At 61.0% G+C, this 50,637-nt stretch carries 55 protein-coding genes, 1 tRNA gene and 1 pseudogene; 45 read left to right on the top strand and 12 right to left on the bottom strand.

What is annotated here, in order from left to right; translation table 11 throughout:
- Positions 1–103, bottom strand: a pseudogene (locus ACFO24_RS07260) (IS5/IS1182 family transposase); the annotation flags it as partial.
- Positions 104–385: 282 nt separating this feature from the next.
- Here ACFO24_RS07260 and hemH point away from each other — a divergent pair.
- Positions 386–1,459, top strand: a complete 1,074-nt coding sequence (gene hemH, locus ACFO24_RS07255; protein WP_207576068.1) for a ferrochelatase — start codon at positions 386–388, stop codon at positions 1,457–1,459.
- Positions 1,460–1,534: 75 nt separating this feature from the next.
- Here the strand turns inward: hemH and ACFO24_RS07250 are convergent, their stop codons facing one another.
- A complete protein-coding gene (locus ACFO24_RS07250; RefSeq protein ID WP_377737732.1) occupies positions 1,535–3,343 on the bottom strand; it encodes an extracellular solute-binding protein in 1,809 nt (602 codons plus the stop codon).
- Between the two features lie 68 nt (positions 3,344–3,411).
- On the opposite strand from ACFO24_RS07250, the gene fabI reads away from it, so the two are divergent.
- The 9 genes from fabI (at position 3,412) to ACFO24_RS07205 (ending at position 15,031) form a co-directional block, all read left to right on the top strand.
- The gene (gene fabI / locus ACFO24_RS07245; protein ID WP_377737731.1) at positions 3,412–4,212 is read left to right on the top strand and encodes an enoyl-ACP reductase FabI; all 801 of its coding nucleotides are present in this window, start codon (positions 3,412–3,414) and stop codon (positions 4,210–4,212) included.
- A gap of 239 nt (positions 4,213–4,451) precedes the next feature.
- Positions 4,452–7,511, top strand: a complete 3,060-nt coding sequence (gene fdnG, locus ACFO24_RS07240; RefSeq protein WP_377737730.1) for a formate dehydrogenase-N subunit alpha — start codon at positions 4,452–4,454, stop codon at positions 7,509–7,511.
- Between the two features lie 14 nt (positions 7,512–7,525).
- On the top strand, positions 7,526–8,455 hold the full coding sequence (gene fdxH, locus ACFO24_RS07235) for a formate dehydrogenase subunit beta (protein ID WP_377737728.1): 930 nt from the start codon (positions 7,526–7,528) through the stop codon (positions 8,453–8,455).
- Entirely contained in the window at positions 8,452–9,078 is a 627-nt protein-coding gene (locus ACFO24_RS07230; protein WP_377737727.1) for a formate dehydrogenase subunit gamma, read from the top strand. The genes fdxH and ACFO24_RS07230 overlap by 4 nt, the downstream gene beginning before the upstream one ends.
- 93 nt (positions 9,079–9,171) lie before the next feature.
- The gene (gene fdhE / locus ACFO24_RS07225) at positions 9,172–10,161 is read left to right on the top strand and encodes a formate dehydrogenase accessory protein FdhE (RefSeq protein WP_377737726.1); all 990 of its coding nucleotides are present in this window, start codon (positions 9,172–9,174) and stop codon (positions 10,159–10,161) included.
- 25 nt (positions 10,162–10,186) lie between these two features.
- Positions 10,187–11,500 (top strand): L-seryl-tRNA(Sec) selenium transferase, encoded by a 1,314-nt coding sequence (selA, locus tag ACFO24_RS07220; protein WP_377737725.1) that lies wholly within the window; start codon positions 10,187–10,189, stop codon positions 11,498–11,500.
- Positions 11,501–11,600: 100 nt separating this feature from the next.
- On the top strand, positions 11,601–13,529 hold the full coding sequence (gene selB, locus ACFO24_RS07215; RefSeq protein ID WP_377737724.1) for a selenocysteine-specific translation elongation factor: 1,929 nt from the start codon (positions 11,601–11,603) through the stop codon (positions 13,527–13,529).
- 66 nt (positions 13,530–13,595) lie between these two features.
- A tRNA-Sec gene (locus tag ACFO24_RS07210) sits at positions 13,596–13,691 on the top strand.
- Between the two features lie 146 nt (positions 13,692–13,837).
- The gene (locus tag ACFO24_RS07205) at positions 13,838–15,031 is read left to right on the top strand and encodes a tyrosine-type recombinase/integrase (RefSeq protein ID WP_377737722.1); all 1,194 of its coding nucleotides are present in this window, start codon (positions 13,838–13,840) and stop codon (positions 15,029–15,031) included.
- 665 nt (positions 15,032–15,696) lie between these two features.
- Here the strand turns inward: ACFO24_RS07205 and ACFO24_RS07200 are convergent.
- The gene (locus tag ACFO24_RS07200; RefSeq protein ID WP_377737721.1) at positions 15,697–16,734 is read right to left on the bottom strand and encodes a phage portal protein; all 1,038 of its coding nucleotides are present in this window, start codon (positions 16,732–16,734) and stop codon (positions 15,697–15,699) included.
- Entirely contained in the window at positions 16,731–18,527 is a 1,797-nt protein-coding gene (locus ACFO24_RS07195) for a terminase large subunit domain-containing protein (protein WP_377737720.1), read from the bottom strand. The genes ACFO24_RS07200 and ACFO24_RS07195 overlap by 4 nt, the downstream gene beginning before the upstream one ends.
- Positions 18,528–18,687: 160 nt before the next feature.
- Between ACFO24_RS07195 and ACFO24_RS07190 the strand changes: the two genes are divergently transcribed.
- The 28 genes from ACFO24_RS07190 to ACFO24_RS07055 all read left to right on the top strand — a co-directional run bounded on the left by ACFO24_RS07190 (position 18,688) and on the right by ACFO24_RS07055 (position 39,690).
- On the top strand, positions 18,688–19,515 hold the full coding sequence (locus ACFO24_RS07190; protein WP_377737719.1) for a GPO family capsid scaffolding protein: 828 nt from the start codon (positions 18,688–18,690) through the stop codon (positions 19,513–19,515).
- A gap of 17 nt (positions 19,516–19,532) precedes the next feature.
- Entirely contained in the window at positions 19,533–20,561 is a 1,029-nt protein-coding gene (locus ACFO24_RS07185) for a phage major capsid protein, P2 family (protein ID WP_377737717.1), read from the top strand.
- A gap of 75 nt (positions 20,562–20,636) precedes the next feature.
- Positions 20,637–21,368 carry a phage terminase small subunit gene (gene gpM / locus ACFO24_RS07180; RefSeq protein ID WP_377737716.1) on the top strand — a complete coding sequence of 244 codons (732 nt, stop codon included), beginning with the start codon at positions 20,637–20,639 and terminating at the stop codon, positions 21,366–21,368.
- Between the two features lie 118 nt (positions 21,369–21,486).
- Entirely contained in the window at positions 21,487–21,966 is a 480-nt protein-coding gene (locus ACFO24_RS07175) for a head completion/stabilization protein (protein WP_377737715.1), read from the top strand.
- A 3-nt stretch (positions 21,967–21,969) separates the two neighbouring features.
- Positions 21,970–22,197 (top strand): tail protein X, encoded by a 228-nt coding sequence (locus ACFO24_RS07170; RefSeq protein WP_377737714.1) that lies wholly within the window; start codon positions 21,970–21,972, stop codon positions 22,195–22,197.
- 4 nt (positions 22,198–22,201) lie between these two features.
- Positions 22,202–22,489: a holin gene (locus ACFO24_RS07165; protein WP_377737713.1), complete on the top strand. Its 288-nt coding sequence runs from the start codon at positions 22,202–22,204 to the stop codon at positions 22,487–22,489.
- Entirely contained in the window at positions 22,482–23,045 is a 564-nt protein-coding gene (locus ACFO24_RS07160) for a lysozyme (RefSeq protein WP_377737712.1), read from the top strand. Before ACFO24_RS07165 ends, ACFO24_RS07160 begins: the two co-directional genes overlap by 8 nt.
- Positions 23,042–23,290 carry a hypothetical protein gene (locus tag ACFO24_RS07155; RefSeq protein WP_377737711.1) on the top strand — a complete coding sequence of 83 codons (249 nt, stop codon included), beginning with the start codon at positions 23,042–23,044 and terminating at the stop codon, positions 23,288–23,290. The genes ACFO24_RS07160 and ACFO24_RS07155 overlap by 4 nt, the downstream gene beginning before the upstream one ends.
- Positions 23,287–23,835, top strand: a complete 549-nt coding sequence (locus tag ACFO24_RS07150) for a hypothetical protein (protein ID WP_377737710.1) — start codon at positions 23,287–23,289, stop codon at positions 23,833–23,835. The genes ACFO24_RS07155 and ACFO24_RS07150 overlap by 4 nt, the downstream gene beginning before the upstream one ends.
- A complete protein-coding gene (locus ACFO24_RS07145; RefSeq protein ID WP_377737709.1) occupies positions 23,819–24,355 on the top strand; it encodes a phage tail protein in 537 nt (178 codons plus the stop codon). Before ACFO24_RS07150 ends, ACFO24_RS07145 begins: the two co-directional genes overlap by 17 nt.
- Positions 24,352–24,822 (top strand): phage virion morphogenesis protein, encoded by a 471-nt coding sequence (locus ACFO24_RS07140; protein ID WP_377737708.1) that lies wholly within the window; start codon positions 24,352–24,354, stop codon positions 24,820–24,822. Before ACFO24_RS07145 ends, ACFO24_RS07140 begins: the two co-directional genes overlap by 4 nt.
- Positions 24,823–24,919: 97 nt before the next feature.
- Entirely contained in the window at positions 24,920–25,516 is a 597-nt protein-coding gene (locus ACFO24_RS07135; protein ID WP_377737707.1) for a phage baseplate assembly protein V, read from the top strand.
- Positions 25,513–25,872, top strand: a complete 360-nt coding sequence (locus tag ACFO24_RS07130; protein WP_377737706.1) for a GPW/gp25 family protein — start codon at positions 25,513–25,515, stop codon at positions 25,870–25,872. Before ACFO24_RS07135 ends, ACFO24_RS07130 begins: the two co-directional genes overlap by 4 nt.
- Positions 25,869–26,702, top strand: coding sequence for a baseplate J/gp47 family protein (locus ACFO24_RS07125; RefSeq protein WP_377737705.1), 834 nt, complete (start codon positions 25,869–25,871; stop codon positions 26,700–26,702). The genes ACFO24_RS07130 and ACFO24_RS07125 overlap by 4 nt, the downstream gene beginning before the upstream one ends.
- Positions 26,699–27,652 (top strand): phage tail protein, encoded by a 954-nt coding sequence (locus ACFO24_RS07120; RefSeq protein ID WP_377737704.1) that lies wholly within the window; start codon positions 26,699–26,701, stop codon positions 27,650–27,652. Before ACFO24_RS07125 ends, ACFO24_RS07120 begins: the two co-directional genes overlap by 4 nt.
- Positions 27,652–28,137 carry a hypothetical protein gene (locus tag ACFO24_RS07115; protein WP_377737703.1) on the top strand — a complete coding sequence of 162 codons (486 nt, stop codon included), beginning with the start codon at positions 27,652–27,654 and terminating at the stop codon, positions 28,135–28,137. Before ACFO24_RS07120 ends, ACFO24_RS07115 begins: the two co-directional genes overlap by 1 nt.
- A gap of 8 nt (positions 28,138–28,145) precedes the next feature.
- Positions 28,146–31,253, top strand: coding sequence for a DUF4815 domain-containing protein (locus ACFO24_RS07110; protein ID WP_377737702.1), 3,108 nt, complete (start codon positions 28,146–28,148; stop codon positions 31,251–31,253).
- A 24-nt stretch (positions 31,254–31,277) separates the two neighbouring features.
- Positions 31,278–32,411 carry a hypothetical protein gene (locus ACFO24_RS07105; protein WP_377737700.1) on the top strand — a complete coding sequence of 378 codons (1,134 nt, stop codon included), beginning with the start codon at positions 31,278–31,280 and terminating at the stop codon, positions 32,409–32,411.
- A 17-nt stretch (positions 32,412–32,428) separates the two neighbouring features.
- Complete coding sequence (locus ACFO24_RS07100; RefSeq protein WP_377737699.1) at positions 32,429–32,836, top strand: hypothetical protein; 408 nt, start codon at positions 32,429–32,431, stop codon at positions 32,834–32,836.
- Positions 32,833–33,087: a hypothetical protein gene (locus ACFO24_RS07095; protein WP_377737698.1), complete on the top strand. Its 255-nt coding sequence runs from the start codon at positions 32,833–32,835 to the stop codon at positions 33,085–33,087. The genes ACFO24_RS07100 and ACFO24_RS07095 overlap by 4 nt, the downstream gene beginning before the upstream one ends.
- A gap of 14 nt (positions 33,088–33,101) precedes the next feature.
- A complete protein-coding gene (locus tag ACFO24_RS07090) occupies positions 33,102–34,298 on the top strand; it encodes a phage tail sheath protein (RefSeq protein WP_377737697.1) in 1,197 nt (398 codons plus the stop codon).
- A 29-nt stretch (positions 34,299–34,327) separates the two neighbouring features.
- The gene (locus ACFO24_RS07085; RefSeq protein ID WP_377737696.1) at positions 34,328–34,837 is read left to right on the top strand and encodes a phage major tail tube protein; all 510 of its coding nucleotides are present in this window, start codon (positions 34,328–34,330) and stop codon (positions 34,835–34,837) included.
- A 36-nt stretch (positions 34,838–34,873) separates the two neighbouring features.
- Complete coding sequence (locus tag ACFO24_RS07080) at positions 34,874–35,218, top strand: phage tail assembly protein (protein WP_377737695.1); 345 nt, start codon at positions 34,874–34,876, stop codon at positions 35,216–35,218.
- 8 nt (positions 35,219–35,226) lie between these two features.
- Positions 35,227–35,361, top strand: coding sequence for a GpE family phage tail protein (locus ACFO24_RS07075; RefSeq protein WP_377737693.1), 135 nt, complete (start codon positions 35,227–35,229; stop codon positions 35,359–35,361).
- A gap of 27 nt (positions 35,362–35,388) precedes the next feature.
- Entirely contained in the window at positions 35,389–35,628 is a 240-nt protein-coding gene (locus ACFO24_RS07070) for a hypothetical protein (protein ID WP_377737692.1), read from the top strand.
- 36 nt (positions 35,629–35,664) lie between these two features.
- Positions 35,665–38,226: a phage tail tape measure protein gene (locus tag ACFO24_RS07065; protein WP_377737691.1), complete on the top strand. Its 2,562-nt coding sequence runs from the start codon at positions 35,665–35,667 to the stop codon at positions 38,224–38,226.
- Positions 38,227–38,233: 7 nt separating this feature from the next.
- Positions 38,234–38,710, top strand: coding sequence for a phage tail protein (locus tag ACFO24_RS07060; protein WP_377737690.1), 477 nt, complete (start codon positions 38,234–38,236; stop codon positions 38,708–38,710).
- Positions 38,707–39,690 (top strand): phage late control D family protein, encoded by a 984-nt coding sequence (locus ACFO24_RS07055; protein WP_377737689.1) that lies wholly within the window; start codon positions 38,707–38,709, stop codon positions 39,688–39,690. The genes ACFO24_RS07060 and ACFO24_RS07055 overlap by 4 nt, the downstream gene beginning before the upstream one ends.
- Before the next feature lie 131 nt (positions 39,691–39,821).
- Here the strand turns inward: ACFO24_RS07055 and ACFO24_RS07050 are convergent, their stop codons facing one another.
- From ACFO24_RS07050 to ACFO24_RS07020, 7 genes are all read right to left on the bottom strand, one after another.
- On the bottom strand, positions 39,822–40,307 hold the full coding sequence (locus ACFO24_RS07050) for a hypothetical protein (protein ID WP_377737687.1): 486 nt from the start codon (positions 40,305–40,307) through the stop codon (positions 39,822–39,824).
- A gap of 2 nt (positions 40,308–40,309) precedes the next feature.
- A complete protein-coding gene (locus ACFO24_RS07045; RefSeq protein WP_377737686.1) occupies positions 40,310–40,642 on the bottom strand; it encodes an STAS-like domain-containing protein in 333 nt (110 codons plus the stop codon).
- The gene (locus ACFO24_RS07040) at positions 40,635–41,756 is read right to left on the bottom strand and encodes a hypothetical protein (RefSeq protein ID WP_377737685.1); all 1,122 of its coding nucleotides are present in this window, start codon (positions 41,754–41,756) and stop codon (positions 40,635–40,637) included. The genes ACFO24_RS07045 and ACFO24_RS07040 overlap by 8 nt, the downstream gene beginning before the upstream one ends.
- Positions 41,757–42,006: 250 nt before the next feature.
- A complete protein-coding gene (locus tag ACFO24_RS07035; protein ID WP_377737684.1) occupies positions 42,007–42,396 on the bottom strand; it encodes an Ltp family lipoprotein in 390 nt (129 codons plus the stop codon).
- 42 nt (positions 42,397–42,438) lie between these two features.
- A complete protein-coding gene (locus ACFO24_RS07030; RefSeq protein ID WP_377737683.1) occupies positions 42,439–42,672 on the bottom strand; it encodes a hypothetical protein in 234 nt (77 codons plus the stop codon).
- Between the two features lie 333 nt (positions 42,673–43,005).
- Entirely contained in the window at positions 43,006–43,968 is a 963-nt protein-coding gene (locus ACFO24_RS07025; protein WP_377737682.1) for a WYL domain-containing protein, read from the bottom strand.
- 36 nt (positions 43,969–44,004) lie between these two features.
- A complete protein-coding gene (locus tag ACFO24_RS07020) occupies positions 44,005–44,358 on the bottom strand; it encodes a helix-turn-helix transcriptional regulator (protein WP_377737681.1) in 354 nt (117 codons plus the stop codon).
- A gap of 80 nt (positions 44,359–44,438) precedes the next feature.
- Here ACFO24_RS07020 and ACFO24_RS07015 point away from each other — a divergent pair, with 80 nt between their 5' ends.
- The 7 genes from ACFO24_RS07015 to ACFO24_RS06985 all read left to right on the top strand — a co-directional run bounded on the left by ACFO24_RS07015 (position 44,439) and on the right by ACFO24_RS06985 (position 49,035).
- Positions 44,439–44,657, top strand: coding sequence for a hypothetical protein (locus tag ACFO24_RS07015; protein WP_377737680.1), 219 nt, complete (start codon positions 44,439–44,441; stop codon positions 44,655–44,657).
- Positions 44,658–44,680: 23 nt separating this feature from the next.
- On the top strand, positions 44,681–45,070 hold the full coding sequence (locus ACFO24_RS07010) for an Ogr/Delta-like zinc finger protein (RefSeq protein ID WP_377737679.1): 390 nt from the start codon (positions 44,681–44,683) through the stop codon (positions 45,068–45,070).
- Positions 45,071–45,166: 96 nt separating this feature from the next.
- Positions 45,167–45,454, top strand: coding sequence for a hypothetical protein (locus ACFO24_RS07005; RefSeq protein ID WP_377737678.1), 288 nt, complete (start codon positions 45,167–45,169; stop codon positions 45,452–45,454).
- Entirely contained in the window at positions 45,451–45,636 is a 186-nt protein-coding gene (locus ACFO24_RS07000; protein ID WP_377737677.1) for a hypothetical protein, read from the top strand. The genes ACFO24_RS07005 and ACFO24_RS07000 overlap by 4 nt, the downstream gene beginning before the upstream one ends.
- Positions 45,633–46,040: an ASCH domain-containing protein gene (locus ACFO24_RS06995; RefSeq protein ID WP_377737676.1), complete on the top strand. Its 408-nt coding sequence runs from the start codon at positions 45,633–45,635 to the stop codon at positions 46,038–46,040. Before ACFO24_RS07000 ends, ACFO24_RS06995 begins: the two co-directional genes overlap by 4 nt.
- The gene (locus ACFO24_RS06990) at positions 46,037–48,832 is read left to right on the top strand and encodes a toprim domain-containing protein (protein ID WP_377737674.1); all 2,796 of its coding nucleotides are present in this window, start codon (positions 46,037–46,039) and stop codon (positions 48,830–48,832) included. Before ACFO24_RS06995 ends, ACFO24_RS06990 begins: the two co-directional genes overlap by 4 nt.
- A complete protein-coding gene (locus tag ACFO24_RS06985) occupies positions 48,829–49,035 on the top strand; it encodes a helix-turn-helix transcriptional regulator (protein WP_377737673.1) in 207 nt (68 codons plus the stop codon). Before ACFO24_RS06990 ends, ACFO24_RS06985 begins: the two co-directional genes overlap by 4 nt.
- 237 nt (positions 49,036–49,272) lie before the next feature.
- Here the strand turns inward: ACFO24_RS06985 and ACFO24_RS06980 are convergent, their stop codons facing one another.
- Positions 49,273–50,163, bottom strand: coding sequence for a hypothetical protein (locus ACFO24_RS06980; RefSeq protein WP_377737672.1), 891 nt, complete (start codon positions 50,161–50,163; stop codon positions 49,273–49,275).
- Between the last annotated feature and the right edge of the window lie 474 nt (positions 50,164–50,637).

Raw genomic sequence — 50,637 nt, 5'->3', positions numbered from 1 at the left:
CGACCAACGCAGCCCAGGGAACCACCAGATCCATCTGGGCAAGCAGTTCCTGCTTGCGGGTCTTCTTGGTACTCAGGTTCAGATCAAGGCTGCTTTGCTTCATGGCCGGTGAGGATGCCATTGCATGCTGACATGTACCAAACATTGCGGAGGGTTTTGCAGGATTTCCCTAACTGCGCAGTCAAGCTTTTCAAAAGCATTGCGCTGCCATAGTGGCCTGAGCTGGCCAAGCGAGTGCCCCACAGCAGACCCCAGGGTTATCACCGACAATCACCGGCCTGGATTCTGGATATCTCCTCTTGAATGATTTGATCGGCTTGTTCAACCCCCTGGCTGCGCCAGCGTGGCATCTGTGCTGCGGCATTTATGGAAATTTCCCTCCCCGATGAACGCTTCCCCCCTCCCCCATCAGGCCCTTGCTCCCCTCCATCCGGCGGCCCAGCCCGCGCCGCGTTCGGTGGCCATCGTGCTGTGCAATTTAGGCACGCCCGATGCGCCCACGCCCAAGGCGCTGCGGCGTTATTTGGCGCAGTTTTTGTCAGACCGGCGCGTGGTGGAGATTCCGCCGCTGTTTTGGCTGCCGATTCTGCACGGCATCATTTTGCGGGTGCGCCCGCGCAAGGCTGCGGCCAAGTACGCCAGTGTGTGGAGCGAGGCCGGATCGCCCTTGGCCGTTTGGACGCAGCGCCAGGCTGAGCTGCTGGGCCAGCGCCTGCAGCAGGCGGGGTTGGACATTCCTGTGCTGCCGGCCATGCGCTATGGCCAGCCGGCCATTGAGCGCCAGCTGCAGGCCCTGCACGCCCAGGGCCGCCAGCGCGTGCTGCTGCTGCCGCTGTACCCGCAGTACTGCGCGGCGACCACGGCCAGCGTGTTCGATGCCGCTACGCTGTGGCTGCAGCGCGCGCGCAGCTTTCCAGAGCTGCGCCTGGTGAACGATTACCACGACCACCCCGGCTACATCGGTGCCCTGGCCGACAGCGTGCGCCAGCACTGGCAGCAGCAGGGCAAGGCGGCCGAGCATTTGGTGATCAGCTTTCACGGCATCCCCGCGCGCAATGTGCAGCTGGGCGATCCCTATGCCGACCAGTGCCAGCGCACCGCGCAGCTGCTGGCCCAGGCGCTGCAGTTGCCGCCCGAGCGCTTGAGCGTCACCTTCCAATCGCGCTTTGGCCCGGCGCAGTGGCTGCAGCCCTACACCGAGCCCACGCTGCAGGCCCTGGCCAAGGCGGGCACGCGCAGCGTGGAGGTGATTTGCCCCGGCTTTGCCAGCGATTGCCTGGAGACGCTGGAAGAAATCAGCATGGAAGCGCGCGAGGCGTTTCTGGAGGCGGGCGGCCAAGAGTTTGCCTACATTCCCTGCCTGAACGACCGCACCAGCCACATCGACCTGCTAGAGCAGTTGGTGCAGCAGCACGTGGCGGGTTGGGTGGATGGCTGGGTGGATATGCAGCAGAAATAATATCTTGCACCGCTGAATAAAAAAGGACTTCAGGGTTAAAAGCACCTGAAGTCCTTTTTTTATCAGCGCTAACAGCTATTGTTTTTTATACCACCAGGTTTGCAGCACCCAATCTTCGCCCGTGGAATACGGCGGCAGCACGCTGGGCATGGCCAGCCGCCAGGCGTTGTAGGCCATGCGGTGGGTGCTGGCGTACCACTGGGGGATGAGGTAGTGGCCATGGGCAATCACCCGCTCCAGGGCATGGCAGGCCGGGAGCAGTTCGTCTTGCGTGCGGGCCGTGACGATTTTGTCAATCAGGGCATCGACCGCAGGATTCTTTACACCCGGGAAATTGCCTGAATCTTCTTGGTCGGCCGCCTGGCTGCCAAACAAATCGGCCAGCTCTTGGCCTGGGTTGTTTGTGCCCTGGTAGGCGATGCTGGTGATGTCAAAGTCAAACTTTTGCAGGCGCTGCTGGTACAGGGCAAAGTCCACCGCCCGGTAGCGCAGGCGGATGCCCAGCTTTTCTAAATTGCGCTGCCAGGGGGCGACCACGCGCAGGCCACCTTCGTTGCTGTCCAGGTATTCCAATTCCAGCGCTTGACCCTGGGCGTTGCGCAGCACGCCGCCCTGTACCGTCCAGCCCGCTTGCTGTAGCAGGGTGCGGGCCTGCAGCAAATTGGCCCGCAGGCTGCCAGGCGGGTTGGTGTTGGGCGGCACGGTCATGGGGCCCAGGGTGCCCGGCGGCAGGTCGTGGGCGTAAGGGGCCAGCAGCTGCTGCTCGGCGGGCGTGGGCAGGCCAGTGGTTTCACAAGGGGTATGGCCAAAAATGCCATTCACCCGCTGGTACGCGCCATAGAACATCTGGCGGTTCATCCACTCGTAATCCAGCGCCAGCCCCAGCGCCTGGCGCACGCGCACGTCCTGCAGGTGCGGCTTGCGGGTGTTGAGCACATAGCTTTGAAAGCCGGTGGGCAGCTGGTGGGCAAATTCGCCCTTGACCAATTCGCCGGAGTTGAACTTCTTGCCATTCACGCGCCGCGCCCAATCGCCGGCGCTGAAAAAGCGCATGACATCAAATTCGCCCGCTTTCAGGGCTTCGAGCTTGGCCGTGTTGTCTTTGTAGATATTGATTTCCACCCGGTCAAAGTTGAACGTGCCCACGCGCACCGGCAGGTCTTTGGCCCAGTAGTGGGGATCGCGCACGTAGGTGATGTCTTTGCCAAAGCGCACGGGGCCAATGCGGTAGGGGCCGCTGCCAATGGGCGGTTCCATCACCACCTGGTCAAACGGTTTGCCCGCGCCCCAGGCGCGGCTGAAAATGGGCAGGCTGCCCACGGTCAGCGGCAGTTCGCGATTGGGCGCTTTAAAGCGAAAGCGCACCGTGCGGGCATCCAGCACATCCACCCCGGCCACGTCGATGAGCAAGGTTTTGTAACCCGGCGAGGTGTGCGGCCCCACCAAGGTGTCAAAACTGTGTTTTACATCCTCGGCCAGCACCGGCTCACCGTTGTGAAAACGCGCCTGTGGGCGCAGCCGGAAGGTGGCCGAGAGGCGATCAGCGGCTACGCTGACATCCTCGGCCAGCAGGCCATAGCCGGTGGCCGTTTCGTCCATGCTGCCCGCCAGCAGGCTGTCAAACAGCAGTTGCGACAAATACGCCGGGGCACTGCCTTTGATGGTGAAGGGGTTGTATTTGTCAAACGTGGACGCGCGGCTATTGCTCACCAAACGCAGCGCACCGCCCTTGGGGGCCTGGGCATGCACATAGTCGAAATGCGCAAAATCTGCCGGGTATTTGGGGCTGCCCCACAAGGCGTAGGCGGGCTCGGCCCACGCAGAGCCGCTGAGCAAGGCACCGGTCAGCGCCACGAAGCCAATTATTTTCAGAGGTATGTGCATGCGACAATTCTGCCCCACGCAGGCTCTGCCTCATCCCTCTCTCTCTACGACCTCTAAGGAGCAACCCCATGGGTTTTCTGACCGGTAAAAAACTCTTAATCACTGGCGTTCTGTCCAACCGATCCATCGCCTATGGCATTGCCAAAGCCTGCCACGCCCAAGGGGCTGAGCTGGCGTTTAGCTACGTGGGCGAACGCTTTAAAGACCGCATTACCGAGTTTGCTGCCGAGTTTGATTCCAAACTGGTGTTCGACTGCGACGTGGCCGACGATGCGCAAATTGAAAAAATGTTCACCGACCTGGGCGCGGCCTGGGGCAAGTTTGATGGCTTTGTACACAGCATTGGCTTTGCCCCGCGCGAGGCGATTGCCGGCAACTTCCTCGATGGCATGACGCGCGAGAACTTCCGCATTGCGCACGACATCAGCGCCTACAGCTTCCCGGCCATGGCCAAGGCCGCCCTGCCCTACCTGAACGACAAGTCGGCGCTGCTCACCCTGTCGTACCTGGGCGCGCTGCGCTCTATCCCCAACTACAACACCATGGGGCTGGCCAAGGCTTCGCTAGAAGCCTCGGTGCGCTACCTGGCCGAGGCCGTGGGCCGCACCGAAGATGGCCGCAGCATTCGCGCCAACGGCATCAGCGCCGGCCCGATCAAAACGCTGGCGGCCAGCGGCATCAAAGACTTTGGCAAGCTGCTCTCGCGCATTGCCGATGCTGCGCCGCTGCGCCGCAACGTGACGATTGACGATGTGGGCAATGTGGCCGCCTTCTTGCTGTCGGACCTGGCCGCCGGGGTGACCGCCGAGATCACTTATGTGGACTGCGGCTTCAGCCAGACGGCGGGCCTGAGCAACGATCAGGTGTAACAAGCCTCTGACTGCCCTGCCAACCCGCAGCGTGCTGCGGGTTTTTTCATTAGGGTAAACCAGCTTTCACTAGTGTCTTCTACGTTTAAAGCTACTTAAAATGTAGCTTGTGCGTTTTTAAGGTAAGTTCTCTGCAAGCCTTTTGACCAGAATACGCAAACTTACCTATACAGTTCCCTCCAGGGTTTGGCAAAAACCCCGGATTCGTCCCTCCCCTCCCCCTATCAAGGAGTAACACCATGGTGCAAGTCTCCAGACGCCAGTTCATGCAAGTGACTGGTTCGAGTCTGGCAGCCTCCAGCCTGGCGGTACTGGGTTTTTCACCCAGCACAGCCTTGGCGGAAGTACGCCAGTTCAAACTTACGCAGGCCAAGGTCACGCGCCAAACCTGCACGTACTGTTCTGTGGGCTGCGGCCTGCTGATGTATGCGCATGGCGATAGCGTGCGCAACGTCAAAGAAACCATCATGCACGTCGAAGGCGACCCGGATCACCCGGTCAATCGCGGCACGCTGTGCCCCAAGGGCGCGGCGCTGATGGACTTTGTCAATAGCCCCAACCGCCTGAAATTCCCTGAATACCGCGCCCCCGGCTCCAACGAGTGGAAGCGCATGAGCTGGGATGAGGCGCTGGACCGCATCGCTCGCCTGCTCAAAGACGACCGCGATGCCAACTTCCAAGAGCAAAACGCCTCTGGCCAGACGGTAAACCGCTGGTTGTCCACCGGCATGCTGGCCGCCTCGGCCTCCAGCAACGAAGCCGGTTACATCACGCACAAAGTGGCCCGCTCCTGGGGCCTGCTGGCACTCGATAACCAAGCACGTGTCTGACACGGCCCGACGGTGGCAGGTCTTGCCCCGACGTTTGGCCGTGGAGCCATGACAAACCATTGGGTGGACATCAAGAACGCAGATGTCATCCTCATCATGGGCGGCAATGCCGCAGAAGCGCACCCGTGCGGCTTCAAATGGGTGACCGAGGCCAAAGAGCACAACGGCGCTTATTTCATGGTGGTCGATCCACGCTTTAACCGCTCTGCGGCGGTCGCTGATTTCTATGCACCGATTCGTTCGGGCTCGGACATTGTGTTCCTGGGCGGCATGATCAATTACCTGCTCACGCACGACAAAATCCACCACGAGTATGTGAAGAACTACACGGACTTCAGCTTCATCGTGCGCGAGGATTTTGCGTTCGACGAGGGCATCTTCTCGGGCTACAACCCCGAGACGCGCACTTACGACAAATCCACCTGGGACTACGAGCTGGGCGAGGATGGCTTTGTCAAGGTCGATCCCACCTTGCAGCACCCGCGCTGCGTGTACCAGTGGCTCAAGCGCCACTACGCGGGCTACACCCCGGAAAAGGTCGAGAGCATCTGCGGCACGCCCAAGGAGAAATTCCTGCACGTGTGCGAGAAGTTTGCCTCCACCGCGCAAGCCGGTCGCGTGGCCACCATCATGTACGCCCTGGGCTGGACGCAGCACACCACGGGGGCGCAAATGCTGCGTACCGGTGCCTTGGTGCAGCTGCTGTGCGGCAACATTGGCGTGGCCGGCGGCGGCATGAATGCGCTGCGTGGGCACTCCAACATCCAGGGGCTAACCGACCTGGGCATTCTCTCGGCCTCGCTGCCGGGCTACCTGACCCTGCCCAACGAGAAGGAACAGGACTACGAGCAATTCATCGCCACGCGCACGCCCAAGCCGCTGCGCCCCGGCCAGATGAACTACTGGGCCAACTACTCCAAATTCCACGTCAGCCTGATGAAGGCCTGGTGGGGCCCAGCGGCCACGCAGGAGAACAATTGGGCGTTTGACTACCTGCCCAAGCTGGACCAGTCCTACGACATGCTCAAGATCTTTGACCTGATGAACCAGGGCAAGGTCAATGGCTACATCGCCCAGGGCTTCAACCCGCTGGCCTCGCTGGCCAACTCCAACAACGTGCGTGAGGGGCTGAAAAAGCTCAAGTTCCTCATCGTCATGGACCCGTTGGTGACCGAGACTTCCGAGTTCTGGAAAAACCACGGCGAGTACAACGATGTGGACCCCGCCAGCATCCAAACCGAGGTGTTCCGCCTGCCCACCACCTGCTTTGCCGAGGAAGATGGCGCCATCGTCAGCTCCTCGCGCGTGCTGCAGTGGCACTGGAAAGCGGCCGATGCCCCGGGTGAGGCCAAGACCGACATCACCATCATGTCGGCCCTGCACCTGCGCCTGAAAAAGCTCTATGCGCAAGAAGGCGGCAAGTTCCCCGGCCCCATCGCCAACCTGTACTGGCCCTATGCCCAGGCCGCGCACCCCAGCAGCGAAGAAATCGCCAAGGAGTACAACGGCCGTGCCCTGGTCGATCTGACCGATGCCGAGGGCAAAGTCATTCGCAAGGCAGGCGAGCAACTGGCCGGCTTTGGCGAGATGCGGGCCGATGGCAGCACCTTGGGCGGCTGCTGGATCTGGTCGGGCTGCTGGACCTCGTCCGGCAACCAGATGGCCCGGCGCGACAACAGCGACCCCACCGGCATTGGCAACACGCTGAACTGGGCCTGGGCCTGGCCGGCCAACCGCCGCGTGCTGTACAACCGCGCCTCGTGCGACCGCCAGGGCAAGCCCTTTGACCCGGATCGCGTGCTGGTGCAATGGAACGGCAGCCGCTGGGTGGGCGCAGACGTGCCGGACGTGGGCCCCACGCTCGACCCCGAAACGGTGAACCCTTTCATCATGAACCCCGAAGGGGTGGCGCGCTTCTTCTCCCGCAAGGGCATGAACGAAGGGCCGTTCCCGACCCACTACGAGGCCTTTGACAACCCGCTGGGCTACAACCCGATGTACCCGGAGAACAAGCTGGCCGTTATCAGCCCGGCCGCACGGATTCTGGAATCGGCCAAGGGCACGGCGGGCGACCCCAAAGAGTTCCCGCACGTGGGCACCAGCTACCGCCTGACCGAGCACTTCCACTACTGGACCAAGCACGTGCACCTGAACAACATCGTGCAGCCGGAGCAGTTTGTGGAAATTGGCGAGGCGCTGGCCAAAGAGCTGGGCATCGAAACGGGCCAACAGGTCAAGGTCAGCTCCAAGCGCGGCTTTGTCAAGGCGGCGGCGGTCGTGACCAAGCGCATCAAACCGATGCAGATCGACGGCAAGACCATCCACCACGTGGGCGTGCCCATCCACTGGGGCTTTGTCTCCCAGGGGCGCAAGGGGCACATGGCCAACAATCTGACGGCATCTGTGGGCGATGGCAACAGCTTCACCCCCGAATCCAAGACCTTCCTCGTGAAGGTCGAAAAGGTGTAAAGGAGTAAAGAGCAATGTCTTCGACCATGTCTTTAGATATCAAGCGCCGTTCGGCCACCACCACCCCCGCGCCCAGTGCGCGGGGGGCGCACGCGGGCGAGGTCGCCAAGCTGATCGACGTCTCCAAGTGCATCGGCTGCAAGGCCTGCCAAACCGCCTGCATGGAGTGGAACGATCTGCGCGACGAGATCGGCACCCTGGCTGCGGGCGTGTACGACAACCCGACCGATCTGACCGATCAGTCCTGGACCGTGATGCGCTTTGCCGAGTACGAGAACGAGGCCACCGGCAACCTGGAGTGGCTCATCCGCAAGGATGGCTGCATGCACTGCGAAGACCCCGGCTGCCTGAAAGCCTGCCCCTCGCCCGGCGCGATCGTGCAGTACGCCAACGGCATCGTGGACTTCCAGCAAGACCAGTGCGTGGGCTGCGGTTACTGCGTGACGGGCTGCCCGTTCAACGTGCCGCGCATCTCCAAAAAGGACAACAAGGCGTACAAGTGCACCTTGTGCTCTGACCGCGTGGCCGTGGGGCGCGAGCCGGCCTGCGTCAAAACCTGTCCGACCGGGGCCATCATGTTCGGCACCAAGGCCGCCATGCACAGCCAAGCCGAGCGGCGCATCGGCGACCTGCAAAGCCGTGGCTACGCCAACGCCGGCCTGTACGACCCACAAGGGGTGGGCGGCACGCACGTCATGTACGTGCTGCACCATGCGGACAAGCCTTCGCTGTACAAAGGCCTGCCCGACGATCCCAAGATCAGCCCCATGGTGGCGCTGTGGAAAGGCGTGGCCAAACCCCTGGCCATGGCTGCCCTGGGCGCTGCTGCCGTGGGCAGCCTGTTCCACTACATCACCAAAGGCCCCAACGAGGTATCGAAGGAGCTGGAGGACGAAATGGAACGCAAAGACCAGCAAGCTGCTGAAAAGGAGACCCAGCCATGATTCGCAACCCGCGTGATTTGGTGCGCTACAACGCATCGGAACGGGCCAACCACTGGGTGGTGGGCATCTGCTTCATCCTGCTGGCGCTGTCGGGGCTGGCGTTCTTTCACCCGGCGCTCTTTCCGCTGACACAGCTGTTTGGCGGCGGGGCCTGGACGCGCATCCTGCACCCCTACATCGGGGTGGTGATGGCACTGAGCTTTTTGGTCATGGCGCTGCGCTTTGCCAAGCTCAACATCATGGAGCCGCGCGACTACGAGTGGCTGAAAAACGTGGACAAGATGATCGACGGCGACGACCACAACATGCCCGAGCAGGGCAAGTACAACGGCGGCCAAAAACTGCTGTTCTGGGGGTTGGTCATCAGCATGGCGGCCATCACCGTCAGCGGCGTGTTCATGTGGCGTGCCTGGTGGACACCGGCGGTGGACATCGTGCGCCTGGCCTCGGTGGTGCATGCCATCGCGGCCGTGGCCATGATCGGGCTGATCATCATGCACGTGTATGCCGCCATTTGGACGCGCGGCACCATCCGCGCCATGATGTACGGCACCGTCACCCGCGCCTGGGCCAAACAGCACCACCGGGGCTGGTACCGCAAGGTTACCGGCGACAATGATTAAGCTTAAAAACAGCCGTTAAGGCTTATCAAACAACCGCCGACAGCTCTCTAAAAAAGAGCAAGTCGGCGGTCTTTATTTTGAGGAAGATGTTTTATGTCACGACGCATCCTGCAACCCGGCGAGATCGAGGCGCTGGACAACACCACCTTCCCGCGCGTGCTGCCGCCGCACATCGGCAGCCTGTTTCTTGAACGCGCCGCCCGCTTGCGCCAACTGGCCAGCGGCAACCCCATTGCCGATTACCTGGAATTTGCCGCCCACATCGTCAGCGCCCAGCACCAGGCGGCCCAGGCGCTGCCCCCGCCCGCAATCGAGCGCAGCGCCATGCAACGCGCCCAGGCGCACGGCATGCCGCTGTTTGCCGCAGCCGAGCAACTGGACACCGGCCTGCACGACTGGCAGCAGACGCTAGAGCACATCCTGAACACCCTGGCCAGTCAGACCACCGGCCTGCCCGAAGCGTTGCAGCCCCTGATTGCCGAACTGCGCCAACTGCCCAGCGACGAGCGCAACACCATTGCCCGGCAGCTGCTCAACAAAGACCTGGCGGCCCGCTACATCGGCATGGCCCCCTTCATCATGGCCGCGCTGCAAGTGCGCCTGGCGCAACTGGCCGCCACCTTGCACGAGGCCGACATGCCGCTCATGCAGCCGGCCACCGTCTGCCCCGTCTGCGCCAGCGAACCGGTGGCCAGCGTCATCCGCATCGGCGGGCAGGCCAGCGGCCACCGCTACCTGCACTGCGGCGGCTGCGGCACCGACTGGCACATGGTGCGCGTCAAATGCTCGCACTGCGAAAGCACCCAGGGCATTCAGTACCAAACCATCGAAGGCGACCAAGGCGTGGTGCAGGCCGAAACCTGCACCGCCTGCGGCAGCTACCGCAAAATCGTCAATCAAGAGAAAGACCCGCTGGCCGAACCCCTGGCCGACGACCTGGCCAGCCTGATGCTGGACTTGCTGATGAGCGAAACGCGCTTTCAACGCGCCAGCGCCAACCCGCTGCTGTACGTGGCCGTGGCCCAGGAGCAGGCCGACACCGGCGCAGACGACGGCCTGATCGACCCCTTCCCCGCCCCTTGATTTCTACCCTCCTTTGCCGCAGCCCATGACCCCCTCGCCCCGCATCCCTTCCGTTGATGCCCTGCGTGCGCAGCTGCGCAGTGGCACGCTCAGCGCCGCGCACACCGCCCCAGCGGCCATCGCCGCCCAGGTGCAGCAGGCGCTAGAGCACCGCCACGCGCCGCGCCTAAAACCCGTGTTCAACCTCACCGGCACCGTGCTGCACACCAACCTGGGCCGCGCCCTGCTGCCGCAGGAGGTGGTGGCCAGCGTGACCCAGGCGCTGACCTGCCCGATGAACCTGGAATACGACCTGGAAGACGGCGGACGCGGCGACCGGGACGATTTGGTGACCGACCTGATCTGCCAACTCACCGGGGCCGAGGCCGCCACCATCGTGAACAACAACGCCGCCGCCGTGCTGCTCACCCTGGGCGCACTGGCCGCCGGGGGCGAAGTGGTGGTTTCGCGCGGCGAGCTGGTGGAAATTGGCGGTGCGTTTCGCATCCCGGACATCATGGCCCAGGCCGGCTGCCGCCTGGTTGAGGTGGGCACCACCAACCGCACCCACGCCCACGACTACGCGCGGGCCATCAGCGAGCACACCGCCTTGCTGATGAAGGTGCACACCAGCAACTACGCCATCCAGGGCTTTACCACCAGCGTGGCCGATGCCGAGGTGGCCGCCCTGGCCCACGCTGCCAGCCTGCCCATGGTGGTGGATTTGGGCAGCGGCACCCTGGTCGATATGGCCGCCTACGGCTTGCCGCCCGAAGTGACCGTGGCCCACACCATTGCCAGCGGGGCCGATGTGGTGACGTTTAGCGGCGACAAGCTGCTGGGCGGGCCGCAAGCGGGCATCATCGTCGGGCGCAAGGACTTGATCGCCCGCATCAAGCGCCACCCCTTGAAGCGTGCCCTGCGCGTGGGCAAGCTCACCCTGGCTGCGTTAGAGGCCACGCTGCGCCTGTACCAGCACCCCGAAACCCTGGCCCAGCGCCTGACCACGCTGCGCCTGTTCACCCGCCCCGCCAGCGCCATGCAGGCCCAGGCCCACGCACTGGCCCCGCTGCTGCAAACCGCCCTGGGCAGCGATTGGCAAGTCACCCCCAGCCCCATGCGCAGCCAAATTGGCAGCGGCGCCTTGCCCGTGGACAGCCTGGACAGCTTTGGCCTGCAGCTGCGCCCAGCCAGCAAAACCGCCAGTGTCACCCAGCTGCAAGAGCGCCTGCGCCGCCTGCCGCGCCCGGTCATTGGCCGTGCCCAAGAGGGGGCGCTGTGGCTGGATTTACGCTGCCTGGAAGCGGCCGAGCAAGACGTGTTCGTTGCACAGCTGCCTTCGATGCCTGCACAAACATAGCTGCTAGCGCTTTATTGACAATGGTTTTATAGTATTTTTAACCTTAAAACCCTTTATTTAAAAGCGGAAACAGCTATTTTTTATTGAATATTTCCCTCCCATGATCATCGGCACCGCCGGGCACATCGACCACGGCAAAACCACCCTGGTGCGCGCGCTGACCGGCACCAACACCGACCGGCTCAAACAAGAGCAAGAGCGCGGCATCACCATCGAGCTGGGCTACGCCTACCTGCCGCTGCCCGATGGGCAGGTGCTGGGCATCATTGACGTGCCCGGCCACGAAAAATTCATCCACACCATGGCCGCCGGAGCCGTGGGCATCGACCACGCCCTGCTGGTCGTGGCGGCCGACGATGGCGTGATGCCACAAACGCTGGAGCACGTGCAAATCCTGCAACTGCTGGGCATCCGCAGCGCCAGCGTGGCCATCACCAAGGCCGACTGCGTGCCGCCGCAGCGGGTGGCCCAGGTGCAGGAAGAAGTCCGCGCCATCCTCAGCATCACCGCCATGGCCGAGGCCCCGCTGTTTGCCACCGCCGCCGCCCAGCCGGACGACCCCGGCACCTGGGCCCTGCGCCAGCATTTGCTGGCCCAGGCGCAACACCATGCGGCCCGCAGCAGCACGGGGCTGTTTCGCCTGGCGGTGGACCGTGCTTTTAGCCTCACCGGGCAGGGCACCATCGTCACCGGCACCGTCTTTGGCGGGCAGGTCAGCGTGGGCGACAGCCTGACCCACTCGGGCAGCGGGCGCAGCGTGCGCGTGCGCAGCCTGCACGCACAAAACCGCGCCAGCCCCAGCGGCAGCGCCGGCCAGCGCGTGGCGCTGAATCTGGCGGGCCTGCACCCGCAAGACATTGCCCGGGGCGACTGGCTGGCCCAGCCCGAACTGCTCAGCGCCAGCACCCGCCTGGATGTGCGCCTGCACTGGCTGGCCGAAAACACCCCGCTGGCCGGCTGGACAGCCGTCCACCTGCACCTGGGCACCCAGCACTGCACCGGCCACGTCCTGCCCCTGGGCGACCCCAGCGCAGGCCCCTTGCAACCGGGGCACGAAGGCTACGCCCAGCTGGTGCTGGATGCGCCCGTCTTTGCCCTGCCGGGCGACCGCGTCATCGTGCGCAACGCCCAGGCCAGCCGCACCCTGGGCGGGGCCATGGTGCTCGACCCCGATGCCCCCGCCCGCAAACGCCGCAGCCCCCAGCGCCAAGCCACCTGGCAGGCCCTGGAGCACTGGCTGGCCGCTGGCGACACCGGCCCCCTGCTGGCCCAGGCCCGCTTTGGTCTGCCCCTGTCGCACCTGCAACGCCTGTGCGGCCAGCACCAGCCGCCCGTGCCCCCAGGCCTGCAGCGCATCCCCCTGCCCCAGGGCGACACCTTGCTGCTGCACCCGGACAACTGGCAGGCCCTGCAAACCCAGTTGCTCGATGCCCTGGCGCAATTTCACCAGCAGCAGCCGGACGAACCCGGCGCGCACAACGCCCGCCTGCAGCGCATGGTCTGGCCCGGCGCGACCCACACCGGCAGCCAGCACCAAGCACTGTGGCAAGCCCTGGTGGCCCAGCTCAGCGCCACCGATCAATTGCAGGCCGAAGGGGCCTGGCTGCGCCTGCCCAGCCACCGCGTGCAGCTCACCGAGCAGGAAACCGCCCTGGCCGAACAACTGCTGCCGCGCATTGCCGCAGGCCGGTTCGACCCGCCCTGGGTGCGTGATCTGGCCCAGGACACCGGGCAAAAAGAAGAGCTAGTGCGCCAGCTGCTGCGCAAGCTGGCCCGCCAAGGGGTGCTGTTCCAGGTCGTCAAAGACCTGTTCTACGCCCAAGAGCACATGAACGCCCTGGCCGCCCTCATCACCGAACTGGCCACGCAAAACGCCCAGGGCCAAGTGATTGCCCGAGACTTTCGCGATGCCACCGGCCTGGGCCGCAAACGCGCCATCCAAATCATGGAATGCTTCAACCGCCTGGGCCTGACCCGCCGCGTGGGCGATGCCCACACCCTGCGCCCCGGTGCCCACTGGCAGGGGTAAAACCCACCAATACAGCCCGCCACAGCCACTACAATCGCCGCTTTGCCCCAGCACAGCGGGCACTGAGGAAGGCAAGCGCACCCGGTGGTGCGGCCGGGCTTCAAACCCGGTAGGGGGTGTCAGCCACTCCCAGGTAGGTTCGACTCCTGCTGCCTTCCGCCATTCCAAGGTTTTTTAAGATTCATTGAAGCCCCGAAAGGGGCTTTTTTCACTCCGTATATCTCCCCTCTTTGGGTTTTTAACGGTTATTTAAGAGCACCTAATATCAACAGTTATTGGCCTATAGGATGGCCTATAGGAATGGGGCTATGGCAAAGATTGCAAAAGAGCTGACTGCCATGGCAGTTTCAAAGCTCAAAGCTGAAGGGGCTTACGCTGTTGGAGGCGTGCCTGGGCTGCAGCTGCAGATTCTTGGGGCATCAAGAGCATGGGTGCTGCGCTTTGTCCTCAACGACAAGCGTCGCCGCATGGGACTGGGCAGCTATCCGGCCGTTTCCTTGGCCGAGGCCAGAGATCGAGCAAGGCTGGCCCGCGGCCTGATTCGCAGCGGCATTGACCCTATCGACCAACGCGCCAGTAACAAAGAGACGATCGTGGCTGCTGCAGCCAAATCTTTGACTTTTGCCAAGGCAGCCGAGAAGTTCATCGCTGCGCATGAAGACAGCTGGAGCAATGCCAAGCACCGCCTGCAGTGGGTGAGCACCATTGGCACCTACGCCAACCCCATCATTGGCCAGCTGCCCGTGGCGGCGATCGAGCAGCGGCACATATTACAGATACTCAACCCGATCTGGCGCTCAAAGACCGAGACCGCATCACGACTGCGTGGGCGTATTGAGCAGGTGCTCAACTGGGCAAAGGTGCAAGGTCTGCGCGATGGGCCCAATCCTGCCCGTTGGCGGGATCATCTGGATCTGCTGCTGCCGGCACCCGAAAAAGTTTCACCGGTAAAACACCTGGCTGCCGTGCCTTTGGCAGAGGCCAAGCTGATGTGGCAACTTATTTGTGGTACCGGGGGCATGGGAGCACAAGCCCTGCAGCTGCAGATTCTGACCGCGGGCCGTTCGGGCGAGGCACGGGGTGCCAGGTGGAGTGAGTTGGATCTGGAGGGCGCTGTGTGGGTGATTCCCAAGGAGCGCATGAAGGCCAAGCGTGAGCACCGCATACCCCTGCCTCGCCAAGCTGTAGAGCTGCTGCGCAAGCAACCACGCATTGTTGGTGCTGAGTTGGTGTTCCCTTCGAGCCGCAATACACCACTTTCAGATATGACCCTGACGGCGGTGATGCGCCGGTTAAAGCGCACGGAAGTACCACACGGCTGGCGATCGACTTTCCGCGATTGGGTAGGCGACTGCACAGACTACCCCAGCGAACTGGCAGAGATCGCCCTAGCGCACTCTGTGGGCAGCAAAGTTGAGCAGGCCTACCGGCGTGGCGACATGCTGGAAAAGCGCCGCCCTCTGATGCAAGAGTGGGCCGACTTTTTGACGCAAACCCCCTGATTGTTTTGGTCTCACACATGCGTGTGCGTGCATGCTCACGTGTGAATTTTTCGGCTTTCTAAAATTCCGGGGAGGGTTCGGGAAAAGTGTAATCTTTGTAATTAGCAACAAGAAAAGATTGTAAGGCATTGATTTATAAAGATTTACCACCAAACGCAAACTGTAATTTTTTTGTAATCTCAATGTAATTAATTACAGTCTTTAGAAGTAATCTAGAAAAAATTTAAAGTTCAAATAAATCAATAAGTTACGCTGCATCTGTAATTTTGATTACTCCAGATTACAGTTTTGTGTAATCGAAAAAATTGTTTAACATCAATGACTTAACTATTAATTTTTAACCAGATTGCAAAGATTACACTTTTCCCGAACCCATTCCGGAAATCGACTCAACGGGGGCAACCGTCAGTCGTTGTGACCTCAGTTGAAGCGACTGCATTCACCGTCTTTTCCCGTCTATGGATTAGGGCTGTTAGCCAGCAGCAAAGGCCCAGCCACGTTGTTTTTTCTCGTAGTCGGCACCGCCGTCGAAACCAGCACACGAAGCGGGCGGGCGGGGAGGGGGTTTTAGCGCGCGCTGCGGGAGTTGGGCGGGGTGAAAAAAACCCCGCTGCAATGGCTTGCGCGGGGTCTGTGGCGGCGTGCAGCGGCGGGGGTAAGGGGGGCTATGCGCGAGGGGCTGCGGGCGGTGAATCATCGACCGCAGGCAGGCGGTAGGGCATCCATCGGCAGATCAGATCACCCGCGAAATCGTTGATGCACTGACCGACGTGGTCTTGCAGGGGCTGGATTTCATTACGCGCGAAGACGCGAGCGGCATTGACCACGTTGCCAAAGCCAGCGGAATTGCTGGGCACCACGCCGATCAGCTCGGGCGGCACCCGGTGGGCGGCAAGCTGGTCATCGCGGCTGATGTTCTTGATGTTAAAAAATTCGTCCTTGGCCGCAGCCTCTCCGATGGGGATAAGCTGGATACCATCCTTTTTACCGTTGGGGCTGTGAAAAAAGAGGTTGCGAAAGTTGCCCAGTCCCTTGCTGCTTTTGAGCGCCATGCGCAGCTCATCGACATCGCCCTGCTCAGTCTCGGGGTCGGTCAGATACAGGATGTAGCCCGCGTGCGAGCCGTTGGTGTAATAGCGCCGGCGGAACAGCGTGGCTGACTCGTTGAGCAACGAACTGTGCAGCGAAGCCAGGTAAAGCGGCATACCGTAAATTTCCTGATTCACATCCGGCTGCAAGATGTGGCAGATGCTGCCATTGCGGAATGTATGCACCTCCTGCCAATTGCGGTGAAAGCCGTACTGCTGCAAGTCACGATGGCGGCGCATGTATTTGGCCAGCGCATGTGAAAACGCCATCCCCTCGCCCAGCTTGCTGCGCGGCTCCTCGATGTAGGCATTGCCGAACACCAGATAGTCGGTGGCCAGCTTGAGCATCGTGCTGCGGCTCAACCGCTTGTGCGGGACAAACGTGCTGCTCAACACCTGCGCTTTAAAGTGGATCGCCGAAGCATGATGCACCCCGGCCCGCAGCAGCTTGGCCAAGCCATCCCAGCTTAGGGGCGTGTCGTACCAATCACCATTTAGCCAGCACTCCACATAATCCAACACCTCGCGCCGATCTAGCACCGCCTCCGGCTCACCGAAGGTAAAAGCCAGCGGGGCGCTCGGCAGCGCCTGCGCAGCAACATCTTTTTGCGTCATTGGAAAAACTCCAGTTTTGATTTACTCACCCCACCCATGGCCACTGCCTCCAGCGGCTCATGGTCCAGGGCATTCATACAAGCCCACGCCAAATCGGCGTGGCCGGTCTCTTCGCTGCGGCCAGATGCGTAGGTCACACTGCGCCCACTGGCCGTCATCTCGCGCTTAATCGCCATAAAACTGCGCTGCAGATCCACGTCGCCCGCGTCAAACTCCAAGCGGCCCGCGCGGATCACGCTTTGCGCCTTCAGCACCAGGCGCGTCTTGACCTCCACGCTGTACTGCAGCGCCTTCACCGCAGGGAAAAACTTTTTCACAATCTGGTAAACGCCCTGCCCCAGCCCCGTCGTATCAATGCAGATATGGGCCACGGCATACCTCTGGGTCAGCTTCTGAATTTGCGCCGCCTGGTCTTCAAAATCCGCCCCCTTGAACTGCATCCGCTCAATCACGCGGAACTTGCCGCCCGGCTTCTCCGGCGGGGCAAGCACTACCAGGCCAGCGGCATCGCCCGTATGGCTCGGGTCGTAGCCAATCCAAACGGGCTTAAAGCCGAAAGGCCGCTGCGTGAAAGGCTTGAAATCCGCCGCCCAGGCATCCCAGCTATCCACATGGCAGCGCATCAAATCGGCTAGCGGAAAGACTGAGAAGCTCTCATCCACAAAGCCGCACATCAGCAGGTTGTCCCACTCCTCATCGCTGTATTCAAAGCGCAGCTCGTCCAGATCGAAAAGATCGCACCCACCCGCCGCAGCGTCCATGACAGTGACGATCTGCCGCCAAATCTTGTCCTCACCCGTAAAACCACCGGCCAGCCGGTCATGGCTCAAATCCAGCTCGATGCGGTCTTTTTTCGCCCGCCGCCGATTCACCCGGCTGCCGCTCCAAAAGGCATACGCCTGGTGCTGCAGACTCGACGGCGTACTGAAATACGTTTTACGCCATTTCTTGTGCATCGCCATCCCGCTGGCCACCTTGTTGAGCTGATCGAAGCCGTGCGTCCAAAAAAACTCGTCAAAGTAAAAATTGCCGTGGTAGCCCTGGGCCGTGCGTGCGTTCGTCCCTAAAAAATACAGCGTCGCCCCGTTGGGCAACACAATCGGATCACCCTTCAAATCCACCCCCAGCACCTCCTTCACAAACGCCAGGATGTAGCCCCTGAAAATATGCGCCTGCGCTTTGCTGGCCGATAAAAAAATCTGATTGCGCCCCGTCTCCAGCGCATCAATCAAAGCCTCGCGGGCAAAGTACCAAGTCGCTCCAATCTGACGGCTCTTCAAAATCGCCCGCGTGCGCTCCTGGCTGCTTTGCCACCAGGTCAGCTGGTATTTAAAAAGGCTGTCGATAAAAGCAGACTTCAGCTTTTCCAGCCCTTCTTCCCCGCCCAGCACATCGCGCGGCGGCTTCTCTTCGCGCGGGGCCGCATTGCGGGCATCGATATTGGGATTCAGGTCACTCTCGCGCCCCGTCTTGCTGTACTTATGCACCCTGGCCACGCGCTCGATCTGGCGGCCCAGCAGGTCAATTTCTTTGAAATCGCCCCCCGTCTTCTGGTCCTTGTTGATCAGCATCACCATGCGCATCTCAAGCGCCCCCTCCACCCGCTCAGTGGGGCTGGCCCTGTCCCACGCATCCGAAGCCTTCCAATCGTGAACCGTAGTGCGTGGCACCCCAAGGTGCTCGGCAATATGCGTCACCCGCCAACCCATCCAGTACAGCGCCCGCGCCTTGCGCCGCTGGTCCACGCTGGTCAGCGCGTGCAAAAAAGATAAATCCGTCGAACTCGTAGTCATCCGCGCAGTGTCTAAAGCGCCCCCTCAAATAAAAACCGCTTTAGGCTGTACCAGCGCTTGGCACAGTGCAAAACACTTGGCGCAGCCCCACAAGGCGGCAAAACATAGAGGCCCGGCCCCAGGCCTCATTGCAACCCCCACCCCCCACACCCCCCGCCCTATGAAAAAAACCAAATGGTTCCGCGTGGCCACCGAAGGTGCCACCACCGATGGCCGCGCCATCCAGCGCAGCTGGATCGAGCAAATCGCCAAAAACTTCAATCGCCAAAAATACGGCGCTCGCGTGTGGCTGGAGCACCTGCGATCCCTCCTGCCTGACGGCCCCTTTTCCGCCCACGGCGACGTGCTGGCCGTAAAAGCCGAAGCGGTCGAAGACGGAAAAATGGCCCTCTTCGCACAAATCGAGCCACTGGAAAGCCTCCTGGCCATGAATAAAAAAGGCCAAAAGCTGTACACGTCAGTTGAAATCGACCCCAACTTTGCCGACACCGGCGAGGCCTACCTTGTTGGCCTGGCCGTCACCGACAGCCCCGCCAGCCTGGGCACCGAACTGCTCACCTTCGCCGCCGGTGCCAAAGTCAATCCCCTGGCCAACCGCAAAACCAATCCCAACACCGTATTTGCCGAAGCCCTGGAGTTCACCCTCGAACTTGAAGCGGAAACCGCCCCGCCAGAAGCCGGCCTGCTGACAAAGGCACTGGAAAAATTCACCACCGCCCTGGAAAAACTGACGGAAAAACCGCAAGCAGAAAAGCCCGCCCCAACCACCACCCAGCACAACAGCGCAGAAATGGCCACCGTCATCGCCGCCATGCAAGGCTTCACAACCAGCATTGACACAGCCATGCAACACCTGAGCCAGCAACTGGCCGAACAAAAAACCGCGCATGACACCCTGGTGGAAAAACTCAACATCCAGGCCGCCGACCCCCAACGCCCAGCCGCCAGCGGCACCGGCGCAGACGGCTACGAACAAGCCCAGTTTTAAAAAAGGACCCCATCCCCATGCGCAACGACACCCGCAAACAATACACCGGCTACCTGGAAACGCAGGCCAAACTCAACGCCATCGCCAGCGCAACCACGCAATTCAACGTGCAACCCAGCGTGCAGCAAAAGCTTGAAACCAAACTGCAAGAATCCAGCGTCTTTCTCAGCAAAATCAACATCATCGGCGTGGACGAATTGAAGGGCGAAAAAATCGGCCTCAGCATCACCCGCCCCGTCGCCAGCCGCACCGACACCAGCGGCAGCGGCACCCGCAAAACCGTAGACCCCACCACCCTGGGCAAAGAAGGCTACGAATGCGTGCAAGTCAATTACGACACGCACATCCGCTACGCCAAGCTCGATGCCTGGGCCAAATTCAAAGACTTTCAAACCCGCTTCAGCGGCGCCATCGTCGAACGCTGCGCCCTGGACCGCATCATGATCGGCTTCAACGGCACCAGTGCCGCCACCGACACCGACATTGCACAAAACCCCCTGTTGCAAGATGTCGCCAAAGGCTGGCTGCAGCACATCCGCGAAAACGCCGCCCAGCGCGTCATGTCCGGCCTCAGCTGGGGCCATGCCGATGCCGACTACAAAACCCTGGACGGCCTGGTCTTTGATGCCGTGCAACTGATCGAACCCGTCCACCAGGACGATCCCAACCTCGTCGCCATCGTGGGCCGCGACCTCATGCACGACAAGCTCTTCCCCCTGGTAGATGATCAAGACGCGCCAACTGAAAAACTTGCCGCCGACATCGTCATCAGCCAAAAGCGCCTGGGCGGCCTGCCCGCCGTCAAAGTGCCCTACTTCCCCGCAGGCACCGTGCTGGTCACCACGCTGGACAACCTCTCCATCTACTACCAAAACGGTGCCCGCCGCCGTCACGTCAAAGACGTACCAGAGCGCGACCGCGTAGAAACCTACGAATCGTCCAACGATGCCTGGGTCGTCGAAGACTTCGGCCTGTGCGCCCTGATCGAAGGCATCACCGAATACGTCGAACCCAACCCCGAATCCAACCCCGAACCCAACCCCTAAACGCCCGCCCAAAGGCCACTGTTGCCCCCACATGCACAGTGGCCTTCCCCCATTTACCCCACCCTGCCCGCGCCCATGTCACTCTCCCCCGCAAAACGCCATCTGGCCCGCATGCAAGCCCAGCAGCAAGCCATTGCCGCTGCAAAGCAAAGCCCGCACGGCGCAATGCTCGGCGGCCCGCATGAACTCATGCTCGCGCAACTGCACGCCCATCAGCGCACCCTCAAAGCCATACAAAGCCTTGAGCGCAAAATCGAAGCCAAGCGCAAAATGCTTCCCGACTTCGCCGATTACATTCACGGCGTACTGCAAGCCGACAAAGGCGTGCAAGACCCCCTCATCACCACCCTTTTGGTCTGGCACCTTGACGTGGGCGACTGGGCGGGCGGCCTCACCCTGGGCGAATACTGCCTACGCCACGGCCTAGAGCTGCCCGACCAATACAAGCGCAACCTGCCCACCATGCTGTTGGACGAAGTGGCCGAAGCCGCTATTCACGGCAAACTGCGCGGCCCCGAAGCCCTGGGCACCCTCGCCCGCATCGACACCCTCACACAAGAGTACGACACCCACGATCAAGCCCGCGCCAAGCTGCATAAAGCCATCGGCTGGGCCGCAATAGGCAAAACCCGCACACAAGACCTCAGCACCGAAGAAATCAAGCACCTGCCCCTGGACCGCTTGCAAATCGCCCACCAGCACCTCACCCGCGCCATCGAGCTAGACCCGCAGGCGGGGGTGAAAAAAGACGTGGAGCGCCTGGACCGCCGCTTGAAAGAGCTGCACCCCCCCACCGCTCCCAACTAAGCGAACCCCTCGCGCCGGGCGGCTCGGGTGCTGCGGCTGCTAAGCCCTGTGCTACGTCAGCCAACACGCACCCGACCACCGCCCACCCATTTATTTTTTTTATTGCCCCGAGGTCAGCATGTCCTTTGTCGCCATCGCCAACCCCCCGCCCACCACGGCAGAGCCGCCCATCACCCAGGACGGCTGGTGGCCCGACATCGACCCCGCCCAGGCCCGCCAAGCCTGCCTACTGGACGGCACCACCACCGCCCCCCGCCTGCGCCAAGCCCTGCAAGCGGCCATCCTCAGCATCAACAGCGAACTGCACACCTGGGCGCAACAGCACCAGCGCAGCGGCCACGCCAGCCTGGCCGACATCCCCGCCCCACAGATCGACGGGCAAAGCGCCCACCTCACGCACTACCACCGCGCCATCTACGCCTGCCTGCAAGCCGACCTACTCGATGCCTACCGGGGCATGGCCGCCGTCAGCACGGGCAACAAAATCGACCGCAGCAACGAAGACCTACAAAAAAACGCCGCCGAACACCGTCGCAACCAACGCTGGGCCATCAGCGCCCTGCTGGGCCGCAGCCGCGCCACCATCGACCTGCTGTAAGCCATGGCCCCCACCACCACCAACAACACCACTACCGTGCGTGCGCACGAACACGACACCCTCGATGCCCTGTGCCACCGCCACCTCGGGCGCACTGCCGGCACGGTCGAGGCCACCCTCGCCGCCACCCCCGGCCTGGCCCGCAGCAGCGCTGCCCTGGCCGCCGGGCAGCACATCACCCTTGTCGTGGCCCCAGCCCCGGCAGCCACCACCATCCAACTTTGGGACTGAAAAAATGCGCGTAGAAACCGCCGTGGAAGCGGCCAACACCTCCGCCATGGCGGGCAAAGTCACCGTCTTTGGCGCAGGCACATCGGGGGTCAGCTTCTTCCTATCCAATCAATTTTTTGGTTTGGTGGGTGCCATCGTCGCAGTGCTGGGCTTTGCTGTCAGCGTCTATTACCGGCGCAAGGAATACGCCTTCAAACTCGCCGACGAACAGCGCAAACAAGCCGAAGAGTGCCGCAAGCAAGAAGAGCACCTTGCAAAAATGCGCAAACTGCAAGAGGTCTGCGATGCCTAAAAGTCAAGGCATCACAAAATTCTTTCCCCACCTTGCCGGATCGCTGGTACTTGCCAGTACCGCCCTTGTGGGCTTTCTCGGGCAGTGGGAAGGGCAGGGGCAATTTGTCGTGTACGCCGACAAACTAGCCGGTGGACTGCCCACCGTCTGCAAAGGCCTCACGCGCCACGTCACCACAACCCCCATCATCGTGGGCCAGCGCTGGAGCGCCGAAAAGTGCGAGCGCGAAGAGCTGGCCGCGCTACAGCGTGTGCAAACCGCCCTGGCCCAGTGCTTCAAAGTGCTGCCGCCCCAGTACGTGTTTGACGCGGCCAGCAGCCACGCATGGAACTTTGGCCACCCCAGCACCTGCGCCAGCCTGGCCATGCAATCCTTCAACCGCCAAGACTGGGACACCGGCTGCCGCCGCCTCTCCCTGTCCGACGCAGGCCGCCCGGTCTGGAGCTTTACCAGCCACATCAACCCCAAGACGGGAATCAAAACCTACACCTTCATCCAGGGCCTGGCCAACCGCCGCCAGGCCGAAACCAGCTTTTGCCGCCAGGGGGTTGCATGAGTTACGAAACCTACGGTCACCCGATTGCAGATCCTGAGAAGGATATTGGCTACGCAATTACGTCCAGTACCAATGAACATGGTGTTCGCAGACCTGCCACGGTAGCGGTGGGTTTCAGCTTGGCTGATGGCGCTATTAATCTTGATATGCATTTTTCTATCAAGGGGCTGGAACGGCTGGCCGCAAAGCTGCTGGTAGCTGCCGACGAAGCGAGAACATTTGAAGCGAGAAAAACAAAAAAATGAGCGCAAAAGCAACCATCCTCAACCTGCTGGCCCTGTGCGCTGCCTGCTTTTTCAGCGGCGCAGGCTGGAAAACCCAGCAGCACACCAAGCAAGCGCAGGCCCAGCAACAAGCCCACGCCCGCGCCCTGCAAGCACTCAGCAGCAAGCTAGAGCAAAGCCGCGCAAACCTGCAAAGCATCCTCGACCAGCAAACCACCACCCTCCAAGCCACCAACGCTAAAGAGCAAGCCCAAGCCAATGCACACCACCACACCCTTGATACTGGCCTGCGCACTGGCGCTATCAGCCTGCGCGTCCCCATCGTGCCCGCCAGCTGCATCGCCCCTGCTGTACCTGCCGCCCAGCATCCCAGCACTCAACCTGCAACCGCGCACGCCAAACTTGAGCCAGCAACTGCAGCAGCTCTTGCCGCCCTCCCCCACGAAGGCGACGCTGCCATCCGCGACCTCAACACCTGCATCGCCCAATACAACGCCGTAAAAACGGCCTACGACCAATGGCGCTTGGCGCTGCAAAAGGAAGCTACCCATGCGCAAACTCGCTAGCCTGCGCCAGCTCTTCACCCAAGCCATCCCCGAGCTTGCCCGCGACCCGCAACGCCTCATCATTCAGGGGGACGATGGCCACCTCGTTGCCACTGGCACCGGCACCTTGTCCTTTGAATACCGCTACACCGCCAGCATCACCGTGCTGGACTACACCGGCCATGCCGATGCCATCATGGTGCCCCTGCTAGCCTGGGTGCAAACCAACCAGGGCGAGCTACTGGACAACCCCCAGCGGCGCGAAAACGCCATCCGCTTTGCCATCGCCCCCCTGGACAGCGGCGCGTGCGACATCGGCATCGACATCGATCTGACCGAAAGCGCCATCGTCCGCCCCCAGCCCGACCATCCCACGCGCCTGACCATCACCCACCCACCCGAGCCGGGACACATCGGACTGACCCGCTTTGACGGCCAGCCCATCGTGCAAGAAGAGCGCTGGGAACTGTGGCTCAAAGACCAAAAGCTGGCCGAATGGCAGCTCCTGCCCCCCGCCGCCAAAACATACTTCGGCTTATGAGCAGCCCCGCCCCCAACCTGCAAGCGCTGGAGCAATGGGCCGCCAGCCTGCTGCAGCGCCTCACCCCGGCCCAGCGTCAGCGCCTGCTGAGCACCGTAGCCCAGCACCTGCGCCGCACCACCGAAAACAACATGCGCAGGCAGCAAGGCCCCGATGGCCAGGCCTGGGAAAAGCGCCTGCCGCAACAAAAGCGCAGCCTGCGCGAAAAAGCCCGCACCCCCCTCTTTGACAAACTGCGCCGCCCGCGCTGGCTCAAAGCCAAGGCGCAAGGCAACGCCGCCGTGGTCGAATTTGCGGGCAAAGCCCAGCGCATCGCCGCCGTCCACCACTTTGGCCGCCGCGACCGCGTCAGCGCCGGGCGCATGCACACCTACAGCGCCCGCCCCCTGCTGGGCATCACCGATGCCGAGCGCAAAAAAATCCAAGACATGATCGTCCACCACCTGCACAGCGGGGGCAGCACCTAAGCGGCCCACATTGCGGCCCCTCACTGCCTTTTGTGCCAACGCTTGGCACAGTCCCAAACGCTGGCAATTAGTCGCACCCGCTTGCACCATCGGCGCAATGCAAGCCCCCATTCCGCAAACCGAATCCCCCTACGAGGTCAGTCGCCGTCTGGAAAACCTCGTGCGCCGGGGCACCATCGCCGCCATCGACCACCAAGCCGCCCGCGTGCGCGTCAGCACCGGCCCCAACACCACCGACTGGCTCCCCTGGCTGGCCCTGCGGGCCGGGGGCATCGACGGGGGTCGCCACTGGCACCCGCCCGTCGTGGGCGAACAAGTGCTGCTCTTGAGCCAAGGCGGCGACCTGGCCCAAGGCGTGGCCCTGCTGGGCCTGTACAGCAACGCCATGCCCCAAGGCAGCGACATCGCGGGCCATGAGCGCACGGACTGGGACGGGGACAACTGGTGGGAATGGCTGCACGGTGCCTTTGGCATGTACTGCCTCGAATCCATCACCCTGCAAGTGGCCGACAGCTGCCGCCTGCGCATGACCCCCGAGGCGCTCTACATCACCGTGGGCAGCGCCGCGATCACCGTCACGCCCCAGCGCATCACCAGCAACGTCGATATCGTCGCCCAGGGCATCAGCCTGGTGCAACACAAACACACGGGTGTCACCCCCGGCCTGTCCAAAACAGGGGGCCCCACCGCATGATGAACCGCCACAGCGGGCACCCCCTCAGCCCCATGGAACACCTGCGCCAAAGCGTGGGCGACATCCTGGCCACCCCCATTGGCACCCGCGTCATGCGGCGCAGCTACGGCAGCCACGTCCCCATGCTGATCGACCAGCCCGACAACGCCATCACCCAGCTGCGCCTACTGAGTGCAGCGGCCAGCGCCCTCATGCGCTGGGAGCCACGCCTTGCCCTGCGCCAACTGAACTTGAGCCGCGACCCCCAAGCCCCCGGCCAAGCCACCCTCACCATCGACGGCGACTACCTCAGCAGCGCCGCCGCCCCGCGCAAAGCCTTGCAACTCACAGCCGACCTGGGGGGCCCACGGGCATGACCACTGCCGCCACCCTGCCGCCGCCCAGCGTCATTGAGCCGTTGGACTTTGAGCGCATCCTCGCCACCAGCAAAGCCCACCTGCTGGGCCACTACCCCGAGGCGGCAGACACCCTGGCCCTTGAATCGTCCCCGCTGACAAAACTGCTGCAAACCTTCAGCTACCGCGAACTGCTGTACCGCGCCCGCGTCAATGATGCCGCGCGTGCCCACCTGCTGGCCTTCGCCACCGGCGGCGACCTCGATCACCTGGCCGCCATGTTCGGCCTCACCCGCATGGCTGGCGAAGACGACGAGCGCCTGCGCCTACGCCTACAACTGCGCATTGCCGCCCTGGCCGGGCAAGGCACCCGCGAGCATTACGAACTGACCGCCCTCACCGCCAGCACCAACGTGCGTGCCGCCACCGCCCGGCAAAGCCGCCCCGGTGCCGTCCACGTCGTGCTGTGGCTGCACAACCCCAGCCTGGGCACCAGCGCCCAAGTCGTGCAAGCCCTCAACCAAGACAGCGCCCGCATGCTGGGCGTAACCGTCACCGTAGGCACAGCGCAGCCCCAGCCCATCGACATCCGCGCCCACATCTGGCGCAGCGCCAACGCCAGCCCCACCCTGCTGGCCGATCTGCAGGCCCACCTGCAAACTCAACTGGCCGCGCGGGCCGCACTGGGCAGCCCCATTGCCCGCAGCTGGATCACCACCTTGCTGCACATCGACGGCGTGGCCGCCGTCCACTACCCCAGCGACACCGCCCCGCCCCCCACCATCGTGCTGGGGGCCGACGAATACCCCACCCTGGGAAGCGTGCAGCTTATTGATGCGGGGGTGCTATGACAGCCGTCCTACCCCGCAGCATCCTGCCCCCGCAAAGCACCCCGCTAGAGCGAGCCATCGACCGCACACAACCCCAGTGGGATGGCATCATCGCCGCCATGGATCCCGCCAGCGTGCGGGCCAATCCCGACCTGCAGCCCTGGCTGGCCATGCAATGGCAGGTGGCCCAATTTGCCCGCTACTTTGCCAGCACCGACGCATTGCTCACCGCCGCCCTGCCCTGGCTTTTTGAGCGCGGCAGCGCCGCCAGTGTGCGCCGCGCCCTGGGCTGGCTCGGTTACGACCAGGCCGTGGTGATTGAAGAGGACGGCCCCCTGCTGCACATCGACCTGGGCCGCCCCATCAAAGAATGGGAGCTAGCCGCCGTCGCCCACGTCATCCGCGCCAGCCTGCCCCTGCACGTCTGCCTGTGGCGTGCCCACCACGGCCACGACCTGCGGCCCCTGCGCCTGGACGGTGCCGCCGGGCTAGACGCTGACCTGCTGGACAACGACAGCGGCATCCCCGTCGATGTCGCCCCCTGGGGCCACAGCGTCAAACTCAGTCAGGGCCAACGCCACACCACCAGCAGCGATGCAGCCCCCACCACCGGGGTGCAAGCTGCGCAGTGGCTGCACATCACCACCGTCCTGACCTACGACGACCGCATCGTCCTTGATGCCTGGAGCCTGGACAGCGCCCTGCTCATCGATGCCAGCCTGGGGGCCACCCTCGTGGTCAGCAGCATCAGCACCGCCCCCCAGCCCGGCCAAGCCCTGGTCGTGCCACGGGCCGAAGCCTTCATTACCGCCTGCGCCTGGCAGGCCCCAGCCGCCAGCACCCGGCAGCACGCCCACACCGCCAGCCGTGCCCCCCAGCTGCACGAAAACCAGCGCAGCTGGCAAGGCAGTTGGAATGCCAAGCCCTGGCGAGCGCACTTTGAAACCCACACCTACGAGGAACAACCCTAATGGCCGTCCTACAGCAAGCCGGGCGCATCGCCCTGGCCCAAGCCATCGCCAGCCAGACCATCCACATCGCCTGGGGCCGGGGCCTGCCCGCATGGGATGCAGCCCCCCAGCCCGAGCCGGTCGATGCCATCGCGCTGGTGGACGAAATTGGCCGCCGCCTGGTCAGTGAAGTACTTTTTGTCACCCCCGACCCGCAAGGCGACATCGAACTGCCCAGCGGCAGCCGCTACCGCATCAGCGCCCAGCCCACTACCTACCTCATGCTGCGGGCCACCTTTGGCTTTACCGACGCGCAGGGCGAAGACGTGCGCGAAATGGCCGTCTTCTTTGGCACCCAGGCCCAGCCCGAAGTGCCCGCCGGCCAGCGCTGGCTGCTGCCCCCAGACATCGCCCACCCCGGCCAGATCTACACACTGGAGCGGCGCACCGCCGTCTACCGCAGCGGAGCCACCCGCCAGGTGGAAGAAATCATCCTGCCCTTCTAAGGCCCGCCATGGAACCGAACACCATCTACAACCGCTTTGACAGCGCCCACGGCTGGGAGCAAGTGGACTTTCGCGCCGACCGCATCCTGCAATCGGCAGAGCTCAACGAACTGCAAAGCATCCAACGCCAGCGCCTGCGCGACGTGGCCGACGTACTATTCAAAGAGGGCGACATCATCCGCGCCTGCCAGTGCATCACCGACGCGGTCAGCGGGGCCACCACCGTGCAGGGTGGTGCCCTGTACATCGCCGGGGCCGTGCGCGGCATCGCCCCAGCGCAGCTCACCGTACCGCCCCTGGGCACCACCACCGTGGGCGCATACCTGCAGACCAGCCAGCGCAATGAGCAAACCGACCCAAGCCTGTACAACCCTGCCGCAGGCACACGCGGCTATGGCGAAGCCGGGGCCGAGCGCAAAATCGTCACCCTCACCTGGGGCGTACAGGGCGACGGCACGGCAGGCACCTACTACCCCGTGTGGACCATCGTGGACGGGCACGTCATGCCCAAAGAGCCCCCGCCCAACATCGATGCCGTCACCCAAGCCCTAGCCCGCTACGACCGCGACAGCGCCGGGGGCACCTACGTCGTGCGCGGACTGGATGTCGTCATGGGTGCCGACCTGCCCGGCGGCCAGCAGGTGTACACCGTGCGCGAAGGCGTAGCCCGCATCAACGGCCACGCCCTGGAACTGGCGGCCAGCCGCCGCCTGGTGTACAACGCCCAGCCCAACTTGCAGCGCATCGACAGCGAGCCGCACCTGAGCAGCACCGAAGCGGCCCAGCGCATCCCCTTTGACCGCACCCCCGCCGTAGGCCTGCCACAAGTGCGCATTCAGGCCCGCAAAACCGTGCAACTCACCCACGGCGGCTTTACCGGCGCAGCCGACCCCCTGCCCGACGATGCCGTGCTGCAAATCGAAAGCATCACCCAAGGCGGCACCACCTACCAGCCAGGCAGCGACTACAAGCTTGCCCAGAACCAAGTGGACTGGAGCGCCGCCGGTGCCGAACCCAACCCCGGCAGCACCTACCAGGCCACCTACGTCTATATGACCCAGGCCACCCCCACTGACGTAGATGCCACAGGCTTTACCGTCGCCGGGGCCCTGACCGGCACCCTTATCCACACCACCTACGACTACGCCCAGCGCCGCTACGACCGCTTGGTCATGACCGACACCGGCACCCTGCAATGGATTGCGGGCGTACCCGCCCCCTGGGCACCCAAGCCCCCCAGCATCCCCACCGGCGTACTGCCCCTGGCCACCGTGTACCAAAGCTGGGATGCCCTGCGCCGCTGCGACCAAGATGCCGTGCGCGTGGTGCCCATGCAAACCCTCAAGGCCTACCAAGACCACCTGCAAAGCATCTACGCAGACCTGGCCGAACTGCGCCTTTCCGTCGATGCCAGCGGGCGGCACAGCGGAATCAAAAAAGGCCTGTTTGCCGACCCCATGCTGGGCAACGACCTGCGTGATGCCGGGCAACCGCAAACCGCCCACATCCTGGGCGGCCACCTGCAACTGCCCATAACCGTGGCCCTGCACCAGATCGGCCTGGGCATTCACACCGCCCAGACCACCGACTACGCCGCCGTGCCCGTGCTGGCCCAAACCGGACGCACCGCCAGCATGTTGGTCAATCCCTACAGCGCCTTTGACCCCCTGCCCCGGCAAGCCACCATTACCCCAGCGGTGGACTACTGGACAGATGTGGACACCCTCTGGGCCAACCCCCTGGTGCAACGCCTCACCCCCACCCAGGCCGTCACCGCCGCCGCTGAAATCCTGCGCAGCGAAGCCACCAGCCAGCTAGAGCACCTGCGCCAGATCGACATTGCGTTTGATTTAGACTTCCCCCCGGGCGAAACCCTGGCGGGCATCACCTTTGACGGCATCGCCGTGGCTGCCCAGCCCCTACCCAATGGCTCCTTGGTGGCCGATGCACAGGGCCTACGCGGCAGCTTCACCATCCCCCCCGGGGTGCCTGCGGGCAGCAAAAACATTGTCTTCACCGGCCAGGGCGGCAACCGAGCCGAGGCCGTATTTACCGGCCAGGGCACCCTGCTGGAGCGCACGGTCAGCAAGGTGACCGTGCAGCTGTACGACCCCCTGGCGCAAACCTTCACACTAGACAACCCCCGCGAAATCTGCGGCGTAAACCTGTGGTTTACCGATGCAGGCACCAGCGACGTGCAAGTGCAGCTGCGCGAAGTCGTAGGCGGCGTGCCGTCCCGCGCCATCGTGGCCGAATGCGTGCTGCACAGCACCGCCATTGCCCCCGCTAGCCAGCCCACCACCGCCAGCTGGGCACCGCTGGCACTGGAGGCCGGGGTGGAATACGCCATCGTCATCCTCACCAACGACCCCGCCTGCGCCCTGGCCGTGGCCGAGCTGGGCGGCTGGGATGAACACCGCGCCCAGTACATCACCAGCCAGCCCTACAGCGTGGGCGTGCTGCTATCGAGTTCCAACGCCAGCACCTGGACACCGCACCAGGGCAGCGATTTAACCTTTGAGCTGCTGGCCGCAGAACACAGCACCAGCCCCCGCACCATCGACCTGGGCACCGTCACCGTAGAGGATGCCACCGACCTCATGGTGCAAGCCGGCGTTGTGCTGCCCGCAGCCGCTGCAGCCGCCCTGTTTTCGCTGCAGCTAGAGGGCGGGCAAGTCCACCAAGTGGCCGCAGGCCAAGCCGTGCAACTGCCCAGCCGCTACAGCGGCACCGTACAGGTGCAGGCGCAACTAAGCGGCAACACCCACCACAGCGCCCACCTGCTGCCAGGCCTGCAACTGGTGGACGGTAGCGTGCAGCAGCAGGGCGACTACATCACCCCTGCCATCAACGCCGGGGACAACGTGGCCCTGCACGTCGTGCTGCAAGCAGCCCTACCCGCAGGCAGCGCCGTCACCGTGCAAATGCAGGCCAGCGATCAAGACACCTGGGCGCAGGTGCCCTTTATCGCCAGCAGCCCGCAAAGCGCCGGGGTGCTAGAGCTGACCTACCGCCTGGACGGCATTAGCGCCCAGCGCCTGCGCGTGCGCCTGCTGCTAACCGGCAGCCACAGCGCCCGCCCCCTGGTGACCAACCTGCGGGCCATCGTCGTTTAACCCTCACCGTCACGGATCACCCCCATGCACCAAGACACCACCGAGCACCTGGGCCTGCCCCTGCCCCACCCCAACAACCGCCTGCAAGACGACGTGCTGCACCTGCGCGAAGCCATGCACGGCATCGACCGCGCCCTGTACCAACACAGCCAGGCCACCACCGCACTAGGAGAGAGCGTGCAAGACATCACCCCCGAAATCACCGCCCAATTGCAAGCGCAAACCCAGGCGCTGGGCAGCCAGATGCAGGCGGGCACCCAGGCCGTTACCGAAGCCGTGGCCACGCAGGCCCAGGCCACCACCCAGGCCCTGGGCACCGAGCTGACTGCGCAGGCCCAGGCCATCCAAACCCTGGCGGACGAAATCGCAACCCGCGCCAGCGCCCAGCAGTTGCAGGCTGCATTTGCAGCCCAGGAGCAATTTATGGGTGCAGCCATGGCGCAAGGCTCACACAACTTCCCTATCGTCAAAATGTTCACCGAAAGCGGCAGCTACATCTTCCCCTGCCCCGGCACCATCTTTATGCGTGCCGTAGGCGCTGGGGCTGGGGCGGGTGCCAAGGTGGGCGGCTCGGGCGGGTGGGGTCAGGTCGTAAAAAATGTGCAGGCGGGCGACCAGGTCGCGTTTGCCATTGGTGCGGGAGGGATTGGCGGCTACTCAAAGAGTCAGAGCGGATCGAGCGGTTGGGATTTTTATGTAGCAACAGATGGCGGCGACACCATTGTCACCCTGCGCGATGAAGAGTACCTGGCCGCAGGCGGTGCCGGTCAGAGTGATCGGTTTGTCACGGCTGGCAATGCCCCAAAGCCATCGACTGGCCCATGGGACTTCTGCCTGCCCGGCGGAGTATTCGGATCAGGCAATGTGCAGGGGGTGTTACTCAACAACAACCGGAACGATAGCCAACTTGACGGATGGGGCACGAAGATCACCGACGGAAATAAGGTCTTTAGCAGTGTCGCGCCAGCGGGGTTGTTTGCGGCGGGGTCGTCGGCGATGGGTAGTGGCTACAACGGTTATGCAGGCGGCCTGGGTGCTGGCGGCGGTACCGGTTTTCTCACCCTAAACCAGGACGGCAGTGTGTACGGTTGGCTCTACGGCGGCAGAGGCGGCGATGGCCTTGTGATCCTGTACTTCTGGCCGCAGACGAATCCGTAAAAAAAAGGAACCGCATCATGCAACCCCATCGTATCGAAATCATCGACAGCACCGGCAAAGTTACAAACACCATCGTCGCCAGCGCAGAATTTGTCCAGCAGCAGTACCCTGGCCGCTGGCAACTGGCAGCAGAGCAACAACAGGAGCCCCCTGCGCCCGCAGAAAACACGCGCCTGACCGTGCTGCAGTTCCGCCAGCGCTTCACTCTCGCAGAAAAAGCCGCGATCGATTTGGCCGCCATCGACAACCCCACCGCCGTGCTTGAGCAGCGCCAGCAAGCGGCCATGCTGCGGGCCGTGCTGGCCGACCAAGCCGCCGCAGAATTCATTGATCTGGCCGATGCCAGCACCATCGAAAGCGTGCAAATGCTTGTGCAAGCGGGCCTGCTGACCGAGCCACGCGCTGCAGAGGTGCTTGCCCCGTGAAAACCTACCTGCTCAACATCGCCATTGCCATCGATCAGGCGGCCAATGCACTGCTGGCAGGCCACCCCGACGAAACCCTCAGCAGCCGCGCCTGGCGGGCCGAGCAGTCTGGGCAACGTTACTGGGGCTGGACGCGCCGCTTCATCGACCTGCTGTTTTTCTGGCAGCCCGGCCACTGCCGCGCCGCTTATGAAGCGGAGCGCAAGCGCCGCCCATTCCTCACCCCCTTTCACCCTTTCAATCCTGAATAAAAGGAGCTTTCAAAATGTCCCTTGCTGGCTACCACCACGGTGTGCGTGTTGAAGAAATCAACACCGGCACCACCACCTTGCGCATCGTCTCCACCGCCGTCATTGGCCTGGTGGCCACCGCCCCCGATGCCGACCCTGAAAAATTCCCCCTCGATACCCCCGTGCTGTTCACCAACGTGGCCAAGGCGCTGGACGCTGCCGGGGCCAGCGGCACCCTGCCCGTAGCCCTCAAGGCCATTGCCGACCAGGCGCGGCCTGTGCTGGTGATCGTGCGGGTGCCGGTGGGCGAGGGTGCCACCGAAGCAGAGCGCCAGGCCGACCAAACCAGCCTGGTCATTGGCGAGAACGTGGGCGGCAAGCGCTCGGGCATCCAAGCGCTGCTGGTAGCGCAGCAACAGCTGAAAGTGAAGCCGCGCATCCTGGGCGCTCCGGGGCTGGACACCAAGCCCGTGGCCGATGCCCTCACCGCTGCCGCGCAAAAGCTGCGGGCCATGGCCTACGTCAGCGCCGACGGGGCCGAAGATGTCAGCGCCGCCCTCACCTACGCCGAAGGCTTTGGCCAGCGCGAGACCATGGTCTGCTGGCCCGACTTCAAAGCCTGGAGCACCCAAGACAACGCCGCAGTGACCGTGCCCGCCGTGGCCTATGCCCTGGGCCTGCGGGCCAAGATTGACGTAGAGCAGGGCTGGCACAAAACCCTGTCCAACGTGCCCGTCAATGGCCCGGTGGGCATCAGCAAAGATGTGTTCTTTGACCTGCAAAGCAGCGAGACAGATGCAACCTTGCTCAACGAGGGCAATGTCACCACCCTCATCAACTACCAGGGCTACCGCTTTTGGGGCAGCCGCACGTGCAGCACGGATGAGCTTTTCCGCTACGAATCGGCCGTGCGCACCGCCCAGGTGCTGGCCGACACCATTGCCGAAGGGCACTTTGAGTTTGTCGATAAGCCCCTGCACCCCTCTGTGGTGAAAGACATCATCGAAGGCGTGAACGCCCGTTTTCGCAGCCTCAAAGCGCTGGGCTACATCCTTGACGGCAAATGCTGGTTCGATGCCGAGGTGAACACCAACGAAAACTTGAAGGGCGGCAAGCTGATCATCGACTACGACTACACCCCCGTGCCCCCCATTGAAGACCTGGGCTTTCGCCAGCGCATCACTGACAAGTATTTCAGCGACTTTGCCCTGCGCGTGGCCACGGGCCAATAACCGACACCCCCAATTAGGAGAAAACAACCATGGCACTGCCCCGCAAACTGGTGAACTTCGCCACCTTTATCGACGGCACCAACTACATGGGCGAAACGCCCGAAGTCACCCTGCCCAAGCTGGCCCGCAAGGTCGAAGAGTTCCGCGCCGGCGGAATGGAAGGCCCGATCGATCTGGACTTTGGCCAAGAAAAAATGGAGGCCGAAATCAAAGCCGCAGGCTGGCCCAAAGGGCTGGTCAGCAAGTGGGGTGCCAGCACCCACGACGCGGTGCTGCTGCGCTTTGCCGGGGCCATCCGCAGCGACGACAGCGAAGCCGTCACCGCCGCCGAAGTGGTCATGCGCGGCCGCCTGGTCGAGCGCGACGGCGGCAGCGAAAAAGCCGGAGAGCTGGCCGAGAAAACCTACAAATACACCCTGAGCTACTACAAAGAGGTGATTGATGGCGAGGTCGTCATTGAAATCGACCTGGTCAATCTGGTCTGCGTCATCGACGGCGAAGACCGCAACAGCGCCATCCGCGCCGCCCTGGGCATTTAAGCGCCCACACCCTGAACCCCACGACGAAAGCCCATCATGAGCGAAAACAAAACCACCACCACTGCCACCGCCATCAACAACACAGAACGGCCCAGCACCAGCATCACGCTGGAAGAACCCATCGTGCGGGGGGCCACCACCATCGAAGCGCTGCAACTGCTGCGCCCACGCACTGCCGACCTGCGCGGCCTGATGCTGGCCGACGTGCTGAACATGAAAGTGGATGCCATGGCCGCCCTGCTGCCGCGCATCACCACCCCCACCCTGGCGGTGCATGAAGTCAATGCCATGGCCCCGACCGACTTGGTGCAATGCGCCCTGGGGGTGGCCGCTTTTTTGGTACCCAAATCAGCCAAGCAGGAGGAGGAACAGCCAGCGTAGAAGATGCCATGGCAGACATCGCCATGATTTTTCACTGGCCGCCAGCGGCAATGCAAGACATGGACGTGGGCGAGCTGCTGCACTGGCGCAACCTGGCCGTGCAGCGGCATAACGCCCAGCACGCCAGCCCAAAACAGAAATAGAAAGAACCTGCGGTAACATGCAACACCATGACCACCCCCCTTATCGTCACCCTGGCTGTACTGGCACTGCTGGCCGTGCTGGGTGGCATCGTCATGGTGTGCTACTTAAGCGCCCGTGCCGCCCATCGCGGCATCACCGCACTGCTGGCCGACAGCCCACAGCAGGCGCAAGCCAAAGCGCAGCAGGCCCAGCGCATTGCCGCGCTGCTGGCCGAAACCGAGCAGGTGCAACGCGACCTGCAAACAATGATCAACGCCAGCAAGTAGCCCAAGTAGCCAAGGCACGGGCGCAAGGGCTGCGCCATGCTTGATAGATTACGCCTTGAAGTGCTGCTGGGCGCGGTCGATAAACTGACCGGCCCGATGCGCAAAGTGCAAAAAACCACCCAGGAAGCCAGCCAGCGCCTGGACGCGCTGAACACCACCGCAAAAAAACTGGGGCAGCAAAAAGCCCTGGTGGAATCGTTTAACAAACAGCGCGAGGCGGCCAGCGCCGCAGCAACAAAACTGCGCCAGGCACAAACCCAGCTGCAAGCCCTGGGGGCCGTGGGCACCACCAGCGCTGCCCAGATGGCCAAGGCCCAAAAGGCCGTGGACAAAGCCAGCAGCGCCTACAACAAGCAAAAGACAAAAGTAATTGAGCTGCGCCAGGCGCTAAATCAGGCGGGCATCGGCAACGCCAGCCAGGCGCAAGCACGGCTTCAAGCCAGTCTGGCCGCTACCAATGCACAGATTGATGTGCAGCGGCGCAAGCTGGCCCAAGCGGCTGCCGCGCAAGAGCGGTTCGATAAGCTCAAAAATCAGCGCAATCAGGCCCTGGCCACGGCGGGGATGGTGGTTGCCGGCGGTGCGGCCACCCTGGCCGTGGGGCAGCGCAGCGGCAGCGGCATCGCCCGGCTCCTGCAACCCGGCGTGGAATTTGATACCGCAATGAGCAAAGTGCAGGCCCTGTCGCGCCTGGACAAAGACAGTAAAGAACTGGCCATGCTGCGCCAGCAAGCCAAAGCGCTGGGGGCCAGCACCATGTTCAGTGCCACCGAGGCGGCGCAGGGGCAAGGCTTTTTGGCGATGGCTGGCTTTAAGCCCGAAGACATCAAAGCGGCTATGCCCGGCATGCTGGATATGGCCAAGGCCGGTGATATGGAGCTGGGCCGCACGGCGGACATTAGCTCCAACATCCTGAGCGCATTTGGCATCGACCCCAGCAACATGGGCCAGGTGGCCGATGTGCTGACAAAAACATTCACCACCAGCAACACCACCCTGGAGATGCTGGGCAATACCATGAGCTACGTAGGCCCCGTGGCCCGCGCCGCAGGCGTGGACTTGCAAACCACGGCAACCATGGCCGGCCTGCTGGGCAACGTCGGCATCCAGGGAGAAAAAGGCGGCACCGCTTTGCGGGCCATGCTGCTGCGCCTGTCCGCCCCCACCGGCGGGGCGGCCAAGATGCTAAAAAAACTGGGCGTACAAACGCGCGATGCCAAGGGCAACGTGCTGGGCGTGACCGATGTGCTGACCAATTTAGCCAAGCAAACGGAAAAAATGGGTAGCGCCCAGCGCCTGGAAGCGCTGAAAACAATTTTTGGCGAAGAGCCTGCAGCCGCCATGGCCGAGCTGATCGAGAAATCTGGCAGCGGCGGCATCATCGAGTACTTGGACAAAGTCAAAGACAGCGCGGGCGCAGCTGGCAAGACGGCCAAAGTCATGGCCGACAACCTTACGGGCGACATGGACGAGCTGTCCAGCACCTGGGAGGATGTGCGCATCCAGCTTTTTGAAACCAACGCGGGCGAAATCCGCGCCTGGGTGCAAAAAATTACCGGGGCCATCCGCGCCGTGGGCGACTGGCTGCGCGAGAACCCCATTGCCACCCAGTGGCTAGTGCGCGGGGCCATTGGCTTTGCCGTGCTCACCACTGCCGTGGGAGCCTTGATGATCCCGCTGGGGCTGATCTTGGCCAAAATGGCACTGCTGCGCTTTGCCTTTGGTATGGTGGGGGTGACGCTGCCGGGCATCGCAGGGGTGTTCAAAGCCGTAGGCGGTGGCCTGGTCCGCCTACTGCCAGTGCTGGCCCGCTTTGCCCCAATGCTGCTGCGCCTGCTGGGGCCAGTGGGCCTGCTGATTACCGCTGGCATCATGCTGTACAACAACTGGGACGGTGTAGTTGGCGGGGCCAAGCTGCTGTGGGAGGATTTGCTGGGCTTTCTGGCGCGAATCGGGCAAGGCATTGCCGCTGGCTTTGGGAGGCTGGTGCAGGCCGGGCGCTCCGTGCTGAACAGCGGCGTGAGTGGGTGGGCTAAAACCCTGCTCAATTTCAGCCCCTTTGGACTGCTGTGGCGCGGCATTACCGCCGCCCTGAGCGCCCTGGGCATTGAGGTGCCCGCAAAATTCCAAAGCCTCGGCGCTGCCGTGGTCGATGGGCTAATTGGCGGCATTGGCAGCAAGCTGGCCGCGCTGCGCGATACCGTCATGCAAATGGGCGGGCAGGCCTGGCAAGCGTTTAAAGAAAAGCTGGGGATTCACAGCCCCAGCCGCGTGTTCATGCAACTGGGTGGTCACATCAGCGAAGGCGCTGCCCTGGGCATCGAGCGCAGCCAAAAACTGGCGGCCAGCGCCGCCCTGGGGCTGGCCGCTGCCAGCATGGCCCCCATGGCCAGCGCAGGCCCGGCCCTGGCCAGCAGCGCAGGGGCAGGTGCCGGGGCGGGCAGTGCAGCGGGCAGCAGCTACAACATCACGATCACGATCAACGCCCCGGCGGGGGCAGACCCACAGGCCATTGCCGCTGCGGTGCGCATGGAGCTGGACAAGCGCGAGCGCTACAACCGGGGCCGGGTACTGAGCCAGATGAGCGACATGGAGTAAAGCGCTTATGAGCATGAGCAGCATGATGGCCCTGGGCCAATTCATCTTTGGCCTCGATAGCCTGGCCTACCAGCAGCTGCAGCGACAGCAGGACTGGCGCCACCCCAGCAATAGCCGGGTGGGGGCACGGCCAGCGCGGCAGTTTGTTGGCCCTGGCGAAGACAGCATTACCCTGACCGGTGTGCATGCGCCAGAATTTCGCGGCTCGCGCCGGGTGCTAGATGATCTACGGGCCATGGCCGACGCGGGCAAAGCCTACGCCCTGGTCAGCGGCACCGGCGATGTGCTGGGTGCCTGGGTGATTGACGGCGTGCAAGAAAGCGCCAGCTACTTCACCGCCCAGGGTGTGGCCCGGCGCGTGGAATTTACGCTGACCCTCAAGCGCGTGGACGATCACTTGGCCGAGCCGGACGGCGGTGCCCAGGGCGGCAGCGACCCATGGTGGGATGATGACGATGATTTTTGGCAATGGTGGCTGCTATGAGCTATCCCCAGCCCGACTACCGCCTGAGCGTAAACGGCCAGGACATTACCCCCAAGCTGGGGGGGCGACTGATCGAACTGCGGCTGAGCGAGAGCCGGGGCGAAGAGGCCGACCAGTTGAGCCTGACCCTGGACGATGCCGATGGCCGCATGGCCATCCCCCCCAAGGGGGCCACCATCGACGTGCAGCTGGGCTGGGCCGGCCAATTGGTGGACAAGGGCAGTTTTGTGGTCGATGAGACTGAGCACAGCGGTGCCCCCGACCGCATCAGCATTCGCGCCCGCAGTGCCAACATGGGGCAAAGCCTGCGCCAGCGCACCAGCCGCAGCTGGCACAACACCACTCTGGGCACCATCGTGCAAGAACTGGCGCAGGCAAATGACCTGCCCGCCCGCATCGCCCCCGCCCTGGCGCAGCTGCCGGTGCAGCACCTGGATCAAACCAACGAAAGCGACTTGCACCTGCTCACCCGCCTGGCCCGCCAGCATGACGCGGTGGCCACGATCAAAAAAGGGCAGCTCATCTTTTTGCCCATCAACAGCCGTACCACGGCCAGCGGCCAGCCGCTGGACTCCATCCACATCACCCGCGGCAGCGGCGACCAGCACCGCTGGCACACGGCCGAGCGCACAAGCTACACCGGCGTGCAAGCCCACTGGCACGATACGCACAGCGCCCAGACGCACACCGTCACCGCCGGGCAGGATGGGGACAGCACCAAGACCCTGAAAGACACCTACGCCACCGAGCGCGAAGCCAGCGCCGCCGCCCAGGCCGAGCTGCAACGCATTGACCGAGGGGCCGCCACCCTGAGCCTGACCCTGGCCCTGGGCCGCCCCCACCTAATGCCGCAATCGAGCGTGACGGTACAGGGCTTTAAGCCCGAGATAGATGGGCAAGACTGGCTGGTAAAGACGGTGGAACACACGATTGCCGATGGCGGCTACACCACCCGCCTGGAGTGCGAGCGCCTAGCATAATTGCTCACAGCGTTTAGTTTTGGCGTGCGCGCCACAGCCTGAGAAGAAGCGGCTACACCAGCAAGATCACTCTGGAAACACAACAAGCCGAGGGCGTGGAGTGGGCCGAATGTAACTTCGGCTAAATTAAATTATGAAACGTGTCTATTAATTTCCCGTAGACAATTAATTAACGCATTGCTTTTGTCGTAAATATTTAATACAACTAGATCATCAGCATTATATCGATCAGTTCTTGGCGAAAGAATTTTTTCTGTGATCGCTTGTCTAAAATCAATAATTAATTTTGCTTTAACCTGATGATCTGAGAAACCAAATGAATGCAAGTCATTATTTAATTCAGTAATCAATACGGATATATTGTGATAATCTGTTTTTACTTTAACTGATTTTTCTCGATCATAATCTAAACAAAAAATATTAGCAGCACTTTTTGTAATGTCGTGTACAGCATCGCATAATTGATTGCAACGTACACCAATCGCCTTTTTCTTATCGCGCTTAGTTGTTAAATACTCTTTTAAAAAGACTGGGGCAATCTTTCCAAAAACCCATGAAACAAATGCGCCGACAGTAAAAGAACTCCAAGAGAAATTTTCAAAAATTGCGGCAAGCATAATTAATTATTATTAACTGCATCATTTATATATTGTCTAATTTCTTCTTCATACGTCGGGTCATCTTTTGATATAAATTCAAATATTTCTTGCAACTCTCTTGGATCAAATCCAAGACGAACAAGACCGCCAAATGCTTCCTCTAGAAAAGACGACCCATATCCATCTGTGCCATCAAGGTCGATAATAATTTTTTTATTACCAGCCTTTAATTCTTTTACAAGAATTGTATCTCTAAATTCTTGTCCAGAAAAAGGACCTTCAGCTGGGACTCTTCCACCGGTAGATTTTGCAAAATCCTTTGCAATTGAAATCGGCGTAACTAGTTTATTCATCATCTACTCCATCAACCTCAATAAGACTGTCTGCAATCTCTGCAGCCTTATTTAAGGGCAAGACCCACGTTATCAATGTTCCTTCGAGGAACTCTTCAAAATTCTTTGACTTAGCATTAGGGTAGTTGTAGTGATACGAACCCTGCCTGCTATGTATTGTCAGCGATCCTTCCCCAACTAGCTTGATGAGTTGATGCATGTCCTGTAGTCCTTTACCACGATAACTTTTAAGGGTTCCGGTTCTGCCGAGTTCTACAGCGGCCTCAATCATCTGTGCATCGTCAGGATTTACAATTGGAAGAAGGGAAAAAACACCTCTAATCTGTTCCATTCCATATTTTCGAACAAGTGTTTTTGGTATACCAACTCCACAATCATAGAAACTTAGTGATAGCTCATTTTTACTAACATTCAAGTGCCCATTTAACCACCATCGACCAAGCATTTTTTTTGTACGAATAGATTTAGTTTGATATGCATGATGGCTAACATTCGACATAGCCTCTTTAATTGCTCTAACAATTTTTAGAGCAATCGGCTTATACAGTTGAATATCATCGCCAAGCAAATCAATCTTTAATGCTTCGATGTGTGATCCTAATAATTTAACATCTGATCGATACTTTACATATCTTATTGCACCTTTAGTGTAAGTACGTCTGCTTCTTACTCCAAGAATTTTAAAAAATCCTGACTCTGTCAAAACACGCTCCACGCGACGTGAAGATGGATAAGTTCCAGTTACTGAATTTTCACCATAAATCCAACGTAGTTTTTGAATTTTTGCCAACAGAAATGTTAATGCATCTAGAGCAATGTGTTTTGTGTCATTAAAAATTAGCCTGACATTTTTACCATGACTTACAGAATATTCTATTGCAATAAAAAACCGACAACACTCATCGCGCTTTTTTTGATTAAAAGTAAGGTGCTCTGGCACACTAATATCATTCCATTCAAAACGCCTTCCAATTTTTAGATTTCGCTGACGTGAGAACTTTGCGGAAAATTCAGTCTTACTTCCTCTTCGTTCTTTTTTTCGAATTTTCTCTGCAAGGCGTAGTACCCTTACCCGTTCAATCATTCGCGCTTGGCTTTGAGTTTTCACTAACATTTTTATGATCGGTATCCACTTCAATGCGCGTGTTCATTGCACGCTAGGCTCTACCTCGTTGCCGCTTACCAACCACCAAGCACGTCATTTGCTCCGCATGGGCAGGGCTAAAAAATAAAGCCAGGGAGAAAATGACAAGCAGATAGCGCATCACTGCCCCAAAGTTATCGGTAAATCTGCTTACTCGCACTGATCGTCCCATCTTGGCAAACAAACTTGCCGTTCTGGCACTCCGAAAGACTGGCTCAGATCAGCAAGCGCCTACGGCACGCGCACCATGGGTGGCTTGGTCTTTGGTGTAGCCATCGCCTGCGCTGGATGAGAGCTGCTCAATGAGCCCTTTGCATGAAAAGCCCATAATGTCCAAATACTGCTTGGCCGATCTTTCAGCCTGCTTGTTCCAATCTACACTCAGGCTATCCACAGCCACAGTGGCATCAGACTCTTTGTAGCCGTCCCCCGCGTCTGATGAGAGTTGGTTGATAAGTCCGTCCCGAGAAAAACCTTGAAAGCTCAGGTATTGCTTCGCCGAACGCACAGCATTTTTTTGCGGGGCAGTCAGACTTTGAGCAAAGGTCGGTGCTGCCAGCATGGTAAGTACAATGAACGGAAGAGCGGCGCGTGAGAGTAAATTTTTCATGGTGGTCACCTATATATTTAATGGCTAATAATTTTTTATGAATCAACCCGCAATCTTGGTGCAGCGGCTCAGTAATTTGTTATAAGCACGTGACGTATATTGACTTGGAATAATCCAGCCGCCATAGCTTGGATTGCGCCGCCCGTCCCAGCGACAAATATCAAACATGATTTGTTCTAATGGCCCTGCGGTGGGGCCAGAAACAGCCATATCGCCGCTCGGTAATTGCGTAGTTTTGATCTGGCCATCCATTCCAGATACAACAAAGATACTCATCCCGTCTCCTACTGTTGTTTCACGTATTACAGGGCTTTGTGATTTATTTAAAAAGCGGTGCTGCTTAAATTAGCTGCATGCTACAAACCACTTCAGACCAAGTTATTTACAAAACACGGGCTGTCGGCCCGAGTACGTTTATCAAAGCACCGCTACTGCCGACTGCGCGACAACTTCGTAAGCGATGGAATCAGCGCATTCAGCTGCTTGGTAATGGCATTGCATTCTTTGATCAATCGCCTGGACGCTACAGACTGATCAATCACGCCGTGGTGGTCGGCCAACTTGCCAGCATTCAGCAAATCAAACTGCCGCCCTTTAAGGTAAATAAACTCATACTAATCCTCGAAAAATATCTTCATCAACCACCGTTACGCCCAGCTCTTCAGCCTTGGCAATTTTGCTGGGGCCAGCTCGCGGCCCGGTCACAAGGTAATCTAGGGTTTTGCCAACGGTGCTGCGTACGTCCCAGCCTGCGGCATCTGCTAGCTCTTCCAGCTCTTCGCGGCGCTTGGCTGTAAATCCGGTGAACAGCACGGCGGTTTGCCATTCTTTTTTGGTGGTCACAGCAGGCGCAGGCTTGTAAGTCATCGCCTTGCGCGGGTGAACGCTAGAAAGCAGTTGCTTGACCGAGAGTATTTCTCCGCTCTCTATATCGACCAAACTGCCACGAATCCGGTCCGTGCGGAAGGTACGAAAATCTTGCCTTGTATGGCAATAACCTTCCAGGTAGTTAAGGCCATTGGCCTCGGAAATTGAACTTACCTTTACCGTGCGCTCCAGGCTTTGCCCAGTATTATCTTTATAAGTAAACCGCAACGTTGCAGGAAAGATTGATTCTGTTTTTTCTTCTTTTATGGTTTTCTTATTATTAGAAGGTTTTTTAGCAGCAGATAAATTATCAACAGACTGTTTATCTTGAGGTAGAAAATCACGGACAACGTTGGGCGAAGTCGGAGAAATAGATTTTTCTATTTCTATTTTTTCGGATATTGGCGACTGCGCTTTCAGGTTACGCCGCCAAAGAATAAAAAATGGCAAAAGCACCATGCCGCCAAATACTGCAACAACCGCATCCCCATCTTTGGGGCCAGGCATTGCAAAAGCACCTGCCAAGCAAAAAGCGCCAAAGGAACATGCCAAAGCACCAAGAAAACAAAGTACCAGCCGTGCTATGCCAGTGCGCTGCTTTCTCGCTGCTGATATGGACAGCTGCCGCCATCCCCACCACCACCCAGCGACCATAAAAATTAGTAAGGCCAGCACAGCCCAACCGCTTGCCGTATCCGTTTGCATCACACCCTCTTCAATTCAGCTCATCACGCAACGTGCCTACGCCGCCCGCTTGGCGCTGCCCTTTACAGGGGCCGCCGGTTGCGCTGCCGCAAAGGCTGCGCCCTCAATAATTTTTTTGCCTTCTTCGCTGGTGTGCTCATAGTTGTCCAGCAGTGCCGCCTGGCGCGGTGTCAGCGTTACGCCGGTCTGGGCTTGACGCTGGCCGGTCAGGATGTAGAGCACATCGACACCGTGAGGGGCCCAGGCAGCAACAGCGACCGCGCTGGGTGCAGCCGAACCACTCTCCCAGTTAAAAAGTGTCTTCCGTGTAGCCGACGCGATAGCCGCAAATTCCGACTGGTTCATGCCCAAACGCTCACGTTCTTCCTTGATGCGGTCACCCATTTGCATAAAAAATTTCCCATCAGTGTTGCAAGTGGGTAATTTTTTACCCATAATGCGCACATCCCTTAACAACCTCTTGACGCATTATGCAAACAAAACCCGCTTCCACTTACAAGCCGCCGCGCAATGGCCAGCGGCTGCGCACTTCGCGCGATGAAATCCTTTATGTGCGCATTGCCCCGCTGGATGCGCAAGAGATGCGCCGCCTGGCCAGCAAGGAGGATTGCACCTTTGCCGCCATGGCCCGCAAGCTGCTGGGCCTGGGCCTGCGCAACTATCCCCGTGGCACCACCGGCCCGCTGTAGAGGGGTGTGTACAGGTGACCGCCATGAATACAAGCGCCAATGACACAGCCCGCGTTGCCCACAAAGGCACGGGCAAAGAGGCGATGCGCCTGCGCTGCCCGCACTGCGATAGCCCATGCGTGATTCGCAGCAGTGAGCACATGTCGGTGCTGACCCGCCAGTCGTTTTATTGCTGCGTGAATGCCGAGTGCGGCCACACCTTTGTGGCCCTGACAGAGATTGTGCGCACCCTCTCGCCCAGTGCTACGCCAAACCCGAGTGTGAATTTGCCGCTGTCCAGCCATGTGCGCCGCGACCTGCTGCAGGCGACGCTACAGAACGCCGGCGTTGCCCCGCACTGCACGCGCTCTACCAAGGCGGTAAATGGCGATTTGTTCGCCATGGGCTTGCCTACTGATTTGCCTGCTGGCTAAAGCGGGCTAACCCCCCTTCTTTCCCCCACCCCTGAGATGTGCCTTTTGCAAGGCGCAGGGATTTTTTTTGCCTAAATTTTTCACAAGGAGCTGACCATGCCAATCACTACCCCCCTGAGTAGAGAGCAAGCCCTTTATCTGCGCTGCATACGCCGCGCCCAGGAAGCGGAGCAAATTTTGGGCGAGCAATGGCGCACTTGCACTGGTAACCCAAAGCTGGAAGAGGCGCTTTTTCTTGGGGCACAGGCTTTGCTAATCGAAATATCTGAGCACTTCCGGAGCTTGCGCTACTGGGGCGGCTTGCTGTTTGCAGGGCCTGGGTCGGAGGCCTGGGAGATAGCCAAAAAGATGCAGCCGCGCGTGGCCAAGGGGGGTGAAGCATGATGGCCTGGCGTGTGACGCATACGGCGCAGCATGGCAAGCGGTCACGCCACCTGGTGATTGCCGCTGGCTGGTTTGAGGCGATGGCGCAGGTGCAGGCCGTTTTCGGCCCGGCGCGGGGGATGTCGGCCATTCGCTTGCCGCTGGGGGTGCAGCCGCACCTGGGCCAAGGGGGTGAGGCATGATGGCCGCACTGAGTATTCGCCAGCCCTGGGCCTGGCTGGTGGTGCAGGGCTACAAGGATATTGAAAACCGCGATTGGCCGACCAATTTTCGGGGCCCTTTGCTGGTGCATGCCGGCCTGACGATGACGCGCAGCGATTACGAGCAAGCCGCCCAGCTGCTGGATGAGGCGGGCTTGCTGCCGCCGGGCGGGCTGCCCGCGTATGAGGCGTTGCCACGGGGTGGTTTGGTGGGCTGGACGCGGGTGGTCGATTGCTGCCAGGAGCATGCATCGCCCTGGAAGCAGGCTGACCGCTGGGGGTTTGTGCTGCGCGATAGCCAGCCTATGCCGTTTTTGCCGTTGAAGGGACGGCTGAACTTTTTCAACGTGCCCAAGGCGGCATTGCAAGGGTGGGCCGCAGCATGAGTGATTTGCTTGACGATATTGCCCAGCGCCTGCAGGCGGACTACAGCATGAAGGTGGCGGGCAAGCATTTGCGCCAGGGCCTGTGCCCAGAGTGCAGCCAAAAGAGTTTGTGGACGTTTGCCGCCAGCCCTTGGGTGGTGCGCTGCGAGCGGCTGAATAACTGTGGCTATGAGGCCCATGCACGGGAGCTGTACAGCGATTTGTTTGAAAGCTGGTCTGACCGTGTGCACAAGGTGGAGGAGGCCAAGCCCGCCGCGCAGCGCAGCCCGACGGCGGTGGCCGATGCGTATTTGCGTGAGGGCCGGGGCTTTGACCTGGCCCTGGTGCGGGGCCTGTACACACAAGAGCAGTATTACGATGCTAAGGCCGACCGGGGCCGGGGGGCGGGCACGGCAACGGTGCGCTTTGTGGTGGGCGACACGCATTGGGAGCGGCTGATTGACCGCCCGGCCCGCTTTGGCAAGAAGAAGGCCAACTTCAAGTATGGCGGCAGTTATGCAGGCCATTGGTGGGCGATGCCCGGCTTGAGCTTTGCCGCGCCCAACCCGGCGCAGCCGGATGCCCCCCAGCCGCCCAAGGAGCTGTGGCTGGTGGAGGGCATCTTTGATGCCATTGCCCTGGCGCACCATGGGATTGCGGCGGTGGCGTTGATGAGCTGCAGCAATTACCCGGAGCATGCGCTGAAGGCGATTGCCGACCAGGTAGAGCGCGAGGGCAAGCAGGTGGCCCGGCCCAAGCTGGTGTGGGCCCTGGATGGGGATAAGGCCGGGCGCGAGTACACGCTGCGCTTTGTACAGCGGGCCACTGAACAGGGGTGGAAGTGCGCGGCCGCACAAATCCCGCAGCGCCGAGGTGCGCCCAAGCAGGACTGGAACGATTTACACCTGCGCGATCGGCTGCAGGACAAGGATGTGCAGACCTACCTCTACCACGGTGCCCTGCTGCTGGCGCAAAGTGCGATGGCCAAGGCCTTGCTGATTTACAACAGGACCAACCGCACGGAGTTTGAATTTGACTTTGGCTGCCGCCTGTATTGGTTTGAGCTGAATCTGGCCGCTTACAGCAAGGCCAAGGAGGCGCTGGAGAAGGCACAGGCGGAGGGGCCGCCGGGCCCGTACCAGAGCGAGCAAGAGATTCGCGCCAAGGCGCTAGAGCAGTCGGGGGTGCTCAAACCCATTGCCAACTGCCTGCCCCGGGCCCTGTACTTTCAGCGCAATGAGGTGACGCAGGAGGCGTGGTACTACTTCAGCATTGCCCAGCCGCATGCCACCCAGGCGGTGAAGGGGACGTTTACATCGGGTCATTTGTCGGCAGCCAGCGAGTTTAAAAAGCAGTTGCTGAACTTGGCCCCTGGGGCCATTTACAGCGGTAGCAGCGCCCAGCTGGAGCGCATGATGCTGCGCCAACTGGAGAAGATCAAGGTGGTGCAGACCGTGGACTTTGTGGGCTACAGCAAGGCACACAAGACCTATTTGCTGGGTGACTATGCGGTCAGCGGCGGCCAGGTGTACCAGGCCAACGAAGAAGATTATTTTGAGATTGGCAAGCTCAGCATCAAGAGCTTGCAGCGCAGCATTGCCCTGCACATCAACACCGACCGCGAGAGCCAGGACAGAAGCTGGCCCCAGCACCTGTGGAATGCCTTTGGCCCAGCGGGTTATGTAGCACTGGCATTTTGGTTTAGCAGCCTGTTTGCCGAGCAGGTGCGGGAGGAGCAGATGTCTTTCCCGTTTCTGGAGATTGTGGGCGAGCCAGGCAGCGGTAAGACGACGCTGATCCAGTTCTTGTGGAAGTTGTTTGGGCGTGACTACGAGGGGTTTGACCCCAGCAAGTCCACCGCCAGCGGCCGGATGCGCACGTTCACGCAGGTATCAAACCTGCCGATTGTGCTGATCGAGAGCGACCGCGAGACCAAGACCGGCAGCAGCGCCCATGTAAAAAGCTTTGACTGGGACGAGCTCAAGGATGCCTACAACGGCCGCAACGTGCGCACCACGGGCGTGCGCACCGGCGGCAATGAGACGTATGAGCCGCCGTTTCGCGCCAGCATCGTCATCAGCCAGAACAACCAGGTACAGGCCAGCCAGGCGATCATGGAGCGTATTTGCCACATGACTTTCACCACGAAGGGCCACACCAAGGCCAGCTTTGAAAGCGCCAAAAAGCTGGAGACCTATGAGATTGAGCAGCTCAGCGGTTTTTTGCTGGCCTGCCTGAAGCAGGAGGAGCAGGTGCTGCAGACCTTTCGCACCGAAACCGAGAAGGCCACCCACTGGCTGCTGGAGCAAGACGGCATCTACAAACCACGCATTGCCAAAAACCACGCCCAGCTGCTGGCCGCCGTGATGGCCATGTACCCCTTGATGCGGATGAGTGAAGCGCAGTTTGAGGCGGTGCGCAGCCAGATCGTGGCCATGGCCCAAGAGCGCCAGCGTGCCATCAGTGCCGATCACCCCCTGGTGCAGGAGTTTTGGGAGGCGTTTGATTACCTGGACGCCATTCCCAAGCCCAGCGTCGGCGGCCCTGTTCACGTGCCCCGCTTGAACCACAGCCGCGACAAGGCCTTGATCGCCGTGAACCTGAACGAGTTTGTGGAGATGGCCAGCAACCACCGCCAGCAGGTGCCGCCCATGAGTGAGCTGAAAAAAGTTTTGCGCACCAGCAAGACCCGCCGCTTTGTGGATGCCAGCCGCGCCGTAAACAGTGCACTTGCCAGCCATCAGGACAGGCCTGATCAGGGCAAGACCGTGCGCTGCTGGATTTTTGAAGCTCCTAACCAAAGCGGCCGATGAGCACACGATTAATCTACCGACGCGATGAACTGCTGAAGGGCCTGAGCATCAGCAAAAGCACTCTGCGTAACTGGATGCTGACGGAGGGCTTCCCTTACCCCATCCAACTTGGCCCACGCGCTGTTGGATGGCCCGCCGCCCAGGTCCATGCCTGGCTGGAAAAGCGCCCCACCGTCCCACCGTTCGAGCTGCAAGACGCTTAATGCCCCGCATACCGGCAACTTAATGGCCTATTTAATGGCCTATAGAAATACAAAAACAATCAAAAACGCGCATGGATAAAGGATTTCAGGCGGATGCTGCCTTCCGCCATTCCAAGGTTTTTTAAGATTCATTGAAGCCCCGAAAGGGGCTTTTTTCACTCTGTATATCTCCCCTCTTTGGGTTTTTAAGGATGTCCTGAACAACTCGGTTTCGCGCGTGCTACGAGACTGAGTTTTTCATCTGGCGCAATGGAGGCCGTCTTTCCAGCGGTTCCGCCTTGTTTGGTGCCCCTTGTGGGGGCCACTTGCGCAGCCGCTGCGGCTGCACGGCTGTTCCACCACGGTGACGTTGGGTGCCTTGGCCCAACCCTTGGCCAGCGCGTCCACCGTGCGCTGCACCATGGCGCGGCGCATCTTGACGGCGGTTGGGTTGGTGACGGGCTTGGCGCTCTTGCTGTAGAGGATGTCGGGGTTGGCATCAGCGCCCTGTGCGGGTACACTAGCAGCCGTGCCGCCGTCAAGGCGAGTTGTGTCACCCTTGGCATCATTGCTGGCAGTGTTCATCGTCGTGCCAGCGGCGGCATCCTTCTCATAGGCAGTCAGCAACCAAACTTTGCTGTCCCCCTTCCAATCCAGGCTCACAGAAGCCTCGCCGCTTTCATCGGCCAAGCGAATACGGTTTTTGCCAGATCGCTTTGGATCGACAGACAGGCGGCTCAAGAATCCCTGTAAATCACCCACTACCTCTGAGTGGAACTTCACCAACTTGGACAGGCCATAGCCATCCTTGTTACCTGTTCCTGCCTCACCCCACACCAGATTAATATCCCCCACTTCGGGATGATGCAGCGCGGCCACGGCCTCGCCATCTTGCAACTCGGTCAGCGCCTTGATAGCCCCTTGGGCATCATGGCGGTACTGCGTCAGGATCGGGCCAAAAGGCCCTCGCTCCTGCTCCTGCTCCTGCTCCTGGGAAGCTTTTTGTTTATCAACGGTAGGCGCTACTGTTTCTGCATCTTGTTGCTGCCCTGCTGCGGCGGCTGTGCCTGCTTCAGTTGCTGCACCACCTGGTTGTGCTGCGCCTGCAGTGGGTTGCCCGATAACATCTGCTGGAACAGGGCCGAACATATCGGCATCTAGTCGGCGTGCATTGACGGCACAATCTGCGCGTTTGGCGGCTGCATCACAGACAGCGAATTGCGCCGCATCAAAGTCACTTTTTCTATGGAGAAAAGAAGTTACGCTCAGCCAGAGGTCTAGCGATCTCTGCTGCCGCCATCGAAATGGCGTATCTGACCAGCAGTTTCTGCAAAACCGAGAAAGCGTGTTTTGTTCTACTGTTGATGGCCAGCAGTACAGCTACTGAGGTGCTCAGACCACAGGGCAGCGGGGCATCAAAAAATGAGGTGGGAGGTGACGCAGATGCAAATCGGAGCCTTAAGGGCTAAGGCTTTTACAGTCATTGATTTGTCACATGTGATTTTGGCTGCTCAACAAGTGTGCAGACACTCTAGTCAGTAGTCAAACTACTGACTAGGTGTCGCATCCCGGACGATTGCATAGATAAAAATCGCTATCCGCTGTTTATGGCGCGATCCGTGC

This window comes from Comamonas denitrificans (assembly GCF_042654745.1).
Classification (GTDB): domain Bacteria; phylum Pseudomonadota; class Gammaproteobacteria; order Burkholderiales; family Burkholderiaceae_C; genus Comamonas; species Comamonas denitrificans.
This window is presented reverse-complemented; position numbering and strand designations above follow the sequence as displayed.

Bases quoted from the DNA above. Each gene is read 5' to 3' on its own strand.
- hemH (WP_207576068.1), top strand. From the start codon at position 386: ATGAACGCTTCCCCCCTCCCCCATCAGGCCCTTGCTCCCCTCCATCCG.
- ACFO24_RS07250 (WP_377737732.1), bottom strand. From the start codon at position 3,343: ATGCACATACCTCTGAAAATAATTGGCTTCGTGGCGCTGACCGGTGCC.
- fabI (WP_377737731.1), top strand. From the start codon at position 3,412: ATGGGTTTTCTGACCGGTAAAAAACTCTTAATCACTGGCGTTCTGTCC.
- fdxH (WP_377737728.1), top strand. From the start codon at position 7,526: ATGTCTTCGACCATGTCTTTAGATATCAAGCGCCGTTCGGCCACCACC.
- ACFO24_RS07230 (WP_377737727.1), top strand. From the start codon at position 8,452: ATGATTCGCAACCCGCGTGATTTGGTGCGCTACAACGCATCGGAACGG.
- fdhE (WP_377737726.1), top strand. From the start codon at position 9,172: ATGTCACGACGCATCCTGCAACCCGGCGAGATCGAGGCGCTGGACAAC.
- selA (WP_377737725.1), top strand. From the start codon at position 10,187: ATGACCCCCTCGCCCCGCATCCCTTCCGTTGATGCCCTGCGTGCGCAG.
- selB (WP_377737724.1), top strand. From the start codon at position 11,601: ATGATCATCGGCACCGCCGGGCACATCGACCACGGCAAAACCACCCTG.
- ACFO24_RS07205 (WP_377737722.1), top strand. From the start codon at position 13,838: ATGGCAAAGATTGCAAAAGAGCTGACTGCCATGGCAGTTTCAAAGCTC.
- ACFO24_RS07200 (WP_377737721.1), bottom strand. From the start codon at position 16,734: ATGACGCAAAAAGATGTTGCTGCGCAGGCGCTGCCGAGCGCCCCGCTG.
- ACFO24_RS07195 (WP_377737720.1), bottom strand. From the start codon at position 18,527: ATGACTACGAGTTCGACGGATTTATCTTTTTTGCACGCGCTGACCAGC.
- ACFO24_RS07190 (WP_377737719.1), top strand. From the start codon at position 18,688: ATGAAAAAAACCAAATGGTTCCGCGTGGCCACCGAAGGTGCCACCACC.
- ACFO24_RS07185 (WP_377737717.1), top strand. From the start codon at position 19,533: ATGCGCAACGACACCCGCAAACAATACACCGGCTACCTGGAAACGCAG.
- gpM (WP_377737716.1), top strand. From the start codon at position 20,637: ATGTCACTCTCCCCCGCAAAACGCCATCTGGCCCGCATGCAAGCCCAG.
- ACFO24_RS07175 (WP_377737715.1), top strand. From the start codon at position 21,487: ATGTCCTTTGTCGCCATCGCCAACCCCCCGCCCACCACGGCAGAGCCG.
- ACFO24_RS07170 (WP_377737714.1), top strand. From the start codon at position 21,970: ATGGCCCCCACCACCACCAACAACACCACTACCGTGCGTGCGCACGAA.
- ACFO24_RS07165 (WP_377737713.1), top strand. From the start codon at position 22,202: ATGCGCGTAGAAACCGCCGTGGAAGCGGCCAACACCTCCGCCATGGCG.
- ACFO24_RS07160 (WP_377737712.1), top strand. From the start codon at position 22,482: ATGCCTAAAAGTCAAGGCATCACAAAATTCTTTCCCCACCTTGCCGGA.
- ACFO24_RS07155 (WP_377737711.1), top strand. From the start codon at position 23,042: ATGAGTTACGAAACCTACGGTCACCCGATTGCAGATCCTGAGAAGGAT.
- ACFO24_RS07150 (WP_377737710.1), top strand. From the start codon at position 23,287: ATGAGCGCAAAAGCAACCATCCTCAACCTGCTGGCCCTGTGCGCTGCC.
- ACFO24_RS07145 (WP_377737709.1), top strand. From the start codon at position 23,819: ATGCGCAAACTCGCTAGCCTGCGCCAGCTCTTCACCCAAGCCATCCCC.
- ACFO24_RS07140 (WP_377737708.1), top strand. From the start codon at position 24,352: ATGAGCAGCCCCGCCCCCAACCTGCAAGCGCTGGAGCAATGGGCCGCC.
- ACFO24_RS07135 (WP_377737707.1), top strand. From the start codon at position 24,920: ATGCAAGCCCCCATTCCGCAAACCGAATCCCCCTACGAGGTCAGTCGC.
- ACFO24_RS07130 (WP_377737706.1), top strand. From the start codon at position 25,513: ATGATGAACCGCCACAGCGGGCACCCCCTCAGCCCCATGGAACACCTG.
- ACFO24_RS07125 (WP_377737705.1), top strand. From the start codon at position 25,869: ATGACCACTGCCGCCACCCTGCCGCCGCCCAGCGTCATTGAGCCGTTG.
- ACFO24_RS07120 (WP_377737704.1), top strand. From the start codon at position 26,699: ATGACAGCCGTCCTACCCCGCAGCATCCTGCCCCCGCAAAGCACCCCG.
- ACFO24_RS07115 (WP_377737703.1), top strand. From the start codon at position 27,652: ATGGCCGTCCTACAGCAAGCCGGGCGCATCGCCCTGGCCCAAGCCATC.
- ACFO24_RS07110 (WP_377737702.1), top strand. From the start codon at position 28,146: ATGGAACCGAACACCATCTACAACCGCTTTGACAGCGCCCACGGCTGG.
- ACFO24_RS07105 (WP_377737700.1), top strand. From the start codon at position 31,278: ATGCACCAAGACACCACCGAGCACCTGGGCCTGCCCCTGCCCCACCCC.
- ACFO24_RS07100 (WP_377737699.1), top strand. From the start codon at position 32,429: ATGCAACCCCATCGTATCGAAATCATCGACAGCACCGGCAAAGTTACA.
- ACFO24_RS07090 (WP_377737697.1), top strand. From the start codon at position 33,102: ATGTCCCTTGCTGGCTACCACCACGGTGTGCGTGTTGAAGAAATCAAC.
- ACFO24_RS07085 (WP_377737696.1), top strand. From the start codon at position 34,328: ATGGCACTGCCCCGCAAACTGGTGAACTTCGCCACCTTTATCGACGGC.
- ACFO24_RS07080 (WP_377737695.1), top strand. From the start codon at position 34,874: ATGAGCGAAAACAAAACCACCACCACTGCCACCGCCATCAACAACACA.
- ACFO24_RS07075 (WP_377737693.1), top strand. From the start codon at position 35,227: ATGGCAGACATCGCCATGATTTTTCACTGGCCGCCAGCGGCAATGCAA.
- ACFO24_RS07070 (WP_377737692.1), top strand. From the start codon at position 35,389: ATGACCACCCCCCTTATCGTCACCCTGGCTGTACTGGCACTGCTGGCC.
- ACFO24_RS07065 (WP_377737691.1), top strand. From the start codon at position 35,665: ATGCTTGATAGATTACGCCTTGAAGTGCTGCTGGGCGCGGTCGATAAA.
- ACFO24_RS07060 (WP_377737690.1), top strand. From the start codon at position 38,234: ATGAGCATGAGCAGCATGATGGCCCTGGGCCAATTCATCTTTGGCCTC.
- ACFO24_RS07055 (WP_377737689.1), top strand. From the start codon at position 38,707: ATGAGCTATCCCCAGCCCGACTACCGCCTGAGCGTAAACGGCCAGGAC.
- ACFO24_RS07050 (WP_377737687.1), bottom strand. From the start codon at position 40,307: ATGCTTGCCGCAATTTTTGAAAATTTCTCTTGGAGTTCTTTTACTGTC.
- ACFO24_RS07045 (WP_377737686.1), bottom strand. From the start codon at position 40,642: ATGAATAAACTAGTTACGCCGATTTCAATTGCAAAGGATTTTGCAAAA.
- ACFO24_RS07040 (WP_377737685.1), bottom strand. From the start codon at position 41,756: ATGTTAGTGAAAACTCAAAGCCAAGCGCGAATGATTGAACGGGTAAGG.
- ACFO24_RS07035 (WP_377737684.1), bottom strand. From the start codon at position 42,396: ATGAAAAATTTACTCTCACGCGCCGCTCTTCCGTTCATTGTACTTACC.
- ACFO24_RS07030 (WP_377737683.1), bottom strand. From the start codon at position 42,672: ATGAGTATCTTTGTTGTATCTGGAATGGATGGCCAGATCAAAACTACG.
- ACFO24_RS07025 (WP_377737682.1), bottom strand. From the start codon at position 43,968: ATGCAAACGGATACGGCAAGCGGTTGGGCTGTGCTGGCCTTACTAATT.
- ACFO24_RS07020 (WP_377737681.1), bottom strand. From the start codon at position 44,358: ATGCAAATGGGTGACCGCATCAAGGAAGAACGTGAGCGTTTGGGCATG.
- ACFO24_RS07015 (WP_377737680.1), top strand. From the start codon at position 44,439: ATGCAAACAAAACCCGCTTCCACTTACAAGCCGCCGCGCAATGGCCAG.
- ACFO24_RS07010 (WP_377737679.1), top strand. From the start codon at position 44,681: ATGAATACAAGCGCCAATGACACAGCCCGCGTTGCCCACAAAGGCACG.
- ACFO24_RS07005 (WP_377737678.1), top strand. From the start codon at position 45,167: ATGCCAATCACTACCCCCCTGAGTAGAGAGCAAGCCCTTTATCTGCGC.
- ACFO24_RS07000 (WP_377737677.1), top strand. From the start codon at position 45,451: ATGATGGCCTGGCGTGTGACGCATACGGCGCAGCATGGCAAGCGGTCA.
- ACFO24_RS06995 (WP_377737676.1), top strand. From the start codon at position 45,633: ATGATGGCCGCACTGAGTATTCGCCAGCCCTGGGCCTGGCTGGTGGTG.
- ACFO24_RS06990 (WP_377737674.1), top strand. From the start codon at position 46,037: ATGAGTGATTTGCTTGACGATATTGCCCAGCGCCTGCAGGCGGACTAC.
- ACFO24_RS06985 (WP_377737673.1), top strand. From the start codon at position 48,829: ATGAGCACACGATTAATCTACCGACGCGATGAACTGCTGAAGGGCCTG.
- ACFO24_RS06980 (WP_377737672.1), bottom strand. From the start codon at position 50,163: ATGTTCGGCCCTGTTCCAGCAGATGTTATCGGGCAACCCACTGCAGGC.